Source organism: Tenacibaculum sp. IB213877 (assembly GCF_034043975.1).
Lineage (GTDB): Bacteria > Bacteroidota > Bacteroidia > Flavobacteriales > Flavobacteriaceae > Polaribacter.
Genome location: NZ_JAXCHH010000009.1, coordinates 1 through 57,671, shown reverse-complemented (window position 1 = coordinate 57,671; position 57,671 = coordinate 1). Strand labels below are relative to the sequence as shown.

Annotated in this window: 53 protein-coding genes (1 of these 53 running past the window's edge); 25 read left to right on the top strand and 28 right to left on the bottom strand. The window is 31.1% G+C overall.

Features of this window, described 5'->3' with window-relative positions:
- The 5 genes from SLH33_RS10510 to SLH33_RS10490 form a co-directional block, all read left to right on the top strand.
- A protein-coding gene (locus SLH33_RS10510) for a histidine kinase (protein WP_320419057.1) crosses the window boundary here: on the top strand, nt 1-1,016 show its 3' portion. It extends 538 nt beyond the left edge of the window; 1,016 of the gene's 1,554 nt are visible here — the last part of the coding sequence; its start codon lies off the left edge, out of view; it ends in the stop codon at nt 1,014-1,016.
- A 121-nt stretch (nt 1,017-1,137) separates the two neighbouring features.
- Nucleotides 1,138-3,687, top strand: coding sequence for a zinc-dependent metalloprotease (locus tag SLH33_RS10505; RefSeq protein ID WP_320419056.1), 2,550 nt, complete (start codon nt 1,138-1,140; stop codon nt 3,685-3,687).
- A gap of 11 nt (nt 3,688-3,698) precedes the next feature.
- On the top strand, nt 3,699-6,986 hold the full coding sequence (locus SLH33_RS10500; protein ID WP_320419055.1) for a SusC/RagA family TonB-linked outer membrane protein: 3,288 nt from the start codon (nt 3,699-3,701) through the stop codon (nt 6,984-6,986).
- Nucleotides 6,987-6,996: 10 nt separating this feature from the next.
- Nucleotides 6,997-8,316 (top strand): RagB/SusD family nutrient uptake outer membrane protein, encoded by a 1,320-nt coding sequence (locus SLH33_RS10495; protein ID WP_320419054.1) that lies wholly within the window; start codon nt 6,997-6,999, stop codon nt 8,314-8,316.
- 114 nt (nt 8,317-8,430) lie between these two features.
- The gene (locus tag SLH33_RS10490) at nt 8,431-9,180 is read left to right on the top strand and encodes a LytTR family DNA-binding domain-containing protein (protein WP_320419053.1); all 750 of its coding nucleotides are present in this window, start codon (nt 8,431-8,433) and stop codon (nt 9,178-9,180) included.
- A gap of 35 nt (nt 9,181-9,215) precedes the next feature.
- Here the strand turns inward: SLH33_RS10490 and SLH33_RS10485 are convergent, their stop codons facing one another.
- Nucleotides 9,216-10,538 carry a serine hydrolase gene (locus SLH33_RS10485; RefSeq protein ID WP_320419052.1) on the bottom strand — a complete coding sequence of 441 codons (1,323 nt, stop codon included), beginning with the start codon at nt 10,536-10,538 and terminating at the stop codon, nt 9,216-9,218.
- A gap of 90 nt (nt 10,539-10,628) precedes the next feature.
- On the opposite strand from SLH33_RS10485, the gene SLH33_RS10480 reads away from it, so the two are divergent.
- The 3 genes from SLH33_RS10480 to SLH33_RS10470 all read left to right on the top strand — a co-directional run bounded on the left by SLH33_RS10480 (nt 10,629) and on the right by SLH33_RS10470 (nt 13,802).
- Nucleotides 10,629-11,840 (top strand): cysteine desulfurase, encoded by a 1,212-nt coding sequence (locus SLH33_RS10480; protein ID WP_320419051.1) that lies wholly within the window; start codon nt 10,629-10,631, stop codon nt 11,838-11,840.
- Nucleotides 11,841-12,261: 421 nt separating this feature from the next.
- Complete coding sequence (locus SLH33_RS10475) at nt 12,262-13,296, top strand: zinc metalloprotease (RefSeq protein WP_320419050.1); 1,035 nt, start codon at nt 12,262-12,264, stop codon at nt 13,294-13,296.
- 86 nt (nt 13,297-13,382) lie between these two features.
- Nucleotides 13,383-13,802, top strand: a complete 420-nt coding sequence (locus SLH33_RS10470; RefSeq protein ID WP_320419049.1) for a hypothetical protein — start codon at nt 13,383-13,385, stop codon at nt 13,800-13,802.
- A 1-nt stretch (nt 13,803) separates the two neighbouring features.
- Here SLH33_RS10470 and SLH33_RS10465 read toward each other — a convergent pair whose 3' ends face one another.
- Both SLH33_RS10465 and SLH33_RS10460 read right to left on the bottom strand, forming a co-directional pair.
- The gene (locus SLH33_RS10465) at nt 13,804-14,442 is read right to left on the bottom strand and encodes a ribonuclease H family protein (protein WP_320419048.1); all 639 of its coding nucleotides are present in this window, start codon (nt 14,440-14,442) and stop codon (nt 13,804-13,806) included.
- Nucleotides 14,435-15,004 (bottom strand): phosphoribosylglycinamide formyltransferase, encoded by a 570-nt coding sequence (locus tag SLH33_RS10460; RefSeq protein ID WP_320419047.1) that lies wholly within the window; start codon nt 15,002-15,004, stop codon nt 14,435-14,437. The genes SLH33_RS10465 and SLH33_RS10460 overlap by 8 nt, the downstream gene beginning before the upstream one ends.
- A gap of 170 nt (nt 15,005-15,174) precedes the next feature.
- Between SLH33_RS10460 and SLH33_RS10455 the strand changes: the two genes are divergently transcribed.
- The 5 genes from SLH33_RS10455 to pyk all read left to right on the top strand — a co-directional run bounded on the left by SLH33_RS10455 (nt 15,175) and on the right by pyk (nt 19,396).
- On the top strand, nt 15,175-15,411 hold the full coding sequence (locus SLH33_RS10455) for an acyl carrier protein (protein WP_320419046.1): 237 nt from the start codon (nt 15,175-15,177) through the stop codon (nt 15,409-15,411).
- Nucleotides 15,412-15,416: 5 nt separating this feature from the next.
- Nucleotides 15,417-16,667, top strand: a complete 1,251-nt coding sequence (gene fabF, locus SLH33_RS10450) for a beta-ketoacyl-ACP synthase II (RefSeq protein ID WP_320419045.1) — start codon at nt 15,417-15,419, stop codon at nt 16,665-16,667.
- Between the two features lie 3 nt (nt 16,668-16,670).
- Entirely contained in the window at nt 16,671-17,408 is a 738-nt protein-coding gene (rnc, locus tag SLH33_RS10445) for a ribonuclease III (RefSeq protein ID WP_320419044.1), read from the top strand.
- Nucleotides 17,409-17,493: 85 nt separating this feature from the next.
- Nucleotides 17,494-17,964, top strand: a complete 471-nt coding sequence (locus SLH33_RS10440; protein ID WP_320419043.1) for an IPExxxVDY family protein — start codon at nt 17,494-17,496, stop codon at nt 17,962-17,964.
- A 4-nt stretch (nt 17,965-17,968) separates the two neighbouring features.
- Nucleotides 17,969-19,396 (top strand): pyruvate kinase, encoded by a 1,428-nt coding sequence (gene pyk, locus SLH33_RS10435; RefSeq protein WP_320419042.1) that lies wholly within the window; start codon nt 17,969-17,971, stop codon nt 19,394-19,396.
- A 51-nt stretch (nt 19,397-19,447) separates the two neighbouring features.
- Here pyk and SLH33_RS10430 read toward each other — a convergent pair whose 3' ends face one another.
- Nucleotides 19,448-21,748 (bottom strand): M20/M25/M40 family metallo-hydrolase, encoded by a 2,301-nt coding sequence (locus SLH33_RS10430; RefSeq protein ID WP_320419041.1) that lies wholly within the window; start codon nt 21,746-21,748, stop codon nt 19,448-19,450.
- 105 nt (nt 21,749-21,853) lie between these two features.
- Here SLH33_RS10430 and SLH33_RS10425 point away from each other — a divergent pair, with 105 nt between their 5' ends.
- Entirely contained in the window at nt 21,854-22,321 is a 468-nt protein-coding gene (locus tag SLH33_RS10425) for a CBS domain-containing protein (protein WP_320419040.1), read from the top strand.
- Here SLH33_RS10425 and SLH33_RS10420 read toward each other — a convergent pair whose 3' ends face one another.
- Both SLH33_RS10420 and SLH33_RS10415 read right to left on the bottom strand, forming a co-directional pair.
- Nucleotides 22,322-22,672 carry a hypothetical protein gene (locus SLH33_RS10420; RefSeq protein ID WP_320419039.1) on the bottom strand — a complete coding sequence of 117 codons (351 nt, stop codon included), beginning with the start codon at nt 22,670-22,672 and terminating at the stop codon, nt 22,322-22,324.
- Between the two features lie 10 nt (nt 22,673-22,682).
- Nucleotides 22,683-23,138 carry a DUF305 domain-containing protein gene (locus SLH33_RS10415; protein ID WP_320419038.1) on the bottom strand — a complete coding sequence of 152 codons (456 nt, stop codon included), beginning with the start codon at nt 23,136-23,138 and terminating at the stop codon, nt 22,683-22,685.
- Between the two features lie 179 nt (nt 23,139-23,317).
- Between SLH33_RS10415 and SLH33_RS10410 the strand changes: the two genes are divergently transcribed.
- The gene (locus SLH33_RS10410) at nt 23,318-23,644 is read left to right on the top strand and encodes a single-stranded DNA-binding protein (RefSeq protein WP_320419037.1); all 327 of its coding nucleotides are present in this window, start codon (nt 23,318-23,320) and stop codon (nt 23,642-23,644) included.
- A gap of 58 nt (nt 23,645-23,702) precedes the next feature.
- A complete protein-coding gene (locus SLH33_RS10405) occupies nt 23,703-26,291 on the top strand; it encodes a phosphoenolpyruvate carboxylase (protein ID WP_320419036.1) in 2,589 nt (862 codons plus the stop codon).
- Between the two features lie 25 nt (nt 26,292-26,316).
- On the opposite strand, the gene SLH33_RS10400 is transcribed toward SLH33_RS10405, so the two are convergent.
- On the bottom strand, nt 26,317-28,467 hold the full coding sequence (locus SLH33_RS10400) for a Tex family protein (RefSeq protein WP_320419035.1): 2,151 nt from the start codon (nt 28,465-28,467) through the stop codon (nt 26,317-26,319).
- Between the two features lie 55 nt (nt 28,468-28,522).
- Here SLH33_RS10400 and SLH33_RS10395 point away from each other — a divergent pair, with 55 nt between their 5' ends.
- The gene (locus tag SLH33_RS10395) at nt 28,523-29,185 is read left to right on the top strand and encodes a 2OG-Fe(II) oxygenase (protein ID WP_320419034.1); all 663 of its coding nucleotides are present in this window, start codon (nt 28,523-28,525) and stop codon (nt 29,183-29,185) included.
- Between the two features lie 53 nt (nt 29,186-29,238).
- Here the strand turns inward: SLH33_RS10395 and SLH33_RS10390 are convergent, their stop codons facing one another.
- From SLH33_RS10390 to metG, 3 genes are all read right to left on the bottom strand, one after another.
- Nucleotides 29,239-29,952 carry an OmpA family protein gene (locus tag SLH33_RS10390; protein ID WP_320419033.1) on the bottom strand — a complete coding sequence of 238 codons (714 nt, stop codon included), beginning with the start codon at nt 29,950-29,952 and terminating at the stop codon, nt 29,239-29,241.
- A 6-nt stretch (nt 29,953-29,958) separates the two neighbouring features.
- Nucleotides 29,959-30,423: a lipocalin family protein gene (locus SLH33_RS10385; protein ID WP_320419032.1), complete on the bottom strand. Its 465-nt coding sequence runs from the start codon at nt 30,421-30,423 to the stop codon at nt 29,959-29,961.
- Nucleotides 30,424-30,626: 203 nt separating this feature from the next.
- A complete protein-coding gene (metG, locus tag SLH33_RS10380) occupies nt 30,627-32,681 on the bottom strand; it encodes a methionine--tRNA ligase (RefSeq protein WP_320419031.1) in 2,055 nt (684 codons plus the stop codon).
- A 190-nt stretch (nt 32,682-32,871) separates the two neighbouring features.
- On the opposite strand from metG, the gene SLH33_RS10375 reads away from it, so the two are divergent.
- Nucleotides 32,872-33,786 (top strand): LD-carboxypeptidase, encoded by a 915-nt coding sequence (locus SLH33_RS10375; protein ID WP_320419030.1) that lies wholly within the window; start codon nt 32,872-32,874, stop codon nt 33,784-33,786.
- Nucleotide 33,787: 1 nt separating this feature from the next.
- Here SLH33_RS10375 and SLH33_RS10370 read toward each other — a convergent pair whose 3' ends face one another.
- Entirely contained in the window at nt 33,788-33,994 is a 207-nt protein-coding gene (locus SLH33_RS10370) for a DUF2892 domain-containing protein (RefSeq protein WP_320419029.1), read from the bottom strand.
- A gap of 39 nt (nt 33,995-34,033) precedes the next feature.
- Here SLH33_RS10370 and SLH33_RS10365 point away from each other — a divergent pair, with 39 nt between their 5' ends.
- A complete protein-coding gene (locus SLH33_RS10365) occupies nt 34,034-34,393 on the top strand; it encodes a YraN family protein (RefSeq protein WP_320419028.1) in 360 nt (119 codons plus the stop codon).
- Here the strand turns inward: SLH33_RS10365 and SLH33_RS10360 are convergent.
- Together SLH33_RS10360 and SLH33_RS10355 are read right to left on the bottom strand one after the other, a co-directional pair.
- Nucleotides 34,382-34,876, bottom strand: a complete 495-nt coding sequence (locus SLH33_RS10360; RefSeq protein WP_320419027.1) for a TlpA family protein disulfide reductase — start codon at nt 34,874-34,876, stop codon at nt 34,382-34,384. The genes SLH33_RS10365 and SLH33_RS10360 overlap by 12 nt on opposite strands.
- Nucleotides 34,876-36,264: a TlpA disulfide reductase family protein gene (locus tag SLH33_RS10355; protein ID WP_320419026.1), complete on the bottom strand. Its 1,389-nt coding sequence runs from the start codon at nt 36,262-36,264 to the stop codon at nt 34,876-34,878. Before SLH33_RS10355 ends, SLH33_RS10360 begins: the two co-directional genes overlap by 1 nt.
- Nucleotides 36,265-36,387: 123 nt before the next feature.
- On the opposite strand from SLH33_RS10355, the gene SLH33_RS10350 reads away from it, so the two are divergent.
- Nucleotides 36,388-37,182, top strand: coding sequence for an SDR family oxidoreductase (locus SLH33_RS10350; RefSeq protein WP_320419025.1), 795 nt, complete (start codon nt 36,388-36,390; stop codon nt 37,180-37,182).
- Here SLH33_RS10350 and SLH33_RS10345 read toward each other — a convergent pair.
- A complete protein-coding gene (locus SLH33_RS10345) occupies nt 37,175-37,531 on the bottom strand; it encodes a hypothetical protein (protein ID WP_320419024.1) in 357 nt (118 codons plus the stop codon). The two genes, SLH33_RS10350 and SLH33_RS10345, sit on opposite strands and share 8 nt — an antisense overlap.
- A gap of 52 nt (nt 37,532-37,583) precedes the next feature.
- Here SLH33_RS10345 and SLH33_RS10340 point away from each other — a divergent pair, with 52 nt between their 5' ends.
- Entirely contained in the window at nt 37,584-38,105 is a 522-nt protein-coding gene (locus SLH33_RS10340) for a CvpA family protein (RefSeq protein ID WP_320419023.1), read from the top strand.
- Between the two features lie 44 nt (nt 38,106-38,149).
- On the opposite strand, the gene SLH33_RS10335 is transcribed toward SLH33_RS10340, so the two are convergent.
- From SLH33_RS10335 to SLH33_RS10275, 13 genes are all read right to left on the bottom strand, one after another.
- The gene (locus SLH33_RS10335; protein WP_320419022.1) at nt 38,150-38,779 is read right to left on the bottom strand and encodes a carbonic anhydrase family protein; all 630 of its coding nucleotides are present in this window, start codon (nt 38,777-38,779) and stop codon (nt 38,150-38,152) included.
- A gap of 24 nt (nt 38,780-38,803) precedes the next feature.
- A complete protein-coding gene (locus SLH33_RS10330) occupies nt 38,804-40,666 on the bottom strand; it encodes a SulP family inorganic anion transporter (protein ID WP_320419021.1) in 1,863 nt (620 codons plus the stop codon).
- A 181-nt stretch (nt 40,667-40,847) separates the two neighbouring features.
- Nucleotides 40,848-42,428, bottom strand: a complete 1,581-nt coding sequence (locus SLH33_RS10325; RefSeq protein ID WP_320419020.1) for a SulP family inorganic anion transporter — start codon at nt 42,426-42,428, stop codon at nt 40,848-40,850.
- A gap of 79 nt (nt 42,429-42,507) precedes the next feature.
- Entirely contained in the window at nt 42,508-42,819 is a 312-nt protein-coding gene (locus SLH33_RS10320) for a hypothetical protein (protein ID WP_320419019.1), read from the bottom strand.
- Between the two features lie 42 nt (nt 42,820-42,861).
- Nucleotides 42,862-43,611, bottom strand: a complete 750-nt coding sequence (locus SLH33_RS10315) for a tetratricopeptide repeat protein (protein WP_320419018.1) — start codon at nt 43,609-43,611, stop codon at nt 42,862-42,864.
- Complete coding sequence (locus SLH33_RS10310) at nt 43,611-45,374, bottom strand: BatD family protein (protein ID WP_320419017.1); 1,764 nt, start codon at nt 45,372-45,374, stop codon at nt 43,611-43,613. The genes SLH33_RS10315 and SLH33_RS10310 overlap by 1 nt, the downstream gene beginning before the upstream one ends.
- A 92-nt stretch (nt 45,375-45,466) precedes the next feature.
- Complete coding sequence (locus SLH33_RS10305; RefSeq protein WP_320419016.1) at nt 45,467-46,312, bottom strand: tetratricopeptide repeat protein; 846 nt, start codon at nt 46,310-46,312, stop codon at nt 45,467-45,469.
- A gap of 1 nt (nt 46,313) precedes the next feature.
- Complete coding sequence (locus tag SLH33_RS10300; RefSeq protein WP_320419015.1) at nt 46,314-47,354, bottom strand: VWA domain-containing protein; 1,041 nt, start codon at nt 47,352-47,354, stop codon at nt 46,314-46,316.
- A 2-nt stretch (nt 47,355-47,356) separates the two neighbouring features.
- A complete protein-coding gene (locus SLH33_RS10295; RefSeq protein ID WP_320419014.1) occupies nt 47,357-48,361 on the bottom strand; it encodes a VWA domain-containing protein in 1,005 nt (334 codons plus the stop codon).
- Nucleotides 48,351-49,436, bottom strand: a complete 1,086-nt coding sequence (locus SLH33_RS10290; protein ID WP_320419013.1) for a hypothetical protein — start codon at nt 49,434-49,436, stop codon at nt 48,351-48,353. The genes SLH33_RS10295 and SLH33_RS10290 overlap by 11 nt, the downstream gene beginning before the upstream one ends.
- A gap of 1 nt (nt 49,437) precedes the next feature.
- On the bottom strand, nt 49,438-50,304 hold the full coding sequence (locus SLH33_RS10285; RefSeq protein WP_320419012.1) for a DUF58 domain-containing protein: 867 nt from the start codon (nt 50,302-50,304) through the stop codon (nt 49,438-49,440).
- A gap of 3 nt (nt 50,305-50,307) precedes the next feature.
- Nucleotides 50,308-50,637, bottom strand: coding sequence for a hypothetical protein (locus SLH33_RS10280; protein WP_320419011.1), 330 nt, complete (start codon nt 50,635-50,637; stop codon nt 50,308-50,310).
- Nucleotides 50,638-50,691: 54 nt separating this feature from the next.
- Nucleotides 50,692-51,681, bottom strand: a complete 990-nt coding sequence (locus SLH33_RS10275; protein WP_320419010.1) for a MoxR family ATPase — start codon at nt 51,679-51,681, stop codon at nt 50,692-50,694.
- A 247-nt stretch (nt 51,682-51,928) separates the two neighbouring features.
- Between SLH33_RS10275 and SLH33_RS10270 the strand changes: the two genes are divergently transcribed.
- From SLH33_RS10270 to SLH33_RS10255, 4 genes are read left to right on the top strand one after another with little or no spacing between them, the layout of a single operon-like run.
- Nucleotides 51,929-54,907, top strand: coding sequence for a TonB-dependent receptor (locus tag SLH33_RS10270; protein WP_320419009.1), 2,979 nt, complete (start codon nt 51,929-51,931; stop codon nt 54,905-54,907).
- A gap of 11 nt (nt 54,908-54,918) precedes the next feature.
- Nucleotides 54,919-55,770, top strand: a complete 852-nt coding sequence (locus tag SLH33_RS10265; RefSeq protein ID WP_320419008.1) for a hypothetical protein — start codon at nt 54,919-54,921, stop codon at nt 55,768-55,770.
- 11 nt (nt 55,771-55,781) lie between these two features.
- The gene (locus tag SLH33_RS10260; protein WP_320419007.1) at nt 55,782-56,567 is read left to right on the top strand and encodes a hypothetical protein; all 786 of its coding nucleotides are present in this window, start codon (nt 55,782-55,784) and stop codon (nt 56,565-56,567) included.
- Between the two features lie 10 nt (nt 56,568-56,577).
- Nucleotides 56,578-57,300: a hypothetical protein gene (locus tag SLH33_RS10255; RefSeq protein ID WP_320419006.1), complete on the top strand. Its 723-nt coding sequence runs from the start codon at nt 56,578-56,580 to the stop codon at nt 57,298-57,300.
- A gap of 67 nt (nt 57,301-57,367) precedes the next feature.
- On the opposite strand, the gene SLH33_RS10250 is transcribed toward SLH33_RS10255, so the two are convergent.
- Nucleotides 57,368-57,671: integrase core domain-containing protein (locus SLH33_RS10250; protein WP_320419005.1), on the bottom strand; the 304-nt coding region annotated here is incomplete at its 5' end.

Below are 57,671 nucleotides of genomic sequence, written 5' to 3'. Positions count from 1 at the left end.
AATTTAGAAATATAGATGTATATGCTGTAAGCTATGCATATGTATTTAATAAAGAAGGTTTGTGTTTAGTGCATCCAGATACTAGTTATGTTGGTAAAAACGTTTTTAAAGCTACACCATTAACGCCAAAAGACACAATAAATATTCAAAACAAATATAATGAACGTATAATAACCTCTGAATACTTAGAATTGGATGTTATAAATTATACGAAACCACTAGTTTTATTTAATGATGATTTTTATGTATCTATTAATTTTTTAAAAAGTATTTATGAAGAAGATGTAAATAAAATAAAAAAATACAGCTCATTAATTTACATAACTTTCACCATTTTGCTACTTTTTGTGTTTTATTATTTTGCTTTAACTGTTTATTCTCAATTTAATGAAAAGGTACTTTTAGAAAAAGATAAAGCAAATTTAATTTTAGAAAAAGAAGTTTATCAAAAAGAAAGCGCATTATTACAGTTACAACAATTAAAAAATCAAATCAATCCTCATTTCTTATTTAATAGTTTAAACTCTTTATATACTTTAATAGGAGAAGATGAATCTCTTTCTAAAACCTTTGTAATTAAACTATCTAAATTATATAGGTATCTTATTAATAGTCCTAAAGATAATATTGTAGAAATAAAAACAGAACTTGAATTTATAAAAGAATATTTATTTCTACAAAAAATTAGATTTAACACTAGTATTCAATGGGAAATACAAATGTTAAAGAAAAACTATAAAAAAGATAAGATTCCATATTTGTCCTTACAAACACTAGTAGAAAATGCTATTAAACACAATATTACATCTAAAGAATCTCCTCTTTTAATTACTATTACAGTAATGGAAGAAAAAGTAATAGTTAAAAATAATTATCAATTAAAAAAAACAGCACCCAAAGGAAATAAATTTGGATTAAGATATTTACAAGATATTTATAAGTTTTATAAAAACTCAAATTTTAAGCACTATGTAGAAGAGGGTTTTTTTTATTGCGAATTACCTTTTTTAAATTAAGAGATAATGTAATAATAAGTAAAAAACTCACTTACTCCATTTTTTTTACCACTCACTCCTTTTCTTTTTTTTAAAAAAGGAATATCTCTCACTTTTACTTTTTTAAATAAAGAGTTATCTAATGTTTATAACATTTTCACCACGTTTACTAATATTAACAATTGTATATTTGTTCTCTTCTGCATTTCTTTTTTCACAAGAAATAAAAAAGAAAGACACCTCAAAAGTTGCGCTCAAAAAATATGAAGATTTAATAGAGAAAGCAACCTTAAAAAAAGGAATGTTCAATATCATTAAGCTTAAGAATGATTATTATTTTGAAATTCCAGACTCACTATTTAATAGAGAGTTTTTAATTGTAAACAAAATATCTAAAGTTCCATTACCGTTAAACGAGGCAGGTTTAAATAAAGGGATGGTGTTTGATAATAAGGTTATTACCTTTCAAAAAGATACCCTGTTAAACAAAGTGTGGGTACGAACATCTAACCCAATGGTAACCTCACCTAAAAATGATGCCATTACTCAATCAGTACAAAATAATTTTTCTTCCTCTATCATTGAGGCATTCACAATTGTTTCGGTAAACAAAAAAGCATCTTCTATAGTAGTGGGTGTTAATAAAGTTTTTGATGGAGAAAAAAAGAGTTTTAATAATGTATTTAATGATACAGGTTTAGGCGGATCAGCTGAAACAAACCTATCATATATTGAAATGATAAAAACATTCCCCAAAAATGTTTTAGTTAGATCCGCTCTTTCAACCTCTGTAACAGAGGGGGCAGCTTCTGTGCCAATAACTATAGAAACAACCTGTAATATAGTGTTACTTTCTAAAACTCCAATGCAACCAAGATTTTCAGATAACCATATTGGTTATTTTTCAAAAAAGCGTTGGTTTTTTAATGATAAACAACACGCAATGAAAGAAAAGAACCTTATTACTAGATGGCGTTTAGAACCCAGAAAAGAGGATATTGATCGTTATTTAAAAGGACAATTGGTAGAGCCTAAAAAACCTATAACTTTTTATATTGATCCATCTACCCCAAAAAAATGGAGAGATTATATAAAAAAAGGAGTGGTAGATTGGCAAAAAACTTTTGAAAGGGCAGGGTTTAAAAACGCAATTATAGCAAAAGATCCAGCTGATAATGATGTTGATTTTGATATAGATGATGTTAGATATTCAGTAATAACTTATGCCGCTTCACCACGAGCAAACGCTATGGGGCCTTCTGTAGTTGATCCAAGAAGTGGAGAAATTTTAGAATCTGATATAATATGGTGGCATAATTTAATGACATCTTTACACAGTTGGATGAGAATTCAAACAGGTCCTATAGATACAAAAGCCAGAAAAAATGTTTTTGAAGATGAACATATGGGAGAAGCAATACGATTTGTGTCATCGCATGAAGTAGGACATACCTTAGGGCTTAAACATAATATGGGAGCTTCTTTTGCTTATAAAGTAGATTCTTTACGTTCAAAAACATTTACAAAAAATCATGGAACGGCTCCTTCTATAATGGATTATGCTAGGTATAATTATGTGGCACAACCAGAAGATAGTGTAACAACAATTACACCAAAAATAGGAGTTTATGATACATATGCTATTGAATGGGGGTATAGATGGTTTGCTAACAATCATATAGAAGAAACATACCTTAAAAACCTTATAAAAAAACATTCAAATGACCCAGAATACTTTTATGGAGAACAGCAATCTCATAAAAATATTATAGATCCACGCTCACAAACAGAAGATATAGGAGACGATGCTGTATTAGCAAGTGAATACGGAATAAAAAACCTAAAAACAGTTGTTAGTAACTTAATTAATTGGACTTATGAAGAGGGGGAAGATTATTATACTACCGGAAGGTTGTACATGGGGGTTATAGGGCAATGGAGTTTATATAATAACCATGTGCTTAATAATGTTGGCGGTGTTTATTTAAATAATACAGTACATGGTGATAATAAAAAATCATATAAGTGGGTGCCTTACAAAAAACAAAAAGAAGCTGTAAATTATCTTAATAAACATGTTTTTACTATACCTCATTGGTTGTTTTTAAACAATACTATTAATTACACCTACCCGCTTAAGAAAACGCCATTAGGGCCATATGAGTATAGTCCTTATACACTAGCAAGAGAAATGCAATACAGTGTTTTTTATAACCTGTTTAAAGATGAAAGACTACTAAGGTTAATAGAATCAGAGTTAGATCAAGAAAAAAACTTAAAAACATTTACAGCTAAAGAGTTGTTAGAGAGTGTTAGAAACCATGTGTTTAAAAACACAAAAAATAACAAGTCTCTAACTCTTCTTGAAAGAATGACACAAAAAAATTATGTAGATGTGCTAGCGGTTGATCTAGATAAGCTTTCTAAAAAAAATAATAAAAAGGCAGTTCATGTTTCTGAATCATTGCAGTTACCTATAATGTGTAACTATACTTCAGCTAAAAAAATGGTTGAAGCAAGAAATATTAACTACACACTGTTAAAAAGAGTTTCAGAAGTAGGTTCTTTAAAAAGAGGAGAACTAAATAAAATCTTAAAATTATTAAGAAAAAAAAGAAATAAAGGTAATGATGATACAAAAATGCATTATCTCGATTTAATTGAAAGAATTACAAATATTATAAATCCCTAAATTTTAATTTTATGAAAAAAACACTAGTCATGTTTTTACTATTTTGTCCCTTGCTTCTTTTTGCGCAAGAAAAGATAATACAAGGTACAGTAGTTGATGAGTATGAAATGCCTATTATGGAGGCTACAGTAATGGTAAAAAACTCAATGAGAGGAGTTTCTACAGATGAAGATGGCCATTTTGAAATTAAAGCAAAACCAAATGATGTTCTTGTTTTCTTGTTTATAGGTTTTAAAAGAAAAGAAATTCTTGTAGGAGATCAAAGCACAATTAAAGTTCTTTTAGAAGAAGAAATAGACCTGTTAAATGAAGTAGTTGTAACTGGTTACCAAGAAATAGAAGAACGTAAATTAACTTCTGCGGTTAGTAAGGTTAAATTAGAAGATGTAAATCAAATAGGTGTTTCTAGTGTAGATATATTATTGCAAGGGCAAGCACCAGGGGTAGTGGTAGCTCAACAAACAGGGTCTCCAGGAACTATCTCTAGAATAAGAATTAGAGGAACGGCTTCTTTATCAGGACCTCAAGATCCACTTTGGGTAGTAGATGGATTGCCTCTAGAGGGTAATGATGTGCCAGATTTTACAGATAAAGACAACATAGACCAATTAAAAAACTATAGTATAGCTGGTATTAACCCTGATGATGTAGAAGATATTACCATTTTAAGAGACGCTGCTGCTACTGCAATATATGGGGCAAGAGCCTCTAACGGTGTTATTGTTGTAACTACAAAAAAAGGGAAAAAAGGACAAATGAGAGTTAATTTCTCAGCAAATACATTTTATAGTATGCGTCCTGCTTTTAGCAAACTTAATTTAATGTCAGGTGCAGAGAAGGTTGATTTTGAATTAGGCTTAGCACAACGTACAGATCTTGATTTTAGATCAAATCAAGGTGCAATTATGAGAATTTTAAATGATAGTGGTGAGCTAGGTGTTTTTAGATCAGGAGGTTTTTCAGCGTTAAGTAATGGCACGCAATCTGCAATCAATAACTTAAAAGCTACACAAACCAATTGGGGTAATTTATTATATCAAGCAGCGGTTAACTCACAATATAGTTTGAGTGTTTCAGGAGGCGGTGAGTTTTCAGACTATTACTTTTCTTTAGGTCTTTATGATGAAGAAGGTACTACAATTGGTACAGGTTTTAAACGCTATAATGTTACACTTAAAAACAATTATCAACTATCAGATAAAATTGATTTAGGAGTTACTTTACTTGGGTCACATTCAAAAAAAGATTCTTATATAACAGGTACAGATGCATTTACAAATCCATCCAATTATTCAAGAAATGCAAATCCATATTTATCGCCATTTAATGAAGATGGTACATATCAGTATGATCAAGACATCAACGGATTTGAAGGAAGATATGTTCCTTTTAACTTTTTAGAAGAAAGAGAAAATACATCCTATGATTTAAAAAATAATGCACTAAAAGCTATAGTGGATGCTTCTTACAAATTTACAGACGATTTAAAGTTGTCTACTCAATTAGGTTTGCAATTAGATAAAAATAGTACAGAAAAGTATGCAGGTACTAATAGCTATTTTACAAGAAAAGTAAGAGAAAGAAGTCGTAGATATGATTCTTCAATAGGAGATTATTATTACTTCTTACCAGAAGGAGGAATTATTCAAAACATTGAAGATTCTTTTTTTCAGTACAATTGGAAATCTCTTTTAGAGTATAGTACAACAATAGCAAACCAACATGAAATTGAAGCAATGATTGGTTCGGAGCTTAGAAAAACATATGGAAAAACTGTTGTTACACAAGGTTTTGGATACAACCCAAAAACATTAACAACAACACCAATTATTTTTCCGAATGAAGATACCGCAAATGAAGCTAACTATAAAACGTACCAAAGAGGAACCACAGAAAATGCTTACACTTCTTTTTATGCAACAGGGTCTTATACTTATGATAGAAGATATACTGTGTTTGGTAGTGTTCGTTATGATGGGTCTAACTTGTTTGGTGTTGATCCTAAGTATAAATATCTTCCTTTATGGTCAGCATCAGCTGCTTGGAGAGTGTCTGAAGAGAATTTTCTTAAAAACAACACTACTCTTTCTAATTTAAGATTAAGAGCATCATACGGTCTTCAAGGAAATATTGATAGAAATACATCTCCTTTTGTTGTTGGAGCGTATGGGCAAGCTTCTTTGTTACCAAACACAAATGAAGACGCAATTACAGTTACTTCTCCTCCAAACGGTAAATTACGATGGGAGAAAACAGAAAATTATAACTTAGGAGCAGATATAGGGTTGTTTAATAATAGAATTAATCTAGGACTAGATTTCTATACAAGAAAAAGCTCTGATCTAATAGGTTTAAAATCTATTGCATTAGAAAATGGATTTGAATTTACAAACCTAAACTGGGCACAAGTATCAAATAAAGGTTTTGAAATTTCTTTCTCAACTAAAAATATTGTAACAGAAGATTTTAAGTGGACTACTAATTTTAACATTGCACATAACAAAAGTAATGTTGACAAAATTAAAATTAGAGAGAATAGTTTTTTCCCGTCTAGAGAAGGGTTGCCAGTAAATGCAGTTTTTGCATTAAAAACAGCAGGATTAGATGAAGACGGCTATCCTATGTTTTGGAAGGGGGATGAAAAAGTATCTGCAGTTGAGTTTTTTGATTTGTATGATCCATGGGCAGACTTTTTCCCAGGATATTTATCTCAATCTAACTTAAGTACTGAAGATTTTAGAAATTTATTTACTTATGTAGGAGATAGAGACCCTAAATATAGTGGAGGTATAATAAATACTATAAAATACAAAAACTTTGATTTGAGTGCGTCTGTAAGCTTTAATTTACAACAAACAGTAACTGAAAATTTACCATATAACCCAACTCAGGTTGATAGAGGGCAAAATTATACAAGAGATATTTTAAACGCATGGTCACCAACCAATACAGGGTCTAATTTACCTGCTATTGTAGGAGAAACTTCGGGTACAGGAGATTCTTGGATGGCTTATAAATGGTTTTCTGGAGGTAACCCAATTAATACAATGGCTTATTTAGATACTTATGTTAAAAAAATAAGTTATGCCAGAGTTTCTAGTATTCGATTAGGGTATAGTTTACCTAATTCAGTTACATCTAAATTAAATATACAAAAGTTTAGATTTAATTTAGAAGGACGAAACTTATTTGTAATAGGTTCTGATTATTCAGGTTATTTTGATCCTGAAACCTACGGAAATATTTATGCGCAACCTATTCCAAGATCTATTGCATTAGGAGTTAATGTATCATTTTAAAATAATAATAATGAAAAAAATTATAAACATATCACTCATATTATTAATGAGCTTAGGTTTTAGTTCTTGTAATGATTTTCTAGATATAGAACCAGAAGGAAAAGTAATACCTAAAAACTTAGAAGAAAATAGAGCTTTAATTACTACGGCATATAATACATTTCCAGTACATAAATCTTACACAGCTTTTAGGTCAGATGAATTAATTTTAGATAGTAGTACTGATGATACTCCGTTTTTTAAAGATTTTTATCTGTGGAATGATACAAACCCAGATCCTATATCATATGAGTATCCTTGGCTTCAATTTTATACAACTATATTTTATAGTAATCATATTATAAATGAAGCCGTAAAAACGATTAAAGATTCAGAAGAAAAAAATCAATTAATAGGGGAGGCATATGCTTTGAGAGCTTATAGCTATTTTGATTTGGTTAACCTTTATGGTAAGCCGTATGCTATAGAAACTTCTGGTCAAGATAAAGGAGTACCTATTGTTCTAATTACAGATTTAGAGCAAGTATTATCACCTTCTCCTGTAGCAGATGTTTATGAACAGGTTTTAGCAGATATTCAAAAAGCTAAAGAATTGATTAACATAAATACTCAACAAATTGGTAAAAACTATCGTTTTTCTAAAAATGCTTTATATACTTTAGAAGCAAGAGTTTCTTTGTATATGAATAATTGGGAAAAAGCATTACAATCAGTTAATAAAGCATTAACTTATAATGAAACACTTACTGATTTTAATGTAGAAAGCACTTTGCCTAACCAATATAATTCAGTGGAATCTATTCTTGCATTAGAGGAAGTATTTGGATATAAAATAAATAACGCTTCTTTTATATCAACTGATTTAATTGATTCATATGATAGAGTTAACGATTTACGTTTTGATTTGTATTTTGTTAGTGACGGAGATAATTATAAAGCAAAAAAAGGTGGGTCTCAAGATTTTATTTGTTCAATGAGAACTTCAGAGCTTTTTTTAATAAAAGCAGAAGCTTTATTAAACTTAGATCAATTAGAAGCATCTAAAACAACATTACTTTCATTACTGAAAAAACGTTATGCAACAAATTACCATTCAACGTTAAGTGCCGAAATACAATCTTTAAATGAAGTGGAGTATACCCAAAGATTATTAGAAGAAAGAAGAAAAGAGTTAGCATTAGAAGGGCATAGATGGTTTGATTTAAGAAGAACAAATCAAAAAGAAATCAATCACACATATGATGGTACAGTATATACGCTTGAGCAAAATGACCCAAGATATACTATACAATATCCTAGAAGCGCTAAGCTTAACAATCCTAACTTGTAGTATTTTGAATTAATTGAATTGTTAAACCTTACAAGGTAAAAGGACCTAGCATTATATTGCTAGGTCTTTTTTAATTTACTTATTTATGTATTTTTGAGGTTTAATAATTATAATATGAACATTGTAATAATTGAAGATGAAGATTTGGCAGCAAATCATTTAAAAAGTAAGTTATTAGAACAAAATGTAGTACCAATTCAATCAATAAAAAGAATAACTTCGGTGAGTGAGATGAGTGGCTTTTTTAATGATTCATCAACAGATTTGGTATTTTTAGATATTCATTTAGCAGATGGAAACAGTTTAGAAACTCTTTCAAATATTGATGTTAAAATTCCAATTATTTTCACAACAGCCTATCATGATTATGCTGTTGATGCATTTAAACATTTTGCTATTGATTATCTTTTAAAGCCTTTTGATATTGAAGCTTTAGAAAAATCTTTAGAAAAATTAATATCCTTTAAACAATCTTTTCAAGAAAATATAAATCATTTTTCAGAGAGAAATAAAGGCGCATTTCAAAAAAGATTTTTAGTCAATCAAGGAAATGAGTTATTATCTATTAGTGTTGATGACATCTCTTTTTTTTATGGATTTGGAAAACATTTGTTTATATACACAAACAATAAAAAAAGTTATTTATACAATGATACTATCAAAAATGTAATTACTAAGTTAAATCCTGATGATTTTATTAGAATTAATCGAAACTATATAATAGGTTTTAATTCAGATTTTAAAGTGATAAAACACAGTTCTTTAAAAATTGAAATTGTAATGACACAAGAAAACCCTAACAAAGAGCAGGTTTTTGTAAGTAAAAGTGAAATTAAGTATTTTAAAGAGTGGCTTAACAAGTAATTTTTTTAAAAACACTAAAAATTGTTTGTTAAGGTTTATTCTATAGCGCTAATAATTTCTTTTAAAAACTGGTTAACATCAAGGTTTTTTGTTAGTCCTAATCGAACCACTACCAAATCTTGTTCAGGCAAAATAAATACATACTGACCTTGGTATCCGTTAAAAGAATACATGCTTGTTGGTACGTCTGGAAACCTATTTCCTGCATTCAGCCAAATTTGAGCGCCATACCAGCCATTTGAAGTAGGTGTTGGAGTTGTAGCGTATTCTACCCAGTCTTTATCAAATAAATGTTCTCCTTTCCAGTTTCCGTTGTGTAAGTATAATAAACCTAACTTTGCCCAATCTCTTGCGGTTGCCCAGGCATAAGAAGAGCCCACATAATTTCCGCTTAAATCGGTTTCAACAACCATAGAGTTCATTCCAATTTTATCAATTAAATCGGTATACCAAAAATCTAAATATTCTTGATGTGTTTTAAATTGTTGTCTTAAAATTCCAGATAATAAATTTGAAGTTCCTGAAGAATAGTTCCAAGAAGCGTTTGGTTTACCAATAAGTGGTTTTTTTAATTGCAATTGAGGCATATTTTCTTCTAAAAATAACATTTTAGTCACATCAGAAATAGAATTATAATCCTCATTCCATTCTAAACCACTGTTCATCTGTAATAAATTGTGGAGTGTTATGTTTTTACGCTCGTCATTTTGCCACTCTTTAATGGGTGCTTTCGCTTGAACATCTATTTTTCCTTGACATTGTAATATACCAAATAAAGTACCTGTAATACTTTTGGTCATGGACCAGCCTAATAACAGTGAATTTTTATCAAAACCTTCATCATATTGTTCCGCAATAATGCTGTTCTTATAAATAACTACTGTAGCTCTTGTTTTGTATTCATCACCAAAAATACTGTTAACAGTTTCTTTTACTTTGTCATAGTTTACATTCGTAAAAACAGTATCAATAGGTTCAGCATTTCCATAAGGAAAAGGAGTATTGTTGTCAGGAGTAGATCGTTTTGGAGTTAATGGATTTGAGTTTGGCTCATAATTATCAGTAACTAAAACGCTACCTAATCCTTCTCTGTAAATTGCTTTTCTGGTTAATAAACCTACAGCAGATGAGGTTGCCGATTTTTCTTCTGGATTAATTTTGTCGGAAGCAAGGTTTATTGGAGGAAATTCATTATCGTTTTTATCAGTAAATTCTAAACTTCTGTTAGCTAAAAATACTGATGAAGCTGTGTTTTTTGCGGAATAGCCTGCAATAATATTTAGTTTAGGATAATTGTAAAAAATAGTCAGCGTAAGTAATATAGCTATAAGTAAAAGAACTCTTTTTATGGTTTTCATGGTTAGTTGTTTAAAACAAATGTAAGAATTTAAATGTTTGATTGTTGGTTTAAAAAGCAAGCGCTACCTTTGCTTAAAATTTGAGTTTTTATGTTTGATATTGATAAAATTCGTGCTGATTTTCCTATTCTTAAAAGAAAAATTCACGGAAAACCCTTAGTATATTTTGATAACGGAGCAACATCTCAAACTCCTCAAGTGGTTATTGATGCTATTGTAGATTATTATTCTAATTACAATGCCAATATTCATAGAGGTGTGCATACCTTGAGTCAAGAAGCTACTGATAAATATGAAGAGGCACGTATAAAAATTCAAAAGCATTTTAATGCAAAGCACCCATATGAAATTATTCTTACTTCGGGTACTACTGAAAGTATAAATATTATTGCGTCAGGTTTTTCTTCTCTTTTAAAAGAAGGAGATGAGGTTATTGTTTCTGCACTTGAGCATCATTCAAACATAGTTCCATGGCAAATGATGTGTGAAAAAACAGGAGCGATTTTACGTGTTTTACTAATGGATGATGATGGTTCATTACGTTTAGATCTATTTGATGAAATGCTAAACAACAAAACTAAATTGGTGTTTTGTAATCATGTGTCAAATGCATTAGGAACCATAAATCCTATTGAAGCAATTATTCATAGAGCACATAAATTTGGAGCCTATGTATTGGTAGATGGTGCGCAGGCTTGTCCGCATATCAAACCTAACGTACAAGAGCTAGATGTTGATTTTTATGTAGCTTCAGCTCACAAAATGTGTGGTCCAACTGGAGTTGGTATGTTATATGGTAAAAGTGAGTTGTTAGAAATGTTACCTCCGTATCAAGGAGGAGGAGAAATGATTGAAACCGTAACATTTGAAAAAACTACCTACGCAGGTTTACCTCATAAGTTTGAAGCAGGGACTCCTAATATTTGTGGTGGGATTGCCTTTGGTACCGCTATAGATTATATGAATTCTATAGGTTTTGATAGTATTGAAAATCAAGAAAAAGAATTACTGAGCTACGGAACACAAAAACTACAAGATATTGAAGGATTAAGAATTTATGGTACATCGCATAAAACTTCAGTAATTTCTTTCAATTTAGAAGGTATTCATCCATATGATGTTGGAGCAATTCTTGATAAACTTGGTGTAGCGGTAAGAACAGGACATCATTGTGCGCAACCTATCATGGATTTTTATAAAATTCCTGGTACGGTTAGAGCGTCGTTTGCTTTTTATAATACCAAAGAAGAGATTGATATTTTAGTGGAAGCTGTTAAAAAAGCTAAATTAATGTTGAGTTAATTTTAAAAAAAAATATAATCAATGAAGCGATCTTTTAAGGTCGCTTTTTTTATTTCAACAGATTGATTCGGAATCGTTTTTAAATTAATGAAACCTAACTAAAAATACATTTTTGATAAATAATTAGCCTTTTTTTAAAGGAAAACGTAAATTAAAATTATTAGCAATTAATGTTATTTTGTTTTAAAAGCTCAGTAGAATAAAGGTTTTTAGGGTGTTTTAAAGAAAAATTAAAAAAAATAGGAAAGCTTAAAAAATTATGTATATTGCGCATCGATAAAAATTAACCTATGTTAATAGATTTTTTCAATAAAAAATTAACAAAAAATGTAAGATAAAATCATTTTTTTAAACTTTTTATTGATTTTTTAAATATGAAAAAGACCATTATTTAATTAATTTTTTTAAACCCTTTTTTAAAATGAAAAGAATTTTTTTATCATTGGCAGTTGCAGCAGCTGTTTTAGTAGGATGTCAAGACAACGAAAAGAATGTGGAGTTAGCACAAGAACAAATTATTGATATGAGCGATTTTTATGTTCATACAGATGCAGATCAGTCTAGAGGAGTATCAGAATCTTGTCATTCAATGCGTGTATTGAACCGTCAATTAAAAGAAAATCCAGAATTGTACAAAAAAATGTATGATGTTGAGTATGCTACAAGAAAGTTTATAGCAGCTAAAGGAAAGCCAGGTAACGGAGGAGGAAATAATGGTGGTGGAAGTGAACCAACTCCAGATAACTTAGGGGTAATTAATATTCCTGTATACGTTCATGTAGTGTATAGTAATTCAAATGAAAATATTAGTGATGCTCAAATAGCTTCTCAAATCAGTGTTTTGAATGAAGATTTTAGAAAGCAAAATTCTGATGTTAGTAATGCGCCAGCTGAATTTGCTCCTTTAGCTGCTGATTCAGAAATTACTTTTTCTTTAGCAGGTACTTTTAGGTATGCAAGTTCAACAACTTCTTGGGGAACAAATGATGCTGTAAAAGCTACTTATCCGCCAGTTACTCCAGAAACCCATTTAAATGTTTGGGTGTGTAATATTGGAGGAGGAATTTTAGGGTATGCGCAATTTCCTGGAGGTAATTTAGCTACAGATGGTGTTGTTTGTGCGCCGCAATTTTTTGGCAAAACAGGTTATGTTCAAGCGCCTTTTAATAAAGGTAGAACAATGACGCATGAAGTAGGGCACTATTTAAACTTACGTCATATTTGGGGAGATGGAAGATGTAAGCAAGATGATTTTGTGGCAGATACCCCGTCTTCAGATGGTCCTAACTACGGATGTCCAACTTACCCAACAGTTAACTGTCGTACAAATGACATGACAATGAATTATATGGATTATGTAGATGATGCTTGTATGTATATGTTCTCTGAAGGGCAAAAATCTAGAATGAGAGCTATCTTTCAATCAGGAGGAGCTAGAGCTTCAATGATAAACTAATTAGTTGCAAATAAAGTACAACATATATAAAGACATCAATTTTAATTGATGTCTTTTTTATATATTTACTCTAAAAACTATAAAAGATGAAGCCTTTAACCAAATTATTACCAATTGTTTTTTTATTAATGATAAATTGTGTTGCTCAAAAAACTACAGTTACTTATGATGAGGTTGTATATGAAGCTATAACAAGAGGAAGATTTAAAAATATTACGGTTGTAAATTCTGAAGTAAAATATAAATCCTCAGATGAGGAGAAGAAAACGGTTATTTCTTCTGAAGAAGTTAAACAGTTAAATGATGCTGTTAGTAAGCTTAAATTGGAAGAGATAAAAAATTTGAAAGCACCAACAAATAAAAGAATGTATGATGGTAGTATGCATGCTGTTGTAAAAATTAAAATAGGAGAAGATCAATATGTGTCATCTACTTTTGATGATGGTCATCCGCCAAAAGAACTACAAGAACTGGTTAATGTGTTAATGGATTTTATAGAAAAATAAATTATTTTCTGCCAAAGTCTGCAGGAATTTCTCCCCAAGCTTTGGTTTCCCATTTTAAAATAGGGTTCTTATATGTGTTTTGCTGAAGCCATTTTTCAGCACGTTTAATCATTTCTAACAATTCTTTATTCTTTTGATTAAACTCAATATTGGTTCTGCATTGTTTCTTTTTTACCCAACCCATTGCAATTTTTGAATCTGAATAAATTGGGTAGTTATGCATGTTTTTGCTTTTTAATAAAGCAATTCCATGTACCAGAGCTAAAAATTCACCTATATTATTAGTTCCACTTTTAAAAGGCCCTTGAATAAAAACTTGCTTTTTGGTTCTTGTCAAGACACCTCTATATTCAAGAATCCCAGGGTTACCTGAGCAAGCAGCATCTACAGATAGGCTTTCTAAAATAGGATTGCCATATTTGGCTTTTTCTTCTGCAGATAAAATAGCTTTTTTAGTGTCTTTGCCTTTGTAATCATTGTAGGACTTTTTAAAAGCTATTTCGGCTTCCTCTTTGTTGGTAAAAGCTTTGTATTGAGCGCCTTCAAATCCGCTTATTTGTTCTTTACATACGTTCCAAGAAGTAAAAACACCCGTTTTTTTTCCTTTCCAAACAACATAATATTTTTTCTTTTTACTCATCTTTTAAAATAACTTCTTCAATTACCTTCGGAAAGTATTTATATTCCAATTCATGAACTTTTTGAGCAATTTTTTCAGGTGTATCGTCTAAAGAAATAGCTGTTTTTGCTTGAAAAATGATAGTGCCTTCGTCATAATTTTCATTTACATAGTGAATGGTAATACCAGTTTCAAGTTCATTATTTTCTTTTACAGCTTTATGAACGTTCATTCCATACATCCCTTTTCCACCGTATTTTGGAAGCAACGCTGGATGAATATTAATGATTTTATTAGGAAAAGCTTCAATGATATTAGCAGGTATTTTCCATAAAAAACCTGCCAGAACAATAAAGTCCGCTTCTTGTTTTAATAGCTCTACTATATCATTACTTTCAAAAAAAGTGTTCCTTTTAAATGTTAAAGTTTTGATTTTTAAAGATTTAGATCTTTGTAAAACTTTGGCATGTTCATTGTTAGAAAGCACTCGGGTAACAATAGCGGTTTCAGAAGATTGAAAAAACCTAATAATATTTTCGGCGTTTGTACCAGAGCCGGAAGCAAAAATTGCAATACGTTTCATTCTTAGTAAAGTTGCGTTGTTACTGCAAAAAAAAGAATAATTATTAACACAGGGGTGGTCTAAACCAAAAGATTTTTTTAATTTAGACTTCACATTTTTGAGGAAAAATTAGAATTAAAAGGTAAGATTCGTATTTTTGCCCCGATTTTAAATTTAAAAATTAGAAAATTATGTCAGACATTGCATCAAGAGTAAAAGCAATTATCGTTGATAAATTAGGAGTTGACGATAACGAAGTAACTAACGAAGCAAGCTTCACTAACGACTTAGGAGCAGATTCTTTAGACACTGTTGAGTTAATCATGGAATTCGAAAAAGAATTTGATATTCAAATTCCAGATGATCAAGCTGAAAATATAGGAACAGTAGGTCAAGCAATTAGCTATATAGAAGAAGCAAAAAAGTAAATTATATGCAATTAAAACGAGTTGTAGTAACTGGACTTGGCGCATTAACGCCAATAGGAAATAATGTAGAACAATACTGGAATGGCTTAGTTAACGGAGTTAGCGGCGCTGCGCCTATTACGTACTTTGATGCTGCCAAGTTCAAAACTCGTTTCGCTTGCGAACTTAAAGGTTTTGATCCAAAAGAATATATGGATCGAAAAGAAGCTCGTAAAATGGATAGGTTTACTCAGTATGCAATGGTAGCTTCAGATGAAGCAATAGCCGATGCTAAATTAAACCTTGATGAAATTAATAAATTACGAGTTGGAGTTATTTGGGGAGCAGGTATTGGTGGTTTAGAAACTTTTCAAAATGAAGTAATAAACTATGCCCAAGGAGATGGTACCCCAAGATTTAACCCTTTCTTTATACCTAAAATGATTGCTGATATTGCTCCAGGAAACATTTCTATTAAAAATGGCTTTATGGGGCCTAACTATACAACAGTATCTGCGTGTGCTTCTGCAGCAAATGCAATGATTGATGCGTTAAATTATATACGTTTAGGACATTGCGATGTTGTAGTAACCGGAGGTAGTGAAGCAGCAGTTACAATTGCAGGAATGGGAGGATTTAATGCAATGCATGCATTATCAACCAATAATGAAAATCCAGAAACCGCATCAAGACCATTTGATGCCACAAGAGATGGATTTGTTTTAGGAGAAGGAGCCGGCGCTATTATTTTAGAAGAATATGAGCATGCTAAAGCACGTGGCGCAAAAATTTATGCAGAAGTAGTAGGCGGAGGTCTATCTTCAGACGCTCATCATATGACTGCACCACACCCAGAAGGAATTGGTGTAATTGCAGTAATGAAAAATTGCCTTGAAAATGCTGGTTTAAAACCAGAAGAAGTAGATCATATTAACACCCATGGTACTTCAACACCATTAGGTGATGTAGCAGAGTTAAAAGCAATTTCTGAAGTTTTTGGAGATCATGCTAAAAATATAAACATTAACTCTACTAAGTCTATGACTGGGCATTTATTAGGAGCAGCTGGTGCCGTAGAAGCTATAGCTGCAATTTTAGCAATGGAGCATGGTGTAGTTCCTCCAACCATTAACCATACTACGGTTGATGAAAACATTAATCCCGAATTAAATCTTACGCTAAATAAAGCCCAAAAAAGAGATATTAAAGTAGCTATTAGTAACACATTTGGTTTTGGTGGACACAATGCTTGTGTTGCCTTCAGAAAGTTAGACTAATACATGAATTTTATTCGTAGAATAGTAAAGCCTCAGAATAAAGACGATGAAGAGTTCTTCTACGAACTAAAAAATTTATTAAACTTTAAGCCTATAAAGCTCAATTATTATAAAAAGGCATTTACCCACAGGTCTTTAAAAATGACCGATAAAGATGGTAAACCAATTAATTATGAGCGATTAGAATTTCTAGGCGATGCTATCTTAGGATCTGTAATTGCATCTTATCTTTACAAAGAAGCTCCAAAAGGAGATGAAGGATATCTTACGCAAATGCGTTCAAAAGTAGTAAGCAGAGAAAATCTTAACCAACTAGGAAAAGAATTAGAGTTAATTAAATTTGTTCGTAGTAATATATCTAGTGAGCAGGTTGGAGAAAATATTCATGGAAATATTTTTGAAGCCTTAGTGGGTGCAATTTATTTAGATAGAGGCTACAACTACTGTCATCAGTTCATTTATGAACAAGTAATTATTCCTTATGTTGATATTCAACACTTAGAAGGTAAAGTTGCTAGTTATAAAGGGTTGATTATAGAATGGTGTCAAAAAACAAAGAAAAAATACAATTTTGAAAGTTATGAAGATACCGGGAATCAATCTGTAAAACACTTCAGTGTTCGAATTTCAATAGACGGACAAAAAATAGCAAAAGGGAGAGCAACTTCTAAAAAGAAAGCAGAGGAAATGGCTGCAAAAAGAGTTTATTATGCTTTTCAAAAGCAAATAGCTAATACATAGCCTTTAGCCGAAAACGTTTTCGTTAATTTCCCAGTAACTTAACAATACATTCAGTACCTTAGCGTGAGTTGAATGATAATTTTATATGCCTATATACTCATTAGAAATCAATGAATTTTATAATAACGACTATGCTTTAATAGGTGTTCATACCACTTTAGAAGATTATAGGTTAGCTTTTTTATTAAATAAAACAATAGGTGTAAAATTTAAACGAGCAAATTACGATCTAGATTTTAAAAGCAAAAAACACAATTCATTTTATTCTGTATATGATTATACAAATAAAAAGTTAGGATTAGATTGGTTTTTAATTTCAAATGTATATAAAACCCAATTAGAAAATATTAATTTTGAGCTTTTCAATGAAAGCGAAACTATAATATATCTTATTCCTGAAAAAAAACGAGTTGATTTTTTTTTAAAAATAGAAGGAGATTTTGATTATGATTTTATTGTAAAGACAACAGAAAAAATAAATCAAATTCCACAAGTAATTACCTCTTATTCAATTGATTCAAATACCCTAAAATCTAAAGAATTTTTAATTTTTTAATCTTATGCCACACAATAAAAAAACTAAAATAGTAGCCACCTTAGGCCCAGCAACTAATACAAAAGAAATCCTAACACAAATGGGCGCTGCAGGAGTTAATGTTTTTAGAATTAACTTTTCTCATGCTAACTATGATATTATCAAAGAACAAGTAAAGCAAATAAGAGAAATTAATGCAGAGAAAGGATATAATGTTGCAATTTTAGCTGATTTGCAAGGACCAAAACTTCGTGTAGGTGTAATGCAAGAAGGAATTGAGTTAAAAGCTGGTGATATTTTTACTTTTACAACAGAAGAATGTGAAGGAACCAAAGAAAAGGCATTTATGACCTATCAACGCTTTCCTAAAGATGTAAAACCGGGAGAAAATATTTTAGTAGATGACGGAAAGTTAAATTTTGAGGTAATTTCTACAGATAAAGAAAAGGAAGTTGTAACTAAAGTGGTTGTTGGAGGGCCTTTAAAATCTAAAAAAGGAGTTAACTTACCAAACACCAATATTTCATTACCAGCATTAACAGAAAAAGATAAAAAAGATGTAGTTTTTGCTTTACAGCAAGAAGTAGATTGGATTGCATTATCTTTTGTAAGAAACCCTGAAGATTTGCGTATGCTACGTGATTTAATCAAACAAAAATCACAGTATAGAGTTCCTGTAATTGCTAAAATTGAAAAACCGGAAGCGGTTGAAAATATTGATGCGTTAATACCTTACTGTGACGGATTAATGGTTGCACGTGGTGATTTAGGAGTTGAAGTTCCAATGCAAGAAGTGCCGTTAATTCAAAAGAGTTTAGTACAACGAGCTAAAAAAGCAAGAATTCCAGTAATTATTGCTACACAAATGATGGAAACTATGATCCAAAATCCAGTGCCAACACGTGCAGAGGTAAATGACGTAGCAAACTCTATCATGGACGGAGCAGATGCAGTAATGTTATCTGGAGAAACATCTGTAGGAAAATATCCAGTTGAGGTAATTAAAAAAATGACTGAAATTATTGGTAGCGTTGAATTTTCACCATTAATTAAAGTGCCAATTGAGCCGCCACATGTGCGTACCAATCGTTTTATTACCAAATCGGTTTGTTACCACGCTGCATTAATGGCAGATGATGTAAAAGCAGCAGCTATTTCAACATTAACAAATAGCGGTTATACAGCATTTCAAATTTCTGCTTGGAGACCAAAATCTCATGTATTAGCATTTTCATCAGAAAAAAGAATTTTAGGAAAATTAAATTTACTTTGGGGAGTAAGAGCCTACTATTATAATAGAGATTTAAGTACAGATGATACGGTAAAAGATATTAATGAAATTATTAAAGAAAAAGGATTTGTAACGCCTGGTGATTTTGTAATTAATTTAACCTCTATGCCAGTAGAAGAAAAAGGAATGGTTAATACGTTGAGAGTTTCTCAAATAGATTAATAAGAAAATTATAAAACAGAAAAGCGCAGTGAGAGCTGCGCTTTTTTTATATTAAAAAGTTAAGTTTTTGCTACATATAATGGCATCATTGGTTACAAAAGGCATTGGTAACATACTCTCACTCCGTGGCTTTAAATGGAAGCTTTCATGGGTGAGTAAATCATTAGAAATTTCATTTAAAGTTATAAGTGGTTTTTCATCTTTATTAAAAGCTAAAGATACTTTTAAATCATTATCGGTATTTGCCATATAATATACTAACAAAGTTTCTTTTGTAAGTGTGGTTTTTGTATCGTAAATAACTGCTGAATTTGCCGTAAGATGAGAAAGTGTTAACTCTTTATGGTTAAATAATTCATATTTAGTTATTTTTCTTGTTGGGGTAAGCGTAAAATCTATATGCCTAATATTTTCAATAATTGTGTCTTTGGAAATGGTTATTTCTGAAGGCTTTATATTTCTACTCTCTGTTTTTTTATGATAGGTAAAATGAGAGTTGTATTTACTTTTGGTTTCAGCATTTGCAATTCCTCCTTCTTTATAATCATTTTTAAAAACCTGTTCAACGTAACTATCAAAATTTTTATTGTATGTAGCCCAATAAGCATTATTATCATCAGAATTTTGAATATAAACCAAACTATTAGGTTTTTTTCTGTTGGTTGTAAAGCCACTATTAAACGTAGCAATAATGAAAAAAATGATGGAAAAAAAGCCAAAAACCGATTGCCATCCGTTTTTCTTTTTTTGCTGATGGAAAATAGGAACCAACAACCCTAAAACTAAACTTATTAATAGTGCAGAAATAAAAAGGTTTTTTAACCCTAAACCTACTGGAAACATTTTTACTAAAGGAGCAAAAATATAAATGGTTGGCACAGAAAATATTGCAAAAAGTGTAGGTCTAGACCTTTTTTTAATGTCTGTAAATAATAGTATCGATAAAATTAAAAGCGCTACAAACACCGGAATGATAAAAAATGAAGCTCCTTTTAAATACTGATAAGTTAAAAAATTAATAGCTATCCAAATAATAATAGGAGCTATTAACAAATCTGAGGAAGTATTAGGTTTAAACTGGTTGTAAATTTTAAAAGTGATATAAATACTTAACACAACAAAGGCAGCTATATAATAATATCCGTTGTAGGTAAATCCATGTAGCATATCTTGATACTGAGGATGTATGAACAATAATAATTTCCATAATAGATAAGATATACTACCACATAAAATGACAGATACTAAAAAAGGAACAAAACCTTTAAATATACCTGTTATAGTCAGTTTGTTTTTTTGAATTCCTATAAAAACTAATACAATTAATGCTACGAGAGCAATTAATAGTAAAGGTAAAATCCATGAGAACGGATAGGTAATGAATTTTGTAAGCGGAAAATTTACATATACCCAATCCTCATCGCTATGCAAATTTGATAAATCACTATTCGAAAAATAGTTTAGGCTTGTGGTGAAATAATCTACTTGGTGGACTAATGATTCTCGGTCTAAACGACTGTAATTATCTTGTGATGTATGGTAATCAAAATGATCATCAATAAACGCAAAATTAAATCCGTTAATATCGCATTCTTCTCTTAAAACCGTTAAATCGGTATCATTAGGAAGCATTTTATACACACTGTACGTTAACGAATTTGCTACTGGATAATTAGGTTGTGCTTTTATAAATTCTGATAATAGCTTACTGTTTTTACCGTTGGTTTCCATTAGCATATAACTAGGGCCACCGCTTCCACGTGCTTCAAAATTCAAAACTAAGCCAACATTTTTAGCTAACGGATGTTTTTCAACAAAGGCTTGGGCACCTAACAGTCCCAATTCTTCAGCATCAGAAAAAACAATGATAATATCATTCTTAGGTTGTTGTTTTTTAGCTATATAAGCCCTTATGCCTTCTAAAATAGTCACAATTCCTGATCCTGCATCAGAAGAACCAATGGCTGAATGCGGATTGCTATCGTAATGTGAAAGCAATAAAAGTGATTTTTGAGCATGATCGGTTCCTTCAATTTTAGCAATTATATTTTCAACAGTGGTTCCTGCTTTCCATTTTTTATTAAAAACGGTCTCTATTTGAATTTCGGGTGTTAGCCCAATCTTTTTTAATTCATTAAATAAATAATTCTGAACATTTTTATGTTCTTCAGTACCTACTGGATGTGGTTTTTGAGAAATATTTTTTAAATGATATAAGGCTGTATTTACCGAAAAATCTTGTGGATTGCTATCGTCTTTATCTGCATAATAATGAGGTTTCATATCAAAAAAACTCCAAAAAACAGTTAGAGCAATAATAAAAAAGGCTAAAAAATTAAATGTTGATTTCATAGTTAGTTTTTATAACGATAAATGTAGAAAAATTAAATTATAACCTATGTTTTTTGTAAATCATTAAAAATCAGTATATTTAATACCTTTCTAAATCAAAAAGTTATGGCTATTAAAAGTTTTCAAGGAAAAAGAACTGTTGTTCATCAAAATGTACAAGAACCTATATTAGTTTCTGACTATATGACAAAAAAACTCATCACTTTTACAGCAGATCAACTCATTGAAGAAGTGATTGAAACGCTAATTACTAATCGAATTTCTGGTGGGCCTGTGGTGAATGAACAGAATGAACTGATAGGAATTATATCTGAAGGAGATTGTATAAAACAAATTTCCGAAAGCAGATATTATAATTTACCAATTGATCAAAACAGTACAGTTGAAAAAGCAATGGTAAAAGAGGTGGAAACCATTGATGGTAATATGAATATTTTTGATGCTGCTAATAAATTTTTAGAATCTAAAAGAAGACGTTTTCCTATTGTAGAAAACGGAAAATTGGTTGGGCAAATAAGTCAAAAAGATGTACTAAAAGCAGCAATGAAATTAAAAGGTAATACATGGAAATAATCAATCTCTTTTAATTAATAAAAGCATATCATTATCCAATACTAAATATCCTTGATCATACACATAAAAATAGGTATTCTCTGTTTTTGTGGTGTAAATTGACGTGAATAATTGAAAGTCAAATCCTTTTTCAATTAGCTTTCTTCTTATAATCTTTGTTTTTCCTGTTGTGTTGAGTTCGGTTAAAACTTTATAATTCTTTTTTAGACGGTTATTTATATTTCTAATTAGGTTTTTACTGTCTTTATCAATTTTATTATTATAACTGTTTCTACAGTAGTCAGAGCAGAATTTTTTATCGCTTCTACCCACTATTTTTTCATCGCATTCTAAACATTCTCGAACAACCATAAAAAATGTTTTAATTGTTTTCTAATCTTTTAATCATTTTTTTCATCTCCGCTATTTCTTTTTCTTGAGCTTTTATAATTTCATTAGCTAATTTTTTTACTTCAGGATCTTTTAAATCAGCTCTATTACTTGTTAAAATTGCAATGGAATGATGAGGTATCATAGCTTTCATCCATTTAGTATCATTTATAGGAATTTGTTTTCTAACTAAAAAAGTACACGATGCCATAAGTAAAACACTACATACAACAATAGCTATATTTTTAAATTTGTTTTTATACATCTTTCTCATGAATAAAAACATAATAATTGCCATTGCACCAGCACCAATGAGTGTCATATACATTCTTGTCCAGCTAAAATAAACATGACTAAACTCATAAGTGTTAAAGTACATAGTTATATACATTACTATGGTTGAAGTAATCAGCATTAAAATAAATGAGGTATAATTTGACTTATTCATAGTTTTTAATTTTTTATAAGATGTTGATTATAAATATACTAAAAATAAACGACTACAAACGTTTACAATCGAAAGTAATTGTTTTTCAACCGGTAAAAATTTGTAGGTCATTTCATCTTTGCAGTGTCAATTCGTTTGAATGACAACATCTTAACTGTTTAACGAAAAAAATAAATATTATGAACGCACTTAAAAACAGAGTACAGTTGATTGGTAACTTAGGAAACAAACCAGAAATTATCACATTAGAATCTGGTAAAAAATTGGCAAAATTTTCAATTGCTACTAATGAAGCGTATAAAAATGCACAAGGACAAAAAGTAACCGATACCCAATGGCATAACATTGTTGCTTGGAACAAAACGGCAGAAATTATTGAAAACTATTTAGACAAAGGTAGTGAGGTAATGATTGAAGGAAAATTAACTTCAAGAAGTTATGAGACTAAAGAAGGAGAAAAAAGATTTGTAACTGAGGTGGTTTGTAATGAAATTTTAATGTTGTAATAAAAAGACTCGTAAGAGTCTTTTTTTGTTTACTATCTTTATAGGAAAAATTACTCGTATGTCTGCACAACCAAAACTGGTTCGATTTAATGAAAACGTATTATCAAGGTATAGAATTTACAATAGTATTTTCATGACTTTACCTTTTGACACTATTACAAACACAGGCGTTTTATTACCGCTTTTTCATGAAGTTTGTAAACAAGGTTTTAAAGAGGGTAAAAATCCTACTACAATTGTTGAAACGTTTTTCGATAAATATTTAAGCAAAAGCTCAGAAGAAGAAAAAATAAACTTACTTTTTAGGTTTATTCAATATATAGAGAGACAAGTAGTGTTGTTTGATGCTATTGAAGACTCAACATTTTCTGTTATTAATAATATGGACGGAATAGGTACTCTTAGAAGCTTAAAAGAAACAGCAGCACAAGAAGATAAATTTGATGAGCTAAAAAAATATTTAGAAGAATTTAAAGTAAGAATTGTGCTAACTGCACACCCTACACAATTTTATCCGGGTAGTGTTTTAGGTATTATTAATGATTTGACTAGCGCAATTAAAGAAAACGATTTGAACAGCATTAACACACTTTTGGCTCAGTTGGGGAAAACGCCTTTTTTAAACAGAGAGAAACCAACACCGTATGATGAAGCTGTGAGTTTAATTTGGTATTTAGAGAACGTATTTTATGATTCCTTCGGAAAGATTTATAACTATATTCAGCAAAATATTTTTGACAATGAAACTATTAACAATGAAATTATAAACATTGGATTTTGGCCTGGGGGAGACAGAGATGGTAACCCGTTTGTGTTACCAGAAACTACACAAAAAGTAGCTAAAAGACTTAAACAAACTGTTCTAAAATCATATTACCGAGATATCAGAAAGCTTAAAAGAAAACTCACGTTTAAAGGAGTTGCAGATAAAATTGAAAATCTAGATAAATTAGTGTATAAAAGTAGTGTAGATGATGATGAGTTAGATACAATTAAGCTGGAAGAATTTGTTAAAGAGTTGGAAAAAATTAAAGCAATTATCGTTGATAAACATCAATCATTATATTTAAATGAAGTTAATAAATTATTGAATAAAATAAAACTTTTCGGTTTTTATTTTGCAACCTTAGATGTTCGTCAAGACAGTAGAATTCATCACAAAGTTTTTACCACATTGGTTGATAAAACTTTAGAAAACGGACTGACTATTTTCCCTAAAAATTATCACGAATTATCAGAAGAAGATCAAGTTAAAATTTTATCAGAAGTCAATGATTCCATAAATATTGATATCACCAAGGATGATGAATTGGTGTACAACACCTTAAAAACCATTGAAGTTGTAAAAGAAATTCAAGAGCAAAATGGAGAAAAAGGAGCTAACCGATATGTAATTAGTAACAACCAAACTGCTTTAAATGTAATGCAGTTATTTGCCATGTTAAAACTAGTTGCTTTCAAAGATAAATTAACGGTTGATGTTGTGCCTCTTTTTGAAACGGTAAACGATTTACAAAATGCACCCGCTGTTATGGAACAGCTGTATTTGAATAAAAACTACAGAAATCACCTAACCGAAAGAGGAGACAAACAAACCATAATGTTAGGTTTTTCTGATGGAACTAAAGATGGTGGATATTTAATGGCAAATTGGGCCATTTTTAAAGCAAAAGAACAATTAACCGAGGTGTCAAGAAAATATGATGTTGATGTCGTGTTTTTTGATGGTAGAGGTGGTCCACCAGCTAGAGGAGGAGGAAAAACACATCAGTTTTATGCTTCATTAGGTCCAACCATTGAAGACAAGGAAGTTCAATTAACCATTCAAGGGCAAACAATCAGTTCTAACTTCGGTACTGATGAAAGTGCGCAATACAACTTAGAACAGTTAATAAGTTCTGGTTTGTCAAATAGTTTATACAGTAAAAATTTAGGACTTTCTAAAGAAGATGTTGAAGTGATGAATGAACTCGCTGAAATTAGTTACAAAACGTATAGCGATTTTAAAAATCACCCAATGTTTGTTCCGTATTTAGAGCGAATGAGTACGTTAAAATACTATGCTAAAACTAATATTGGAAGTCGTCCGTCAAAAAGATCAAAATCAGATAAATTAATTTTTTCTGATTTAAGAGCAATTCCGTTTGTAGGCTCATGGAGTCAGTTAAAGCAAAATGTTCCTGGTTTTTTTGGAGTAGGAACAGCTTTAAAAACCTTTGAGGAAAATAACGAATGGAATAGGGTTGAAAAGTTATATAAAGATTCAAGTTTTTTCAGAACCTTGTTAGCAAACAGTATGATGTCATTAACAAAATCATTTTTTGAATTGACTCAATACATGGCAGATGATAAGGAATTCGGAGCTTTTTGGAAAATTATATTTGAAGAATACAAAACCACAAAACGTTTGTTATTAAAAATTTCAGGATATAAAGAATTAATGCAAAACGAACCTGCAGGAAAAGCTTCTATTGAAGTGAGAGAATCTATTGTTTTACCATTATTAACCATTCAGCAGTTTGCATTGAGAAAGTTACAAGAGTTTGAAAAATTATCAGAAAAAGATATGGAGGAAGTTGAGGTGTTTGAAAAAATGGTTACTCGTTCACTCTTCGGAAATATTAATGCCAGTAGAAATTCGGCGTAATAAAAAGCGGTAGAAATACCGCTTTTTATTTTTTTATCAATTGTAATTGAATTCGTTTTCTTGCTAAATCAACTTCTAATACTTTTACCATAACTTGTTGTTGTAAGCTTACATGCTCATTAATATCGCTTACATATGAATCAGAAAGATTAGAAATATGAATTAATCCGCTTTCTTTAATTCCGATATCCACAAAACAACCAAAGTTGGTAATGTTGTTAACAATTCCTGGTAATATCATTCCAATTTTTACATCGTCAATAGTTTGTATAGTTTCATCAAAAGAGAAGGCCTTTGCTTTTGATCGAGGATCTAAACCAGGTTTTTCTAACTCTTTAACAATATCTTTTAGTGTTGGTAAACCAAAGTTTTCTGTAATATATTTATCTAGTTTTATTGATTTTAAAACAGATGTGTTTCCAACTAAATCACTGGTATTAACTTTTAAATCCTTAGCCATATTTTTTACTAAAGCATAACTTTCAGGATGCACACTTGAATCGTCTAACGGATTATCACCATTTTTAATTCTTAAAAATCCAGCGGATTGTTCAAAAGCTTTTCCTCCTAAACGAGTTACTTTTTTAATATCATTTCTAGTTTTGAATACACCATTTTCATTACGATGGTTCACAATATTTTCAGCCAATTTTGGTCCGATACCAGAAACGTAACTTAACAAAGAAGAACTAGCGGTATTAATATTTACACCAACTTTGTTCACACAATGTTCAACAACTGTATCTAATGATTTTTTTAATTTAGATTGATCTACATCGTGCTGATATTGTCCAACTCCAATTGATTTAGCATCAATCTTCACCAATTCAGCCAAAGGATCTGCTAATCTTCTACCAATAGAAACCGCTCCACGAACAGTAACGTCATAGTCAGGAAATTCGTCGCGTGCTATTTGAGAAGCTGAATAAATAGATGCTCCGGCTTCATTAACCACAAAAACTTCGGTAGTTTTAGCTAACGGAATGTTCTTTACAAAACGTTCGGTTTCTCTTGAGGCAGTTCCGTTTCCGATAGAAATAGCTTCAATATTGAATTTCTTGATTAAATGTTCAATAGTATGAGAGGCTTCTGAAACTTGATTTTGTGGCGGATGAGGAAAAATGGTGGTATTGTACAGTAAATCTCCTTGCTCGTTCAAACAAACTACTTTACAACCTGTTCTAAAACCGGGATCTATGGCTAAAATTCGTTTTTCACCTAAAGGAGAACCTAATAACAATTGTTCTAGATTTTTTGCGAAAACCTCAATGGCAGATTCATCCGCTTTTTCTTTAGCTGTATTCATAGCTTCTGTGGTTAACGATGGTAATAACAAACGTTTGTAAGCATCATCAATAGCCAACTGAATTTCTGCTCCGCTTTCGTTATTACTTTTAATAAGTTTTCTATCTATTTTTTCAAGAACTCTTTCATCATTAATTTCAATTTTTACACGAATAAAGCCTTCTTTTTCGGCACGCAAAATAGCTAACAATCTGTGAGATGGAATTCTGTTTAAATTCTCTGACCAATCAAAATAATCTTTGAACTTTTGCGCTTTTTCGCTTGTGCTGAGCGAAGTCGAAGTATCGTCCTTTTTTGTTTTTACAACCTTGGTAGCAATAGTTGAAAACCTTTCAAGTTCTCGTCGAATTAAATTTCTAATATCTGAACGTTCGCTTACCCATTCTGCAATGATATGACGAGCGCCTTCCAACGCTTGTTTTTCACTTTCAATTTCTTTATTAATGTATTTTGAAGCAACTGAATCTAGATCGTCATTACGCTGACTCATAATGATTTTTGCCAAAGGCTCTAATCCGTTTGCGCGGGCAGTATCTGCTTTTGTTTTGCGTTTCTTTTTATAAGGAAGGTAAAGGTCTTCTAAAGTGGTTAAATCTTGTGCATTTTCAACTTTAGTTTTCAACTCGTCACTTAAAACATTTTGTTCTTCTAATGCTTTTAAAATTGCTGTTTTTCGTTTTTCTAAAGCCTCATATTGCTCTTTGAACTTTACAATCAATCCGATTTCTACTTCGTCTAGATTCCCGGTTTTTTCTTTTCGGTAACGAGCAATAAACGGAACAGTACAGTCTTCATTTAGTAGTTCAACAGTGTTTTGAATTGACTTTGAAGATAGTTGAGTGTGCTGAGATATATAGTTGATGAGTTGCATAAAAATGAAACAAATATAATTTTTTTAAAGCACAGAATGTACAACTTATGAGTTTTTGAAGTACATTTCGCCCAATATATTTGTTCGTTTTTTAGTGAATACAACTTTTGTTGAAGAAACCAATGAGCAGCAGTATGAACGTTTGATTACTGGACTTGCCGATAATGAATTTGGGCTTTGCAATGCCTTTTTTGATGATGCTACCGTTAGCGGATTGCGTACTAACTTATTAACCTATTATAAAGATGGATTTATGCAACCAGCGGGTATAGGAAAGAATTTTGATTACGTTAAAAATGCTGAAATAAGGGGTGATGTTATTCGGTGGATTAATGAAGCATCTACTGATATTTTTGAAAAAGCGTTTATCACTCGAATTGAGGAGTTTATAAATTACCTAAACAGGACCTGTTATACAGGTGTCAACGATTACGAATTTCATTATGCGTATTATGATGTAGGTAGTTTTTATAAACGCCATTTAGATCAGTTTAAAGCAGATAGAGGACGTTTGTTTTCTTTTGTACTGTATTTAAATGATGATTGGAGAGATATCGATGGTGGTAAATTAAGTATTTACACAAAAGACAATGAAGAAAGTGTATATCCTTTTGGTGGGCGAGTAGTCTTTTTTAAAAGTGATGTTACCGAACACGAAGTGCACCCATCACCTAACAGACCAAGATTGAGTATAGCAGGTTGGTTGAAGAAAGTATAAAAAAAAGAGCTTATTGATTATCCAATAAGCTCTTTTTTTATAAGTTATAAAAATTACTCTCCTGCTTCTTTTTGAGCATCTTCTTTCATTTTTTCATTAGGTAGAATAACAATATTTACTCTTCTGTTTTTGGCTCTACCAGCAGCAGTAGTATTATCGCTAATAGGTTGCTCTTCTCCAAACCAATTAACCGTTAATCTAGAACTATTAATTCCTTGATTTACTACATAATTATGTACTGCATAGGCTCTGTTTTTAGATAACGTCATATTATAATCAGCAGCTCCAGCGCTATCTGTATGACCAACTACTAAAACATTGGTATCTGTAAATTCTTTTAAGATGTTAGATAGTCTGTTCAATGTTTCTTGAGACTGAGCATCAATATTATATTTATTAGTGTCAAAATGAATTCCGCCACCTTCTTCGTCGTTAAAAGTTACTACAATAGCATCATCTACACGCTCAACTTCAGCTCCTGGAATTTCTTGTTCAATTTGTTGTGCTTGTTTATCCATTTTACGTCCAATAAGTACACCAGCAGTACCACCAACAACACCACCAATAACAGCACCTAATTCACCGTTACCTCCTTTACCTACATTGTTGCCAATAATAGCACCAATAACAGCACCTCCGGCGGCACCAATTACGCCTCCTTTTTGAGCATTGTTTGCATTTTGAATTGATTTACAATTACTCAATGTAATAACCATAGTCAATGCTAAGGTTATTGATAAAATCTTTTTAATTCTTGTAAGTTTCATAGATTTTTATTTTTTAGTAAAGTTCATATTTATTTTTAACGGGCTACCATTAACCGATATCGCTTGCTGTAATTGCATAGTTGAAGTTGATAACTGAGTTAGCGTTAATCTAAACCCTTGATTAGTGTCTGGATTATGCTTTTTATCGGTTGGTTTTAACATAAAATCTACTGTGCCATTGCTCATTTCTTGAAGTGAAAAGTTAAAGTATCTAACTCCAGTAGTACAATCAGAGTTATTAATAGTGTATGTACCTGTATTATTGTTAGGTACAAATTGCCAGTTACTGCCTTCAAAACACTGTTTTGTAGCATCATTTAATAAAGTGGTTTTATAAATCCCATTATCACTATAGGTTACAGAATTTAAAGTCCACTCTCCTTTTAGAGTTTTGTATGAATCTCCCACTAATTTAGAGGATGCGCAAGACACCATTAACAAGCTGAAGAAAATTAAACATAGTTTTTTCATAAGTCTTATTTTTAATAATTAATTGTAATAACGTTTGGTTAAAAAATATAGTACAAAAGTATGTTTAGTAATTAATACATATTGACTCATAAAGTTATTAAATTGACTCTATAAAATTAAAAATATCTTCTTTTTTATAAGAACAAAAAAAGGATAGATTTTTTTAATCTATCCTTTTACTATATATATATTGAATTCTTTTTTTAAGAAACTTGCCCTCCGTTTTGAACCTTTTGTTGTGGCTCAACAAATGCTAATTTTCCTTCAATGGTGTCAGTCATTAAAATCATACCTTGGCTTTCAACTCCACGAATGGTTCGTGGTGCTAAATTACATAATACAGTTACTTGTTGTCCAACAATATCCTCTGGATTAAAAGTTTCAGCAATACCAGAAACAATAGTACGTACATCTATACCTACATCTACTTTTAGTTTCAGTAGTTTTTTAGCTTTCGCTACTTTTTCTGCTTCTAAAATGGTTCCTATTCTTATATCCATTTTTGTAAAATCATCAAACTCAATGGTGTCTTTTTGAGGTTCTACTATTTTATTAGCAGCTTCATTGGCCTTTTTAGTAGCTTCTAATTTTTCAAGTTGAGCATCGATAGTTTTATCTTCTATTTTGCTGAATAATAATTCAGCTTTTCCAATTTGATGATTATCTGCAATCAATACATTTTTTTCAGTAACATCATTCCAAGATAAACTACCTTCAATGTTTAACATCGATTTTAATTTAGCAGAAGTAAATGGTAAAAATGGTTCTGATAAAATAGCTAAGCCAGCAGCAATTTGCAACGCTACATTCATAATGGTTTTAACACGCTCTTCATCATTTTTAATAACCTTCCATGGCTCTTCATCCGCTAAATATTTATTACCCAAGCGTGCTAAATTCATTAATTCCTGTGATGCTTCTCTAAAACGATAACGCTCTATAGACTTGGCAATAACATCAGGGAATTGTTGCAATTGTTCTAACGCATCTTCGTCAACTTCAGTTAACTCCTCCGCTTCAGGAACAATACCGTTGTAATATTTGTTTGTTAGCACTACCACACGGTTGATAAAATTTCCGAAGATGGCTACCAATTCGTTGTTGTTCTTCGCTTGAAAATCTTTCCAAGTAAAATCGTTGTCTTTATTTTCAGGTGCATTGGCTGTTAAGGTATAACGCAATACATCTTGCTGATCAGGAAATTCTGCTAAATATTCATGTAACCAAACCGCCCAGTTTTTAGAGGTTGAAAGTTTATTTCCTTCCAAATTTAAAAACTCGTTTGCAGGTACGTTTTCCGGTAAAATATAGTCACCATGCGCTTTTAACATAGCAGGGAAAATAATACAGTGAAAAACGATATTGTCTTTTCCTATAAAATGTACCAACTTGGTGTTTTTATCTTTCCAATAATCTTCCCAGTTTTTACCTTCGCGTTCTGCCCATTCTTTGGTAGATGAAATATATCCGATAGGTGCATCAAACCAAACATATAATACCTTTCCGTCAGCACCTTCAACCGGAACCGGAATTCCCCAATCCAAATCACGAGTTACGGCTCTTGGGCGTAAACCATCATCAATCCATGATTTTACTTGACCTAACACATTCGGCTTCCAGTCATTTTTATGTCCTTCTAAAATCCACTCACGTAAAAAATCTTCGTGCTTATCTAAAGGTAAAAACCAGTGTTTGGTTTGTTTTAAAATAGGAGTATTGCCAGTGATTGCCGATTTTGGATTGATTAAATCGGTAGCATTATGGCTGGTTCCGCATTTTTCACACTGATCACCATAACTTTCTTCATTTCCACATTTTGGGCACGTACCTACCACAAAACGGTCTGCTAAAAACTGATTTGCCTCTTCATCATATAGTTGTTCAGTAACTTCTTCAATAAACTCTCCGTCATTGTATAATTTCAAAAAGAAATCTGAAGCGGTTTGATGATGAATTTCATTAGATGTACGTGAATAATTATCGAAAGAAATTCCGAAATCTTCAAACGATTTTTTGATAATTCCGTGGTATTTATCAATAATTTCTTGGGGAGATACTCCTTCTTTTTTAGCACGCATCGGAATAGCTACCCCGTGTTCATCAGAACCACAAATGTAGGCTACATCATTCCCTGTTAAACGTAAATAACGAGCATAAATATCAGCCGGAACATATACCCCTGCTAAATGACCAATGTGAATAGGTCCGTTAGTATATGGTAATGCTGCTGTAATTGTGTATTTTTTTGGTGTACTCATGTTTTGTGCTAAAATTAGAAGGCAAAAGTACAAAAAAGCAATTTTTTAAACTGTGATAAAATGGGTACATTTACTGTTAATAGATTTTTAGATAAATAGAATCAAGAAACAAGACTTGAGGATGATAAAAAGAATAGTAATACTGAATTTTTTAATGGTGATTTCTACATTGTTTTCACAAAGTAAACCTATGAAATTAATAACACCGCCGTATTTGCAAAAAGGAGATACCATTGCCATGGTTGCTCCTGCAGGAATTTTAAAAAACAGAAAAGAAGTTATTGATAATGCCAAAGCCTTGGCAGAAAGTTGGGGTTTAAAAGTAGTGTACGGTAAACATTTGTTCAATCAAAATGATCATTTTGCAGGAACTGATGACGAACGTTGTCAAGATTTTCAAGATGCATTAGATAATCCAAATATCAAAGCTATTTGGGCAGCTCGTGGGGGTTACGGTTCAGTGCGAATTTTAGACAAATTAGATTTTACCAAGTTTAGACAGCATCCTAAGTGGATTATCGGTTATTCGGATATCACTGCCTTTCACAATCATATTCATAATTTAGGTATCGAAACCTTACATGCAATGATGGGGACCAGTATGCAAGATAATCCGGAAGATATTGAGGAGACAATAACAACTTTTAAAAAAGCCATTTTTGGTGAGCAATTGAGCTATAAAATACCTTCTTCTAAAAGTAACAGAACGGGTAAAGTTAGTGGAGAATTGGTGGGAGGGAATATAGCTATTTTAGCATCTATGTTGGGTTCTGATAGTCAAGTTAACACCGAAGGGAAAATATTATTTATTGAAGAAATAGGAGAATATAAATATAGCATCGACAGAATGTTACAAAGCTTAAAACGTGCTGGATACTTTGATAAATTAAAAGGTGTTATAGTAGGAGATATGAGTAAGGTTAAGAAAAACACCACACCTTGGGGACATTCAATTGAACATTTGGTTTTGCAAATTATTCCTAAAGATGTACCTATTATGTTTGACTTTCCTGCGGGTCATGAACCTGATAACCGAGCATTGATAATGGGAAGAGAAATTTCTTTAAATATTGGTAAAGAAACCTCTTCAGTACTTTTTAAATAAATTATTTTTTTAGTTTACAGGTGTTAATGCCAAATAAAGTATATAACGGACAAAAGTTTAATAAACTTGTGGCTAATAAGACAACCGCAAGCACCAATAAAATAATTTCTAAAGTACCATTAATAACATTAAAATATGAAAGCAATGCAATACTTAAGGCAATTGAAATTCTAATTCCTTTGTCGGTATTTCCCATGTTTTTTTTCATGATTAAAAATTTTAAGGTTACTCAAATATAATATTTTAAATGGCGCAACACAATGAGTTAGGGAAAAAAGGAGAGCAATTAGCAATTGACTTTTTGATTGAGAAAGGGTATACTATAGTTGAAAGAAATTATCGTTATCAAAAAGCAGAAATTGATATTATTGCTCAAAAAGAAGAGGTGCTAGCGGTAATTGAAGTAAAAACTAGATCTACTGACTATTTTGGGAATCCTGAAGAATTTGTGAATCCGAAGAAAATAAAACTACTCACGTTAGCTATGGATAATTATGTAACCGAAAAAGATGTAGATGTTGAGGTTCGGTTTGATATTATAGCTATTACTAAAATTACTGCTGATTTTAAAATAGAACATATAAAAGATGCTTTTCTATTCTTTTAAGGCTTTCAGGATGGCCTTTCGTAAAGGAAGGATTTCCGATTGTTTGCTGTCGCTATCAACATACACAAACTTACCGTTTTTATCAATTACAAAATACGATGGATATACTTGTTTCTTATTAAATACTTCGCTAACATCCATAGCAGAATAAGCAATTTTAAAAATAAAAGGATGAGAATGAGTAAAATATTCAATAGCATCTTTTCTATCTAATGCAGGAGCAATAAATAAAATATCATCTCTGTGTTCAAATTCGATAACTAATTCATTCAAACCAGGAATATCGATTATACAAGGCAAGCAACCTGTAAACCAAAACTTAAAAACGACAACCTTATTCAGGATGTCGTTTTTAGTAAGTTTACTGCCATCAGTAAGCCATAATTTAAATTCTGGTACTTCGTCACCAATTTTAAAATTCTCTTGAGAAAATGTTGCTAAACTAACAAGTAAAGAGAAAGATAAAATTAGTTTTCGAATCATTATTCTGCTGCTACTTTAGAGTTGCTAAAGTAGTTCTTAACTTCTTCTAAATTATTTGGCATTGCTATAATTTTCTTATCCTTGTTTAGTACAAAATAAGTAGGAGTTCCTGTTAAATTATATTTTTGAACAGTTTCATTGTCAAATTTATTCTCAGGGTGAGTTCCTATGGCATTATGGAAATATGGTAAGTTTTTAACAAATTCTTTCCAATCAAGATCATTCATTTCAATACCAAATGAAATTACAGAAACATCTTTATGTTTTTGCATATAAGTATGTAATGCTGGTACTTCATCAACACAGTGAGGGCAACCTGTACTCCAAAAAACTAATAAATAGGTGTTAGCATCATTAATTGTTGATAATTTATATGCTGTTCCTTCTTCTGTCCATGAAAAGTCTGGAGCTGTTCTTCCTACAGAAGCTCTTAATGTAGCTAACTTGTCTTCACGGAATTCTGCATCTTGTAAAGAAGAGGGTAATTTACTATAGTATTTATCAAAAAGACCATCAACAATTTCAGAATTTCTAGCTGCTGTAAATTTTGTTATTAAATACTCGGCAACTTCTTTACGTAATTTATCTTCAGTAATATGTTTCATTACTTTGTCAATAGATTCTTTATAAAGCTTTTGTTGTAAGTCTTGAGTTTCAGCAATATTTAAATAAAAAACATAATCAGTAACTTTATCAATAAAAAATGAAGAGTTGTATAATTGTTGGTTTTTAAAATCTATATTGGTAAAGTAATTATTTATTACAGAGTTTAAATATTCTTTTGTGTCATCTAATACGTTATCAGGATTAAAGCTTTTAGAAGATTTAATGAAGTTATAAGCAAGCATTCCTTTAGATTTTCCTTCAAAAATTTCTTGAACATTCTCAACACTTTCTACTGCTTTTTTATATTTCTTTTTAGTGTCTTTTGATGGAGACTTAATGTAAGCTACTTGTAAAGAGTCTACATTTCTTTGGGTTAAAGACAACGCTTCTAAATACTCACGGTACACCTTATTTTCAATAGATTTTGTAAACAAAACAGATTGATCTGGGTATTGAGGGTTAAAAACGAATTCAACATTTTCTTTGTTGAATAAAAAATCAACAAATCCGCCACCTCTTTCTCTATAGTTAACTCTATAAGATCCGGGTTTCGCATCAGCAGGTAAAGTTAATTCAAAACGACCAATAGCTTGCTTTCTGTTTCCAATGCTTACAGTATCAAATTGAATGGTAGAATTTTGAACAAATTTTTGTTTTGCACCTTCTAATTTATATAAAATAACCCAATCTCCTTTATCTGGAGGTGTCATGGTTCCTCTTATAGTAAATTGTGCATTAGCTATTGAAGTTACAAATACTAATAAAGCAAGAATTTTTTTCATCGTTTAGGGATTTATTATGTTTTTTGTTAAAATATTTTGTTTTGTTAACTCACTTTCAATAAATATACCAAAATTACTATTTCTTATTTAATTTAGGTACATTGCATTAAAATTTCTAGCTAAATGACTGTAAAAAACAAAGTTTTTTGGATCACAGGTGCTTCTTCAGGCATAGGAAAATCTCTTGCTATTGAGTTGTCGCGGCAAAATACAAAATTAATTTTATCATCAAGGAATATTACAGAATTAAATAATGTTAAACAACTGTGCAACAATTCTAAACAAGTTTACATATTACCATTAGATCTAGAAAATTATGAAAGTTTAAATACTAAAGTAGAGCAAGCCCTTAGTTTTTATGGTAAAATTGATGTGCTGGTTAATAATGGAGGAATTAGTCAGCGATCGTTGGCTAAAGAAACTAATATCTCGGTAGATAAAAGATTGATGGATATTAATTATTTAGGGACAATAGCCTTAACAAAGGCACTATTACCTCATTTTTTGCAGCATAAATCTGGTCATTTTGTAGTAACTACGAGTATTGTAGGTAAAATAGGAACTCCACTACGTTCTACTTATGCGGCTACTAAACATGCATTGCATGGTTTTTTTGATAGCTTGAGAGCAGAAATACATAAAGACAACGTAAAGATTACTTTAGTGTGTCCTGGATTTGTAACGACTAATGTTTCAATAAATGCCTTAACAGGAGATGGTAGTTCGCAAAAAACTATGGATGCTGCTACCGAAAATGGAATAAATCCAGATAGGTTTGCTAAACTAATGATCAAAGCCATTGAAAAGGAAAAAGAAGAAGTTTATATAGCGGGAGCCAAAGAAAAGTTTGGAGTGTACGCAAAGCGTTATTGGCCAAAATTATTTTCTGTAATGATTAGAAAATTAAGTGTTACCTAAAAAAATCATTTTCATCAAAATAACTAATAATAGCTTCTTTAATTAATACCGTTTGCTCTCCAGGTTTTAAATTGGGGAGTTCGGTAAGGGTTTTATAGTGAGGCCAACCATCATCATCAAAAAAATCAAATTCATAATAACCATAAGGTTCTAATAATTTGCATATGGCTATATGCATTAAATTAACTTTTTCATCTTTTTTAAATGAACGGTACCCTTGTCCAAGTTCTTGTACGCCAATTAAATAGATGATACTATCAATAGTTAGTTCATCACCATCGGCAAATTGATTTGATAATGATAGGATTAAAAAATCCCACTTTTCTTTTAAATTAGCGTCTTTACTCATAAGAATGCAAAGATACAAACCAGTTAATTATATTTGCGTAAAAAAATAAAGGATGAACACGTTAGATATTATCATAGCAGCATTACTACTTTTTGGTTTTGTACGTGGGTTGATGAAAGGGTTGTTTGTTGAAGTAGCATCATTAGTAGCGTTGGTAGCTGGAGTGTATGGAGCAATACATTTTTCTTATTTTTTAGGAAATTGGTTAAAAAACAGTGTTTCGTGGGATGAAAAATACATCACCTTGGCAGCTTTCGCAGGAACTTTTGTTATTATTATAGTAGTAATTGCTTTGCTAGGTAAGATTTTAACTAAGATAGCAGATTTTGCTTCTTTAGGAATTTTAAATAAGATTTTAGGCGGGGCTTTTGGAGCACTCAAAATAGGGTTGATTTTAAGTGTTGTTTTTATTTTTTTTGGAAAGATGAATGATACCATTCCGTTTGTAAAACAAGAAAGTTTAGATGAATCAATTTTATATAAACCGGTAAAAAAAATTGCACCGATGATATTTCCTTCAATTATTAAAGGAGATGATGATACAACTAATGATATAAATAAAGAAGAAATATAAACCAAAAAATCCGAAGGAATTCCTTCGGATTTTTTGGTTAGTCATTAATTATAAAACTCTACAGAACCATTATTTATATTATACATGGCGCCAATAATTTTAATTTCATCGTTTTTTTCCATTTCATCTAATATTGGACTTTCTTTATGGATTCTATCAATAGTTAGTTGAACGTTTTTCTTAGATACTTCATCAACAAAATCAATATTACTTGAATTTCTTAAGTTTTCATCCTTTGGTTCTGTAACAGCATCTACAGCAGGAGTAATTTTTTCAATTAACTTAGTTAAGTTACCCATTTCAGCATGGTCACAAGCGCCTTTTACAGCGCCACAACTTGTATGACCTAAAACAACAATTAGTTTTGTACCTGCTAGTTTACAAGCAAACTCCATACTTCCTAAAATATCTTCATTTACAAAGTTACCTGCTATTCTTATACTAAAAATATCACCTAAACCTTGGTCAAAAACCAATTCTGCCGAAACACGAGAGTCTATACAACTTAATATGGTAGCAAAAGGGAATTGACCTTCTTTGGTGTCGTTTACTTGTTCTAATAAGTTTCTGTTGGCTTTTAAGTTTTTTTGAAATCTTAAATTTCCTTCTTTTAAAAACTGCAATGCTTTATTTGGTGTCATTGTAGCTTGAGTTTCTTTAGTGTGTGCTTTCATTGTTGTAATATCTTAATTAATTTTTTAATAAATATCTTTTACATTTTCTTTAATCCATTTCATACAATTTTTAAAAGAGTCAAATATATGTTTTGTAGGAATTAAATTGGGAATAATTTCAATTCTTTCCATCATATATTTTGGTTGTTTTAAAACGTTTACAAAAAGTATATTTTTTCCTTCTCTTTTTAAATCTACTAAAATATCTTCCAAGGCGTATAAACCCGATTGATCTAAATATTGCATTCTACCCATACGAATTACTACAGTTGATGCTGTGTTAGGTATCTGCTTTGCTAATTGTTGAATCTCACTTGTAGAACCAAAAAATAAAGGACCTTTAATGTGTTTGATAAAAACCTCTTCTTTTAAATTTTGAGGAAAATCAATTTCATCGGACCAAGCTTCTTCCTTTAATGGTTTTACATCTGACCGTTCTGCTGTAATATCACCAATTTTCTTCATAAAAGTTAACGAGGCAATTACCAATCCTATACCTACAGCATATACTAAATTCCAAAAAGTTGAAAGCAATAATACAATTAGCATAATAATTACTTCAGAACTCATTTTTAACGGCCCTAGTTTAATGTCTTTAGGCAAATTAGGGATTGCTTTTAATCCTTTATAATCCATAACTCCAATACCTACGGTAATTAAGATTCCAGCTAACACTGCAGCAGGAATTTTAGAGGCCAATGGGGCTATGGCTAAGAGAATAATAAAAAGTAAAACACCCGCAATCATCCCTGATAATTTGGTTTTACCACCTGAGTTAATATTTACAACAGTTCTAATAGTAGCACCTGCTCCAGGAATACCTCCAAACAATGATGCTATACTATTACCAATACCCTGACCTAGTAATTCTTTATTAGGGTTGTGTTTGGTTTTGGTCATGTTATCAGCTACCACAGAGGTAAGCAATGAATCTATAGCTCCTAACAAAGAAAGTGTTAACGCTGTAAAAATGTACGGAGTTACACTGCCCAGGTTAAAATTGGTAAATATTGCTCCTTGAAACTTTGGAAGTCCTTCTGGAATTTTCGGAATAGGGCGATACTCTAACCTGCCAAGAATTGCAATTGCCGACATAACTACTAGTGCCACCAAAGTACTTGGAATTTTGGTTGTAATTCTTTTAAAGCCATAAATAATGATAATTGTACCCATTGCTAAAGCTAATTCTAACCAATTAATATTTTTAAGAGCGTTGGGTAAAACCTTTAAGGCTCCTATTACCCCTGAGGCTTCTTTGCCTGCTAAAGTTTTACTTTCTCTGGTTATATCAGCATCAGTAATAGTTTCAGCTCTTTTAATAGTTTCTTTAAAATCTTCTAAAACTAAAATACCTTCTCCTGCTTCTTCTTTTAAAATATTTTCAAGAATGATTTCTTCTGCTTCGGGTTTGAACCTGTTTACATATACATTATCTTCTTTAGGGTAATAACCCAATGAAGGTAAAATTTGAGTAATTAGAATAATCAATCCAATAGCAGTCATAAACCCAGAAACTACAGGATAGGGTATATATCGAATGTATTTACCTAAGCCCATAGCTCCTAAGGCTATTTGCATGAGTCCTGCCAGTAAAAACACGGTTAAAATGGCAGGTAAGGCTTTCTCTATATTACCATCGTTAGTAGCAATGATGCTGGCAATTACTACCATACTTACTGCAGTCATTGGTGCTGTGGGACCCGAAATTTGTGTGTTGGTTCCTCCAAATAAGGCAGCAAAAAAAGCAATAAAAATAGCACCATATAAACCAGCACTAGGACCTAAACCAGATGATACACCAAATGCTAAAGCAAGTGGGAGAGCTACAATTCCAGCAGTAATTCCACCGAAAAGATCTCCTTTAAGATTAGAAAATAAGTTTTTCATAATACCATTATTTTAACTAATAACTAAATTTACTAAATTATTGTTTTACAATAGCTTATGATTTTTTTAGATATGTTCAATCTAAAACATCTGTGTTTTTCCTTTTACGTGGTTTCTACTAAAATAAATTCAACGTTTTAAAAATTATTTAGAGTGTTATGAAAACACAACACTCTTTTTATTATGCCGCTTTGGGTCTTAGCTTGAAAAACTCAATAAAACTAGGAGGGTTTGTAACTATACCTCTTTCAGAATAGAGCTTGATATTAATATTTTTTTCTCTTGCTTTAAATGCAAAATCCTCTAATATTTCAATAATATCATTGTCTAAATATCTAGTTTTGGTAACATCTAATTCTAAAAAAGCATTTTCTGGAATATTATTAAGTTCCTTTAAAATAGCTCCTTTATTAAAAAATGTTACTTCTTCAGCTAAGGTCATTTTTATTTTATGTTCACCATTGCTATTGTTTTCAATATGTAAAAAGTGTGAATTTTGATAGCTTTTAATTAAAATAATCACTATTCCCACAGCTAAACCTAAACCAATTCCAAATAATAAATCGGTAAAAACAATTCCAACAATAGTTACAATAAAAGGAACAAATTGTTTCCAGCCTAAAGTATACATTTGTTTGAATAATGCTGGTTTAGCAAGCTTGTAACCCACAACAAGTAAAATAGCTGCCAATACAGATAATGGAATCATGTTTAGTAATCTTGGAATAAGAATGACAGATATAAGTAATAAAAAGCCATGAATGATTGCTGATAACTTTGAGCGACCACCAGACTGAATATTAGCAGAACTTCTAACAATTACTTGAGTAATAGGTAAACCTCCTATTAATCCTGAAATAATGTTTCCGGTTCCTTGTGCAAGTAATTCTCTGTTTGTAGGAGTAACATTTTTATTAGGGTCTAATTTATCAGTTGCCTCAACACATAGTAATGTTTCTAAACTAGCAACTAAAGCAATTGTAAATGCTACAACCCATACATCAGGGTTAGTGATTACGGCAAAGTTAGGAAAGCTAAATTGCCCTAAAAACGAAGCTGCATCTTCAGGTATAGGAACACTTACTAAATGAGAGCTTTGAATTCCTAAAAAGCTATTAAACTTAGTAAGATTATAGAATACAATTCCTAAGACTACAGCTACAAGAGGCCCTTGAACTAACTTAAAAATTTTACCTTTTTTTGATAGTACTTTATCCCAAAGTATAAGAATAATTAAACCTATGACTCCAATTATTAATGAGCCAGGAGTTATATGGTTTATAGAGTTTATTATTTCTGAAAAAGTGTTTTGACCATCTACTTGAAAGAATGCAAAATCTCCTTCTGGATCAGGATCATAACCAAAAAAATGTGGAATTTGTTTTAGAATAATAATGATTCCAATACCGGTTAACATTCCTTTTATTACTGATGAAGGAAAATAATAGCCAATAATTCCGGCTTTTAATAAACCAAAAATTAATTGAATGATACCTCCTAATACAACAGCAACCAAAAAGTTTTGGTAGCCACCTAAAGTGCCAATAGCTGTTAATACAATTGCTGCTAAACCAGCAGCAGGACCACTTACTCCTATTTTAGAGCCACTTAATGCTCCAACAACAATACCTCCAATTATACCGGCAATTAGGCCAGAAAATAAAGGAGCGCCACTTGCTAATGCAATACCCAAACATAAAGGTAAAGCAACAAAAAAAACTACAATACTTGCGGGTAAATCGTTTTTTAAATTTTTAAACATATTATAAATTACGGTTTAACTCTTTTTCTGTAATGAAAAAGATAATGATTACTAATTATGAATTAATTTTAATCCGGGATTATAATTGTTTAAACTCTGGAGGAGGTGTGGTGTATTCTAAATATTTTGTAGTATATGGTTTTACAAAACAAAGATCTGTAGATTCATTTTTTAAAGTATCAAAAACGAAAGAAAAAGAATGTTGCTGATTTATTTTTTCAGTTTCGTCTAGTTCTTTTTTTCCATCATTTTCAACATCATCCATATCCAATTCACAACAAATTTCTAACTCTTCTATTGAGTTAAAATTTTCAATCACAAAATATCCAGCTTTTAGTGAAATTAATGCTAAAAGAATGAATTTAAGATATATGTGTCTGAATGATAACATAAATTAAAAGTACGAAAATATGCAATTTTTAAAAGAACTGTATTACAATTCTTTTAATTTTTCAGATAAGATCCACCCTATTTTTCCATCTGCTAATTTTATTTTTTTCCAATCATCTACTTGATCAAGTACATTTACCTTGGTTCCTTCATGTAAAATAAAGGCTTCGTTAGCATTTTGAGTAGGTTCGGTATTTACAATTGCTTCCTCAGAAAAAATAATAGCTTCTACTGTATTTTGTGCTTTTGAGTATTGATTATAACCAATGGCTAGGAAAATGAAGAGTAAAAGAAAACTGATAATACTGGTTGTAAAATACAGCTTTTTTTGTGATGGAATTGAAGAGAAATAATATCCTAAAAACAATAAACAAGCAATTAATGAAGCTAAAACAGCGAGCATACCCCAAGTGTTATAACTGAGTTTTTGCAAATAATTTTCATTGATTTTTTGCAATAAAGTTTTAGGTAAAGCTTCAATTCTGTCTAAAGTTAATCGTTTAGCAAATACTAAATTGTTATGAGCATCTTGGTTAGCAGGATCTAACTTTAAGGCTTTTTCATAATTGTATATGGTAGGAGCTACTTTATTAAGTTTGTAATAGCTATTACCTATATTGTAGTATACTTCTGATGAAACTTCACCTTTCTCTAATATTTGGTTGTATAGTGAGATGGCTTCTTCATATTTTCCTTCTTTATACAAGTTGTTCGCGCTAGAAAATAGCTCGTTAGATGTTTGTGCTAACAAGCTTTCAGAAATTAGTAAGAAAAATAAAATAAACTTTTTCATTATAACTGCTTATCTAGTTGGGTTATTACTTGTTTTGCCTTTTCATATTCAGCATTCATCTGTACGTTAGTTGTTGGAGTATAACGAGCAAAATCACAATCGTTCAATACTTCAATAAAGTTAGAAATAGTGGTTTGATCTACATTTTTATCTGTCAACAACTGACTAATTTTTTCTTTGCTGATATCGGCTGTTTCTACTTTGAGTTTTGCTTTTAAATAGTTGTGCAAAGCTCTTTCTAAAGATTCGTAAAAACGTTCTTTATTACCTAATTGCTTCTGAGCTTCAGATAAATATTTTTTAGCTAATTTGTCCGCTTTTCGTTGCTTGTTACCTATGATGTCACTATCTCTTTCTTCTTTTTTCTTTCCTATGAAAATTGCTATAGGAATAGCAATTAACGGAAGCAATAGCAATCCATAAAACAAATTAGAATTGAAAAAGTCTGAAGTGTTTTTAGGTTTCAGGTTGGTAGATGTTTGTATGTATCTAAAATTATTGCCGCTACTCACTACAGTTTGTTTTACAACATTATTGGGCGTAGTAGTGGTAACTAATTCTTTTCCTTCTAAAACGTCAACATATAAATCATCTGTAGATATGGTATGATATTTTTCTTCCTTCGGATTAAAATAAGAGAATTCTGTTTTCGGAATTTTGTATTTCCCTTTATACTCTGGTACTACAGTATAAACGTTAGAAATAGATCCTGTTAGTCCAGAAGAAGTTGTGCTAACTTTTTCTTTTCTCTCAGGTTGATACACCTCTAATTCTTTTGGAGTTTCAATTTTAGGAATTTCAAAGAGTTTTAAATTACCATCACCACTAACTTTTACAGTAATTGTTGAAGATTCATTGGCTTTTAAAGTGTTTTTACTTAAGTTTACATCATAAGTAAAATCACCCACAGCACCCGAAAAAGTTTCAGGTTTTCCTTCAATAGGTAGAGTCTTAGCATTTACTGTTTTTTTAGCTGAAGCAAATTCTTTTCTAACCTGACGAACTATAGCATTGCCAAAAAAATCACCCCTACCAGTAGGAACTGCTACTACTATATCCATTTTCATAGGTTCTATAGTAAGTTTACCCGATTTTGTTGGAATTAGTAATGCTTTGTGTAATACTGCGTAGTTGTATTTTTCGCCATTATACATGGTAGTTTTAACTGGCATACCATTACGCTTTATTTCCTGATTCCAAAAGCCATTATATTTTGGTGCTTCAGTTATGGCATTGTCATAAATCTGGATATTATTGCTAAAATAAATTCTATACTCAACATATACAGCTTCTCCTACATATGGATTAGATTTAGAAATTTCAGCAACTAAATGAATGTTTTGCTCTGCAACGTAATTAGGGTCATTTGGGTTTTTAGGAACCTCCACCTCATCTGTAACTATAATCTTTACAGGTTCGGTTTGTAAGGTTTTACCATCAATTTCAATACTGGCAGCAGGAAGGTTAAATTCTCCTTTAGTTTTAGGTTCAATGATGTAAGTGTACGATAAAGAATAGCTTACTTTACCGTTGATCCAAGATTGACTTACAGATTGACTTGGACCACCAACAATTTTAAAATTTTTAAAGTTGGGAGGAGAAAAATTATCAGCTCCTTGTTTGTTTATAGAAAACTCAACTCGTAAACGTTGATTAACTCCCAATTTATTTTTGCTAACATTAGCAGTAAATTCTGCTTCTTGTGCAAAAAGAACAGTGGTTAACAGTGTAAATATGATAGATATGTATAACTTCAATTTCATTTTTTATTCAAAATGGATAAAAATAAATTAAATTTTTAACTTTGAATTAGTTCTCTTTTTAAGAATAACATCTTAAAATTTTGCTAAACTTTTTACCAGTCTTTTTCTTGATTTACCTTTCGTCCTTTTGATTTTTGAACGTTCATTTTTTTCTGGGTCTTTTTTTCTTCATTATTTAAACTCTCTAACAATTGCTTCATTTGCTCAGGAGTCATTTTACCAGGTTGAGGCTGTGGTTTTTGCTGAGAATCTTTTTGATCTTGCTTTTTTTGCTGATCTTTATTCTGATCATCTCCCTCTTTAGGCTTTTGATCTTGATCTTTTTGGTCTTTATTATCGCCTTCTTTTTTATCTTTATTTTGATCGTTTTGGTTTTCTTGATCTTTGTTTTGATCCTTATTATCCTTGTTCTGATCTTTATTGTCCTTATTTTGCTTGTCGTCTTTGTTATTGTTGTTTTGCTGATTGTTTTTTTCTTGCTCTTTGTCTAATTCCTTTTGAGCAACCGCTAAATTATAACGAGTCTCATCATCTTTAGGATTATTACGCAATGCATTTTTGTAAGCATTTACTGCCTCCTGATATTTTTTTTGCTCCATCATGGCATTACCAATGTTATGGTAGGCTTCAGCTTTCGCAAATTTATCTTTAGCCATTTTAGCTGTCAACTCATATTCAGCAACAGCTTCTTGGTATTTTTTATCTTGATATAAGGCATTCCCATAATTATATGTTGCCTTATCATATTTGCTGTTTTTGCCTAAAGCTTTACGGTAAGCAATAGCAGCATCACCAAATTGTTGTTTATTGTATAATTTGTTACCTTCTCTTAACAAAGAACGTGCTTCTCTATTAAGTTTTAAAGAGTCTTTTTGTGCTGAAATATTTACTGAAAAAAGTAAAATAACAGCAAATAGTAAGTTGATTATAATCTTCATGCTACTTCTTTTCTTCATCAAATAAATCTACTTTTTTTAACCATTTTGTTTTCTTTTCAAAAATGAAAACATCAATTATTAAGAATAATAAACCTAAACCAACAAACCATTGAAATTGATCCTTATAATCAGAAAATTGTTTGGTTTCAAATTCACTTTTTTGTGCGTTTGCAATTACTTTTTTTATAGTGTTTACAGGATCTTCGGTTTTATTACCATCTATATATATTCCGTTAGCGGCATCTGCTATTCCTTGTAAAACATCAGGTTTACGTTGGGTAATTACAGTTTCTCCTTTAGTGTCTTTTTTATAACCAATAAGTGAGCCATTTAATTTTAAAGGAATTGGGCCACCTTTTTCTGTTCCTACACCTATGGTATATACTTTTACACCTTCGTTAGCAATGTTTTGAGCAACTTGTTTAGTTTCTTCTTGGTGATCTTCCCCGTCTGAAATAATAATTAAAAAACGATTTGTTTGCTCATCATTATTATAATAGGTTTTAGCTAATTCTAGAGCCTCATTAATAGCGGTTCCTTGACTTGAAACCATATCTGGATTTGCATTTTGCAAGAACATTTTACCGGCTGCATGGTCAGTAGTAATTGGAAGTAAAGGATATGCATTACCTGCATAAATAATAATTCCTACACGGTCACTTCCTAGTTTATCAATTATTTTAGATATGATTTGTTTTGATTTTTCTAATCGGTTAGGAGCAATGTCTTCAGCCAACATACTTTTAGATACATCTAGCGCAAATACTACGTCAACTCCTTCTCTTTTAACAGTTTTTAATTGTGTTCCCATTTTCGGATTCACCAAAGAAATAATCAAAAAAGATAAACCTACTAATAGTAAAATCAATTTTAAGACCGATTTAAAAGTAGAGGCATAGGGAGCTAATCTTGAAAGAAGAATAGGATTTTTAAACTTCTTTTGTGTGCGTTTTTTCCACCATAAAACCAATAAGAAAACAACAATTATTATCGGAATAATTGCAAACAAATAAAAATATATTGGTTCTTCTATTTTGTACATTTTTAAATAAAGCTTTTAAAAATTGTATTTTTTAATAAGAATTCAATCAATAATAATACACCTGCTAATATTACCCAAAAGCGATATTTTTCTGTGTAGTTATAATATTTGAATTCTTCTATTTTGGTTTTTTCTAATTTGTCAATCTCATCATAAATAGCTTTCAGTTTAGTATTGTTAGTTGCTCTAAAATACTGTCCATCGGTTTCTTTAGCTATATATTTAAGTAAATCTTCATCAATTTCAACTTGTTGGTTTTTAAAAGAAAGTTTTCCTGTTCTCGGATCTTTAGCCCAAGGAAAAGGAGCCATACCATTGGTTCCAATTCCAATAGTGTATACTTTAATACTATTTCCTTTAGCAAGTTCGGTAGCTGTAACAGGGTCAACAAAACCAGCATTGTTAACTCCATCAGTAAGTAATATGATTACTTTACTTTTAGCCTTACTTTCTTTTAAACGATTCACAGCAGATCCAAGTCCCATTCCAATAGCAGTTCCACCTTCTAACTGTCCCCATTTAATTTCAGAAATAGTTCTTTTGATGATGGATTTGTCACTCGTAATTGGGGTCTGAGTAAAACTTTCACCTGCATAAACTACAATTCCAATTCTATCGTTAGGTCTTCTGTTAACAAAATCTGTAGCTACTCTTTTTAAGGCTTCTAATCGGTTAGGTTGTAAATCTTTAGCCAACATACTTGCTGAAACATCAATAGCCATTACAATATCAATACCTCTATTGGTTTTGGTTTTTTTGCTAACAGCAACATTTCTTGGTCTTGCTAAAGCTATTATTAATGCAGATATAGCTGCTAATCTTAATAAATATAATAAAGGTTTTAGTCTTGAAACTATTGATGTTTCTGGTTTAAATCCTTTTACACTTGGTACCGTAAGTTGTGCACTGTCATTTTTTCTATTGTAGAAAAACCAGATGGCTAACAAAGGAATGAGAGCTAGCAACCATAAAAACTCCGGACTATGAAACTCAAAATTACTTAACATTGGTCACTTGGTTTTTTAACGAGTTAGACATACTCATCGACTTGGAAACAGCAAACGATATCAAACCAACCATTATGAGTAATAATAAAATCAATAAGATTCTAACAAATACAGAAGGTTTTTTAACTACTGGTTTTTCAACGATAATTACCGGCTGAATATTTTCAGTATTATTTACAGATTCTACCTCTCTAGGTTTTAGGTTTTTAATAATATGCTCGGTGGTGTTTCTATCAGCTTCAATTTCATGAGCCAACGGTTTCGATTTTGCAAACTTTACTAAATCGGCCTGTTGTAATAACGACTCTAGCTTTTTGATAGTTTCTTTATCAGTTTCAATAGCTTTTACATTGTTAAAATCCGATAGAGTCTCAATCAATCCATCTGTAGTGGTTTCAAGAGCAGGAACATGGAGTTCACGCTCAATATAATGTCTTACAATTTCAGATAATTCGCTATAATATTCTTTAATTTTATTGTTTTGCCACAACAGTTTAGAGTCTAAAAGCTTTAAATTACGCAGCGCCTCTTGGTACGGAGCTAGCAAAGGCTCTGAAGTATGAACTTCGTCCTTTTGGGTTCTTTTTAGTGCAAAATACAATACGGTTCCAACAACTAGTAATATGGCAAGAGCCCAATAAATAATGGTTTTAAAATCATCAAATTGATAAGGTTCTCCTTTTATTCCTTTGATTGGAAATTTTTTTATTTTAGTAGTGTCAATAGGTACTGTAGCTACATTTACAAGTAAACTATCTGTTAAAAAAGCTTGATTTCTGATAAAAACTTGTTGTTGCGGAATGTAATATGCACCACTATCAAAACCAGTTAAAATATATTTTCTGATAAGCTGGTTTTTTAATGTATCAACCTTTAATGTGTCAATAACTTCTAATCCTGCTAAATTATCAAGTTTAGGAATGATAACATTTTGGGTTTCATTAACAGTTATTTTATATTCAAACTGTTCTCCTATTCGAATAGTAGTAGTGTCAATCTCTGCTTTTACAATAGGAGATTGAGAAAAACTTACAGAAGAAATTAAAAAAAGTATGTATGCTAAATATCTTTTCAATTTATGCTTTATTTTTAAAATAACTCAATAGTTTTTTAACGTAGCTCTCATCAACTCTAATATTAATAGTTCCGGAACCGCTTCTTTTAAAAGCGTTTTCAAAAATATCTTTTAATCGTAATGCGTTTGCTTGGTAATGAGTTCTAACCGATTTTGAGCTGGTGTTGATGAGGTTTACTGTTTGTGTTTCACTATCTAACATTGGTACCATTCCTAAATTCGGAATTTTCTCATCAAATTCATCATAAACGCGTATACCAGTTACATCATGTTTATTACCAACTATTTTTAAAGTTTTTTCATAGTTTTCATCCATAAAATCAGAAAGCATAAATACAATGGCTTTCTTTTTCATAACTCCAGATAAAAACTTAAAAGCTTCATTAATATTGGTTTGTTTACTTTTTGGATGAAATTCTATCAGTTCACGTATAATTCGTAATACATGACTTTTTCCTTTTTTAGGTGGAATGAATAATTCAACTTGATCACTGAATAAAATTAATCCGACTTTATCATTATTCTGTATAGCAGAAAAAGCTAAAGTAGCTGCAATTTCTGTGGCAGTATCTTTTTTAAATTGTGTAGAAGTACCAAAGAATTCTGATCCAGAAATATCAACCATAAGCATCATGGTTAATTCTCTTTCTTCTTCAAAAACTTTTATATAAGGTTCGTTGTAACGAGCAGTAACATTCCAATCAATGGCACGAACATCATCACCAAATTGATATTGACGCACCTCAGAAAAGGTCATACCTCTTCCTTTGAAGGTAGAGTGGTATTCACCTCCAAATATATGATTAGATAACCTTTTGGTTTTAATCTCTATTTTACGAACTTTTTTGAGTAATTCTTTGGTATCCATGTATTAGTTTAACCAATTTTCTGGTAAAGGGGGAAGCTCCATTTCTTTCAATTCATAAGAACTCTTTAGTACAAACAAAGGGGTTTCTTTAATTGATAAGTTGACGTTGTTTTTTGCTGCAATTTCTTTAATTACGGCTTTTAAGCTTCTTTGTTGACATAGAACTAAACTATTCATTATAATGTTTGATTCTGTTTGTAAGTCAAAACAATCAACAAAAAAAGCAGGTTTATCATCTTGATAAATGATAGCTTCTGTACTTTTCTTTTTTTGTGTTTCTAAAATTTCTTTTTTTCCTCTAATTGTTTTGTACGTTGTTAGTTTGTAAGTCATTTGAGAAATATTTTGGGGGTTATTTTCTCTTAATTAAGATAAATATTCCTTTTTTTAAGGAACTTCTACTTCGTTAATAATTGAATTAATAATATCAACAGAAGTAATGTTTTCAGCTTCCGCTTCATAGGTAATTCCAATTCGATGACGTAAAACATCATGTACAACAGCGCGTACATCTTCTGGAATTACATATCCTCTTCTTTTTATAAAAGCATAACATTTAGCTGCTTTTGCTAATGCAATACTACCACGAGGCGAAGAACCAAAGTTGATTAAGGGTTGTAATTTTTCTAAATTATATTTTTCAGGATAACGAGTGGCAAAAATAATATCAAGAATATATTTTTCAATTTTTTCATCCATGTACACCTCATGAGCAGTTTTTCTAGCGGTTAAAATTTGGTTGATAGAAACTACTGGGTTTACAGATTGAAACTCACCATTTAAATTTTGACGCATAATTAATTGCTCGTCTTGTAATTTAGGATAATCAATTACTGTTTTTAACATAAAACGATCTACTTGAGCTTCTGGTAAAGGATAAGTTCCTTCTTGTTCAACAGGGTTTTGTGTTGCCATTACTAAGAAAGGTTCGTCTAACTTAAAAGTCTCATCGCCAATTGTAATTTGACGTTCTTGCATAGCTTCTAACAAAGCAGATTGTACTTTTGCAGGAGCACGATTGATCTCATCGGCTAAAACAAAGTTTGCAAAAATAGGTCCTTTTTTAATTGAAAAGTCATTTTCTTTAACATTGTATATCATAGTACCTACAACATCTGCAGGTAATAAGTCAGGAGTAAACTGAATTCGGCTAAATGATCCGTGTACAGCTTTAGAAAGAGTGTTGATCGCAAGAGTTTTTGCTAACCCAGGTACACCTTCTAATAAAATATGTCCATTTCCTAAAAGACCAATAAGCAAGGCTTCAATCATATGTTTTTGCCCTACTATTACTTTGTTCATTTCTGAAGTTAAAATATCAACGAAAGCACTTTCTCTTTCGATTTTTTCGTTGATGGCTCTTACATCTATATCCATATTGATTAAAAAATTACAGGTTTTCTTAGTTTAGAAAACAAAGCTACAATAATAACAATTTTTTGCTTGTTAAAAGTTGGTTAAAGATTTTTCGTATTTTTTATTAAGATTAGTTTAAAAAAATAACATTTTTAACATGTTAAAATCAATATTTTTAGTATCAAAAGAAAAATAAGTTAATTAAATCTTGTTTTTGTTAAAAAAAATATAAAAATTTGTTACTAAATTAAAATACAAAAAATTTAGTATGAAAAACAGCTACATTTTAACAAAAGTATTGATTGCATTAATTTTTTTATTATCATCGAGCGTTAGTGCTCAAAAGGTAAGTGGAAAAGTTGTAGGAAGTAAAGGAGAACCTTTGCCTTACGTTAATGTAATTGAGAAAGGAACTACAAATGGTGTAACTACAGATATTGATGGTAGTTTTTCACTAAGTGTACAAGGGTTGCCAACTACTTTGTCAGCTTCCTTTATTGGTTATAAAACCATTGAAAAACAAGTCTTATCAACTTCTTCGGTAGTAATTACTATGAAGGAGGATAATGTGAGTTTGGAAGAGGTTGTTCTAGTAGGGTCACGTAGTAAGAGCAGAACTGCAATTGACACTCCTGTTCCTATTGATATTATTGATGTAAAAGAATTGATTACTTCAGGGCCTCAAGTTAATCTTAATCAAATTTTAAACTATGTTGCTCCATCATTTTCTTCTAATACACAAACTATATCTGATGGTACAGATCACATAGACCCTGCTTCTTTAAGAGGGTTAGGTCCTGATCAAGTGTTAGTTTTAGTAAATGGAAAAAGAAGACATACATCTTCTCTTGTTAATGTAAATGGAACATTTGGTAGAGGTAGTGTTGGAACTGATTTAAACTCAATACCTTCAGTAGCTATTAAAAGAATAGAAGTTTTGAGAGATGGAGCGTCTGCTCAATATGGTAGTGACGCAATTGCTGGAGTTATCAATATTGTCTTAAATGATACAACAGATCAGTTAAATCTTTCTGTAACTTCTGGAGCTTATGTTTCAAAATATGCAGAGGAACAAACAGGAGGTATGGATGGAGAGTCTGTAAATGTTTCTGCTAGTTATGGGATTAAATTAGGTGATAAAGGAGGTTTTATAAACTTTTCCGGAGATTTTGATTATAGAAATCCATATAGTAGAATGAAAGAATGGGAAGGAGGAATTTTTAATGCATATAATTCGATTGAATGGGTGGCTATGCATTCAGGTATGGATTTAGGGAATCTTTCTCTTTCTAATATTCAATTCGCTGCACAGGGAGTTACTCATTTTGATCTAGCTACTAAAAATGATATTGCTAATGCAAACTCAATACAAGAATTGATAGGGGTTGATGACGGGGCTAATTCTATTGCAGGACCTTTATCTCAATATACATTTGATAGTAATGGTATAATTGATGGTATAGAACCACTTAATACTACAGAACAAGAATTAATTGTAAGGGGTCAAGAAAGGAGTGATTACAACATGAGGGTTGGACAATCAGGATTGAGAGGTAGTCGTTTATTTGCTAATATGTCTTTACCTATAGATGAAAATGGTACAGAGTTGTATTCATTTGCAGGTTTAGGCTCAAGAGAAGGTAATTCCGCAGGGTTTTATAGGTTGCCAAACCAATCAAGAACTTATACGGCTCTATATATCAATGGTTTTCTACCTGAAATCAATTCTAGAATAAATGACCAATCGGTTGCTGTGGGAATTAGAGGTAAAGTAGGTGATTGGGATGTGGATTTTAGTAATACTTGGGGACAAAATAGTTTTGACTATGAAATTACAAACACATCAAATGCGTCTTTATTAAATGATTCTCCAACTAGTTTTAATGCTGGAGGTTTTGCTTTTACTCAAAATACAACTAACCTAGATTTTTCTAAAAATTATAAAGAAATTTTTAGTGGATTAAATGTAGCGTTTGGAGCAGAATACAGATTGGAAAATTATGAAATTTTTGCAGGAGAAGAGGCTTCTTGGGCATCATATGATGCTGATGGTAACAACATAAACTTTTTAGGAGGTACTCCATCTACAGATTTTTTTGGCAATACAAGACCAGGAGGATCTCAGGTTTTTCCAGGTTTTCAGCCTGATAACGAAGTGTCAGCTAACAGAAATAGTATTGGAGCTTATGCAGATTTAGAGGCGGATTTTTCAGAAGCTTTTATGGTTGGAGGAGCTTTAAGGTTTGAAAATTACTCAGATTTTGGATCAACATTGAATTGGAAATTGTCTTCACGATATAAGTTTACAAATAATTTAAGTATTAGAGGGGCTTTAAGTACTGGATTTAGAGCGCCATCTTTACATCAGTTAAATTTTAACTCAACTTCAACAATATTTGATCAAGATGGTCAAGCTCAAGAAGTTTTAACAGCTTCTAATGATTCTTTTTTAGCTAATGAATTTGGTATTCCCCAGTTAAAAGAAGAAGAGTCAGCAAGTGCTAGTTTAGGATTTACAGCTAAAATACCTGAAGCAAATTTAAAAATAACTGTTGATGGTTATTTTGTTGCGATTGAAGATAGAGTGGTGTATACAGGGCAGTTCTCTGATGATGATCCAAACTCAGATGTTTCACTTGCTTTACAAAATGCTAATGCAACTGCAGTTTCTTTTTTCGCTAATGCAATTGATACAGAGTCGAAAGGACTAGATATTGTAATTACGCATAATGCTGAATTGAATCAGGGAATGAGGTTGAAATCTGATTTATCAGCTACGTTTTCTCAAACAAAACAAGTAGATGATATTCATAGCTCACAACAAATAGCAAATGCAGGGTTAATTGAAACTTATTTTCCAGAAGATAGTAGAATATATTTAGAAGAAGCAGTGCCAAGAACTAAAATTAATCTTTCAAATACTTTATCTACAGATAAATTTAATGTGTTTTTAAGAAATGTATATTTTGGAGAGGTAACAGAGGCTACAACTGATATTGATAGGCAACAGGTTTTTGGCTCTAAAATAGTAACAGATTTATCAGTTGGTTTTAAGGCTACAGATGAGTTAACATTTACTGTAGGGGCAAACAATTTGTTTGATATATATCCAGATAGAGCAGCTAGTAGTTTTTCTGATGGAGGAAATAATAGAAGTGATGGTCGTTTTGACTGGTCTCGTAGAGCACAGCAGTTTGGAATTGGAGGTCGATTTATGTTTGCTAGACTTAGTTTTGTATTAAAATAAAATAATTGAAAATGAAAAAATTTAAGATATTATATATATTCATATTTTCATCAGTCTTTATTGCTTGTGAAAATGATGATTTTGAACCAGTAAAATCTAGTTATACTCAAACTGAGGAAGTTCAAATAGGGTTTTCAGATAACAATAACGGGGCAATTGTCTTAGAGGATGGAGGTCAAGTTTCTTTTGATGTATTTTTATCAAAAGCTCTTCCCTCTCAAGGAGTGGTTGAGTTAGAGGTTGTTTCATCAGATGGTTCTATTGAAAGTAATGGGGTTAGAGAGCTGGAATATTCTGAAACGATTATTATTCCTGAAGGAGCTACTACCGTACCTGTAGAATTAACATTTTTTGATGATACAGTGAGTGATGGAGGAGAAACATATACAGTTAAAATTAAAAATTTTACAACAGTAGAAACATTAACTTCTTTTTATATAGTTAGTACAGCAGATGTAACTAAAAAAGAGAGAAATGTGCAAGTGTATGATGTGTTGCCAGAAATTGTAGAAACTACTGTTGGTGATGTACAAATAGAATTAACATGGAGAGATAGCTCTAGAGATATGGATTTAGGGTTGTTTATAGGGACTGAATTTGATCTTAATAATTTAGTAGATGCTAGTACTGGTGTAACAACTACCGAAGTAGTTGAGTTGCCTCTTGCGGAATCAGATAATTTGTTTTCGGTATATGTAGATCAATATTTGTTTACAGCTGCAGTAGATTATTTAATCACATTTACATTTCCAGATGGCCAAGAGCTAGAGTATTCGGGAACCATAAATGAAGACAGTTTCTTGTTCCATTTTACCAAATCAACAGATGGAGATAATGTCACCTATTTAATTACGGAATTATAAAAAAAATAATTATGAAAATCATGCTTAAAAAAAAATATATATCTATTCTACTCACAACTTTATTCATTTCTTGTGCAGTAGACGATGATCCTGCGGTAATTCCATCGGGAACTGTAATTACAGCTTCTTTTGATAAATCAGGAGATGTTTTCGTCTTTCCTAGCTCAGGTTCGGAAGCAACGGTAAGTATAATACTTTCAGAAGCTGTTGAAACTACAAGTCAATTTAATTATACTATTAATGAAGAAGAAAAATCTATAACTTTAAATGCGGGAGAAACTACAGCAGAAATTGTAGTTCCTAATCAAGTTGGTAATGTAAGCTCAATAATACTTACCAGTGCAAACACTTTATATAATAACTCTATAAGATTGGGGGCTCAAACTTCGGTTAAATTGATAAGTGTCCCAGCTGCTTCAGATAGTGCAATAAACATAGTGTTGTCTTTAAATTCTCCTACAGATGTATTTTTCTCTTTTGCAGAGTTTAATTCTGAAGGTGAATGGCAACAAGATATATATGGTGTTTTGGGAACTAGTTTTTCAATTCCCTTAAATGCTGGAATTCAAAACTCAGTTGATCTTTATCCTAATTATTATGCATTAGATGTTTTTACTGATGTGTTAACAGAATCAGGATACACTATTTATGTAGTTTACCCAGATTCATCCGTTGAAATTTTTAGTGGTAATGATTTAACTTTAGATGGTTATACAGATCAAGATGTTGTATGGGTTAATGTGGAGGATGATCCAAATGACCCTAGTAACAAACTTTTTACTTTTACTCAAAATTAAAAAATAAATTATGAAAAACGCTAAAATATATTCATCTCTTTATTTAATATTATTTGCACTTTTATTTGTAGGGTGTGATATTAATAGTAGAGAAGCTCTAGTAGAAACACCAGTTGATTCTTTTAAATCAACTTCTACATCTTTAACTGTTGATGATTATGGTGTGGAGTATAATCTTGAGATTGAAGCCTCTTCATCTTACCCTGCTGACAGGTATATTGAAGTTGAGGTGAGTGATACCTCTACTGCAAATGGTATGGAGTATAGTTTTACAGGAACTGTTGTTATTAAAGCTAATGAAACCACTGGAAGTACTCCTATAAAGTTTAATTTTGATCCTATACCTGTGAATAAACCTAGAACATTAAACTTAAAAATGGTAGGTAGTTCAGAAGAAATAACTATTACCTATACAAAGGTGTGTGTTTCGAATGATATAAACTTGCATATTGTTTTTGATGGTTATCCAGAGGAAACTAGCTGGCAAATAACAGATTCATCATCCAGTGTTGTCGCTTCAGGAGGAACCTATAGTGGGCAGACCGAGCTAAATTTGGATTTAACTCTTCCAGATGGAGATTATACATTCACTATTTCAGATGTATATGGAGATGGAATTTGCTGTGCCTGGGGAAGTGGTTCTTACTTGCTTTCTGTTCCAGCATGTTCAGTTGTTTTAGCTCAAGGAGGTTCCTTTGCTTATGCAGAATCTACTCAGTTTAGTTTACCTTAAAAAGACTTTTCTTATATTTTAATTGAGTTGTCCTGAAATAGGTTGACAGATTTTAATAAAAATAGATTTAAACCTGTGAAGTTAACTTCACAGGTTTTTTGTTATGTACAAAGTTAGGTGTTTTCATATTAAGAGCTAAATGTGGTCTTAAGTTATTATAAGTTTCGATAGACTCTTTAATTAAAATATCTAGTTCTTGTTTGTTGTTACATTTATAGATTAAAAATTCATTTTTTAAAATACCGTTGATTCTTTCAGCTAAAGCATTTTGATAACAGTCATAACCAGTAGTCATAGAAGGCATGATGTTATTTTTGAGTAATTCTCTTTGATACACTTCTGAGCAGTATTGCAATCCTCTATCTGAGTGA

Excerpts from the sequence above, each read along its gene's own strand:
- SLH33_RS10505 (WP_320419056.1), top strand. The coding sequence starts at position 1,138 with ATGTTTATAACATTTTCACCACGTTTACTAATATTAACAATTGTATAT.
- SLH33_RS10500 (WP_320419055.1), top strand. The coding sequence starts at position 3,699 with ATGAAAAAAACACTAGTCATGTTTTTACTATTTTGTCCCTTGCTTCTT.
- SLH33_RS10495 (WP_320419054.1), top strand. The coding sequence starts at position 6,997 with ATGAAAAAAATTATAAACATATCACTCATATTATTAATGAGCTTAGGT.
- SLH33_RS10490 (WP_320419053.1), top strand. The coding sequence starts at position 8,431 with ATGAACATTGTAATAATTGAAGATGAAGATTTGGCAGCAAATCATTTA.
- SLH33_RS10485 (WP_320419052.1), bottom strand. The coding sequence starts at position 10,538 with ATGAAAACCATAAAAAGAGTTCTTTTACTTATAGCTATATTACTTACG.
- SLH33_RS10480 (WP_320419051.1), top strand. The coding sequence starts at position 10,629 with ATGTTTGATATTGATAAAATTCGTGCTGATTTTCCTATTCTTAAAAGA.
- SLH33_RS10475 (WP_320419050.1), top strand. The coding sequence starts at position 12,262 with ATGAAAAGAATTTTTTTATCATTGGCAGTTGCAGCAGCTGTTTTAGTA.
- SLH33_RS10470 (WP_320419049.1), top strand. The coding sequence starts at position 13,383 with ATGAAGCCTTTAACCAAATTATTACCAATTGTTTTTTTATTAATGATA.
- SLH33_RS10465 (WP_320419048.1), bottom strand. The coding sequence starts at position 14,442 with ATGAGTAAAAAGAAAAAATATTATGTTGTTTGGAAAGGAAAAAAAACG.
- SLH33_RS10460 (WP_320419047.1), bottom strand. The coding sequence starts at position 15,004 with ATGAAACGTATTGCAATTTTTGCTTCCGGCTCTGGTACAAACGCCGAA.
- SLH33_RS10455 (WP_320419046.1), top strand. The coding sequence starts at position 15,175 with ATGTCAGACATTGCATCAAGAGTAAAAGCAATTATCGTTGATAAATTA.
- fabF (WP_320419045.1), top strand. The coding sequence starts at position 15,417 with ATGCAATTAAAACGAGTTGTAGTAACTGGACTTGGCGCATTAACGCCA.
- rnc (WP_320419044.1), top strand. The coding sequence starts at position 16,671 with ATGAATTTTATTCGTAGAATAGTAAAGCCTCAGAATAAAGACGATGAA.
- SLH33_RS10440 (WP_320419043.1), top strand. The coding sequence starts at position 17,494 with ATGCCTATATACTCATTAGAAATCAATGAATTTTATAATAACGACTAT.
- pyk (WP_320419042.1), top strand. The coding sequence starts at position 17,969 with ATGCCACACAATAAAAAAACTAAAATAGTAGCCACCTTAGGCCCAGCA.
- SLH33_RS10430 (WP_320419041.1), bottom strand. The coding sequence starts at position 21,748 with ATGAAATCAACATTTAATTTTTTAGCCTTTTTTATTATTGCTCTAACT.
- SLH33_RS10425 (WP_320419040.1), top strand. The coding sequence starts at position 21,854 with ATGGCTATTAAAAGTTTTCAAGGAAAAAGAACTGTTGTTCATCAAAAT.
- SLH33_RS10420 (WP_320419039.1), bottom strand. The coding sequence starts at position 22,672 with ATGGTTGTTCGAGAATGTTTAGAATGCGATGAAAAAATAGTGGGTAGA.
- SLH33_RS10415 (WP_320419038.1), bottom strand. The coding sequence starts at position 23,138 with ATGAATAAGTCAAATTATACCTCATTTATTTTAATGCTGATTACTTCA.
- SLH33_RS10410 (WP_320419037.1), top strand. The coding sequence starts at position 23,318 with ATGAACGCACTTAAAAACAGAGTACAGTTGATTGGTAACTTAGGAAAC.
- SLH33_RS10405 (WP_320419036.1), top strand. The coding sequence starts at position 23,703 with ATGTCTGCACAACCAAAACTGGTTCGATTTAATGAAAACGTATTATCA.
- SLH33_RS10400 (WP_320419035.1), bottom strand. The coding sequence starts at position 28,467 with ATGCAACTCATCAACTATATATCTCAGCACACTCAACTATCTTCAAAG.
- SLH33_RS10390 (WP_320419033.1), bottom strand. The coding sequence starts at position 29,952 with ATGAAACTTACAAGAATTAAAAAGATTTTATCAATAACCTTAGCATTG.
- SLH33_RS10385 (WP_320419032.1), bottom strand. The coding sequence starts at position 30,423 with ATGAAAAAACTATGTTTAATTTTCTTCAGCTTGTTAATGGTGTCTTGC.
- metG (WP_320419031.1), bottom strand. The coding sequence starts at position 32,681 with ATGAGTACACCAAAAAAATACACAATTACAGCAGCATTACCATATACT.
- SLH33_RS10375 (WP_320419030.1), top strand. The coding sequence starts at position 32,872 with ATGAAATTAATAACACCGCCGTATTTGCAAAAAGGAGATACCATTGCC.
- SLH33_RS10370 (WP_320419029.1), bottom strand. The coding sequence starts at position 33,994 with ATGAAAAAAAACATGGGAAATACCGACAAAGGAATTAGAATTTCAATT.
- SLH33_RS10365 (WP_320419028.1), top strand. The coding sequence starts at position 34,034 with ATGGCGCAACACAATGAGTTAGGGAAAAAAGGAGAGCAATTAGCAATT.
- SLH33_RS10360 (WP_320419027.1), bottom strand. The coding sequence starts at position 34,876 with ATGATTCGAAAACTAATTTTATCTTTCTCTTTACTTGTTAGTTTAGCA.
- SLH33_RS10355 (WP_320419026.1), bottom strand. The coding sequence starts at position 36,264 with ATGAAAAAAATTCTTGCTTTATTAGTATTTGTAACTTCAATAGCTAAT.
- SLH33_RS10350 (WP_320419025.1), top strand. The coding sequence starts at position 36,388 with ATGACTGTAAAAAACAAAGTTTTTTGGATCACAGGTGCTTCTTCAGGC.
- SLH33_RS10345 (WP_320419024.1), bottom strand. The coding sequence starts at position 37,531 with ATGAGTAAAGACGCTAATTTAAAAGAAAAGTGGGATTTTTTAATCCTA.
- SLH33_RS10340 (WP_320419023.1), top strand. The coding sequence starts at position 37,584 with ATGAACACGTTAGATATTATCATAGCAGCATTACTACTTTTTGGTTTT.
- SLH33_RS10335 (WP_320419022.1), bottom strand. The coding sequence starts at position 38,779 with ATGAAAGCACACACTAAAGAAACTCAAGCTACAATGACACCAAATAAA.
- SLH33_RS10330 (WP_320419021.1), bottom strand. The coding sequence starts at position 40,666 with ATGAAAAACTTATTTTCTAATCTTAAAGGAGATCTTTTCGGTGGAATT.
- SLH33_RS10325 (WP_320419020.1), bottom strand. The coding sequence starts at position 42,428 with ATGTTTAAAAATTTAAAAAACGATTTACCCGCAAGTATTGTAGTTTTT.
- SLH33_RS10320 (WP_320419019.1), bottom strand. The coding sequence starts at position 42,819 with ATGTTATCATTCAGACACATATATCTTAAATTCATTCTTTTAGCATTA.
- SLH33_RS10315 (WP_320419018.1), bottom strand. The coding sequence starts at position 43,611 with ATGAAAAAGTTTATTTTATTTTTCTTACTAATTTCTGAAAGCTTGTTA.
- SLH33_RS10310 (WP_320419017.1), bottom strand. The coding sequence starts at position 45,374 with ATGAAATTGAAGTTATACATATCTATCATATTTACACTGTTAACCACT.
- SLH33_RS10305 (WP_320419016.1), bottom strand. The coding sequence starts at position 46,312 with ATGAAGATTATAATCAACTTACTATTTGCTGTTATTTTACTTTTTTCA.
- SLH33_RS10300 (WP_320419015.1), bottom strand. The coding sequence starts at position 47,354 with ATGTACAAAATAGAAGAACCAATATATTTTTATTTGTTTGCAATTATT.
- SLH33_RS10295 (WP_320419014.1), bottom strand. The coding sequence starts at position 48,361 with ATGTTAAGTAATTTTGAGTTTCATAGTCCGGAGTTTTTATGGTTGCTA.
- SLH33_RS10285 (WP_320419012.1), bottom strand. The coding sequence starts at position 50,304 with ATGGATACCAAAGAATTACTCAAAAAAGTTCGTAAAATAGAGATTAAA.
- SLH33_RS10280 (WP_320419011.1), bottom strand. The coding sequence starts at position 50,637 with ATGACTTACAAACTAACAACGTACAAAACAATTAGAGGAAAAAAAGAA.
- SLH33_RS10275 (WP_320419010.1), bottom strand. The coding sequence starts at position 51,681 with ATGGATATAGATGTAAGAGCCATCAACGAAAAAATCGAAAGAGAAAGT.
- SLH33_RS10270 (WP_320419009.1), top strand. The coding sequence starts at position 51,929 with ATGAAAAACAGCTACATTTTAACAAAAGTATTGATTGCATTAATTTTT.
- SLH33_RS10265 (WP_320419008.1), top strand. The coding sequence starts at position 54,919 with ATGAAAAAATTTAAGATATTATATATATTCATATTTTCATCAGTCTTT.
- SLH33_RS10260 (WP_320419007.1), top strand. The coding sequence starts at position 55,782 with ATGAAAATCATGCTTAAAAAAAAATATATATCTATTCTACTCACAACT.
- SLH33_RS10255 (WP_320419006.1), top strand. The coding sequence starts at position 56,578 with ATGAAAAACGCTAAAATATATTCATCTCTTTATTTAATATTATTTGCA.